Origin of the sequence: uncultured Cedecea sp., from assembly GCF_947498825.1 — a bacterium.
Taxonomy (GTDB): Bacteria; Pseudomonadota; Gammaproteobacteria; order Enterobacterales; family Enterobacteriaceae; genus JGM124.
In genome coordinates, this window is sequence record NZ_CANMLV010000015.1 from 1 (window position 1) to 57,671 (window position 57,671).

51 protein-coding genes and 1 pseudogene (1 of these 52 running past the window's edge) are annotated in these 57,671 nt (G+C 46.2%); 28 read left to right on the forward strand and 24 right to left on the reverse strand.

Translation table 11 applies throughout. From position 1 onward, the window contains the following. The coding region (locus tag Q1A40_RS15255) for an AAA family ATPase (protein ID WP_300001506.1) at positions 1-1,671 on the reverse strand (1,671 nt) is incomplete at its 3' end. 1,105 nt (positions 1,672-2,776) lie between these two features. On the opposite strand from Q1A40_RS15255, the gene Q1A40_RS15260 reads away from it, so the two are divergent. Beyond that, positions 2,777-4,501 (forward strand): ABC-F family ATP-binding cassette domain-containing protein, encoded by a 1,725-nt coding sequence (locus Q1A40_RS15260; RefSeq protein ID WP_300001507.1) that lies wholly within the window; start codon positions 2,777-2,779, stop codon positions 4,499-4,501. 362 nt (positions 4,502-4,863) lie between these two features. Then, on the forward strand, positions 4,864-5,793 hold the full coding sequence (locus Q1A40_RS15265; RefSeq protein ID WP_300001509.1) for a haloacid dehalogenase-like hydrolase: 930 nt from the start codon (positions 4,864-4,866) through the stop codon (positions 5,791-5,793). 65 nt (positions 5,794-5,858) lie between these two features. Here the strand turns inward: Q1A40_RS15265 and Q1A40_RS15270 are convergent, their stop codons facing one another. The 4 genes from Q1A40_RS15270 to Q1A40_RS15285 all read right to left on the reverse strand — a co-directional run bounded on the left by Q1A40_RS15270 (position 5,859) and on the right by Q1A40_RS15285 (position 12,140). Continuing rightward, a complete protein-coding gene (locus tag Q1A40_RS15270) occupies positions 5,859-9,002 on the reverse strand; it encodes a CusA/CzcA family heavy metal efflux RND transporter (RefSeq protein ID WP_300001707.1) in 3,144 nt (1,047 codons plus the stop codon). A 10-nt stretch (positions 9,003-9,012) separates the two neighbouring features. Continuing rightward, positions 9,013-10,278 (reverse strand): efflux RND transporter periplasmic adaptor subunit, encoded by a 1,266-nt coding sequence (locus tag Q1A40_RS15275; RefSeq protein WP_300001511.1) that lies wholly within the window; start codon positions 10,276-10,278, stop codon positions 9,013-9,015. Positions 10,279-10,360: 82 nt separating this feature from the next. Next, positions 10,361-10,723, reverse strand: a complete 363-nt coding sequence (locus Q1A40_RS15280; RefSeq protein ID WP_300001513.1) for a copper-binding protein — start codon at positions 10,721-10,723, stop codon at positions 10,361-10,363. 31 nt (positions 10,724-10,754) lie between these two features. Next, the gene (locus Q1A40_RS15285) at positions 10,755-12,140 is read right to left on the reverse strand and encodes a Cu(I)/Ag(I) efflux RND transporter outer membrane protein (RefSeq protein ID WP_300001514.1); all 1,386 of its coding nucleotides are present in this window, start codon (positions 12,138-12,140) and stop codon (positions 10,755-10,757) included. A 195-nt stretch (positions 12,141-12,335) separates the two neighbouring features. Here Q1A40_RS15285 and Q1A40_RS15290 point away from each other — a divergent pair, with 195 nt between their 5' ends. Together Q1A40_RS15290 and Q1A40_RS15295 are read left to right on the forward strand one after the other, a co-directional pair. Further along, entirely contained in the window at positions 12,336-13,019 is a 684-nt protein-coding gene (locus Q1A40_RS15290) for a copper/silver response regulator transcription factor (RefSeq protein ID WP_300001515.1), read from the forward strand. Continuing rightward, positions 13,009-14,457 (forward strand): Cu(+)/Ag(+) sensor histidine kinase, encoded by a 1,449-nt coding sequence (locus Q1A40_RS15295; protein WP_300001517.1) that lies wholly within the window; start codon positions 13,009-13,011, stop codon positions 14,455-14,457. The genes Q1A40_RS15290 and Q1A40_RS15295 overlap by 11 nt, the downstream gene beginning before the upstream one ends. Before the next feature lie 263 nt (positions 14,458-14,720). On the opposite strand, the gene murP is transcribed toward Q1A40_RS15295, so the two are convergent. After that, the gene (murP, locus tag Q1A40_RS15300) at positions 14,721-16,172 is read right to left on the reverse strand and encodes a PTS N-acetylmuramic acid transporter subunit IIBC (protein ID WP_300001519.1); all 1,452 of its coding nucleotides are present in this window, start codon (positions 16,170-16,172) and stop codon (positions 14,721-14,723) included. Between the two features lie 2 nt (positions 16,173-16,174). Further along, a complete protein-coding gene (murQ, locus tag Q1A40_RS15305; protein ID WP_300001521.1) occupies positions 16,175-17,083 on the reverse strand; it encodes an N-acetylmuramic acid 6-phosphate etherase in 909 nt (302 codons plus the stop codon). A gap of 354 nt (positions 17,084-17,437) precedes the next feature. Here murQ and Q1A40_RS15310 point away from each other — a divergent pair, with 354 nt between their 5' ends. Next, positions 17,438-18,295, forward strand: coding sequence for an SIS domain-containing protein (locus Q1A40_RS15310; protein ID WP_300001523.1), 858 nt, complete (start codon positions 17,438-17,440; stop codon positions 18,293-18,295). Between the two features lie 54 nt (positions 18,296-18,349). On the opposite strand, the gene Q1A40_RS15315 is transcribed toward Q1A40_RS15310, so the two are convergent. After that, entirely contained in the window at positions 18,350-19,381 is a 1,032-nt protein-coding gene (locus Q1A40_RS15315) for an OmpG family monomeric porin (protein ID WP_300001524.1), read from the reverse strand. Positions 19,382-19,565: 184 nt separating this feature from the next. After that, the gene (locus Q1A40_RS15320; RefSeq protein WP_300001525.1) at positions 19,566-21,467 is read right to left on the reverse strand and encodes a glycoside hydrolase family 3 protein; all 1,902 of its coding nucleotides are present in this window, start codon (positions 21,465-21,467) and stop codon (positions 19,566-19,568) included. Between the two features lie 383 nt (positions 21,468-21,850). On the opposite strand from Q1A40_RS15320, the gene Q1A40_RS15325 reads away from it, so the two are divergent. Then, positions 21,851-22,768 (forward strand): bestrophin family protein, encoded by a 918-nt coding sequence (locus Q1A40_RS15325; RefSeq protein ID WP_300001527.1) that lies wholly within the window; start codon positions 21,851-21,853, stop codon positions 22,766-22,768. Positions 22,769-23,104: 336 nt separating this feature from the next. Further along, positions 23,105-23,863, forward strand: coding sequence for a trans-aconitate 2-methyltransferase (tam, locus tag Q1A40_RS15330; protein ID WP_300001529.1), 759 nt, complete (start codon positions 23,105-23,107; stop codon positions 23,861-23,863). Between the two features lie 65 nt (positions 23,864-23,928). Here the strand turns inward: tam and Q1A40_RS15335 are convergent, their stop codons facing one another. Continuing rightward, complete coding sequence (locus tag Q1A40_RS15335) at positions 23,929-24,363, reverse strand: multidrug/biocide efflux PACE transporter (protein ID WP_300001531.1); 435 nt, start codon at positions 24,361-24,363, stop codon at positions 23,929-23,931. Positions 24,364-24,450: 87 nt separating this feature from the next. Here Q1A40_RS15335 and Q1A40_RS15340 point away from each other — a divergent pair, with 87 nt between their 5' ends. Then, positions 24,451-25,314, forward strand: a complete 864-nt coding sequence (locus tag Q1A40_RS15340) for a LysR family transcriptional regulator (protein ID WP_300001533.1) — start codon at positions 24,451-24,453, stop codon at positions 25,312-25,314. A gap of 90 nt (positions 25,315-25,404) precedes the next feature. Further along, complete coding sequence (locus Q1A40_RS15345) at positions 25,405-26,028, forward strand: LysE family translocator (RefSeq protein ID WP_300001535.1); 624 nt, start codon at positions 25,405-25,407, stop codon at positions 26,026-26,028. A 50-nt stretch (positions 26,029-26,078) separates the two neighbouring features. Here Q1A40_RS15345 and Q1A40_RS15350 read toward each other — a convergent pair whose 3' ends face one another. Together Q1A40_RS15350 and dcp are read right to left on the reverse strand one after the other, a co-directional pair. Next, a complete protein-coding gene (locus Q1A40_RS15350; protein ID WP_300001709.1) occupies positions 26,079-26,267 on the reverse strand; it encodes a YdiH family protein in 189 nt (62 codons plus the stop codon). 84 nt (positions 26,268-26,351) lie between these two features. Further along, entirely contained in the window at positions 26,352-28,397 is a 2,046-nt protein-coding gene (gene dcp, locus Q1A40_RS15355) for a peptidyl-dipeptidase Dcp (RefSeq protein WP_300001537.1), read from the reverse strand. Positions 28,398-28,529: 132 nt separating this feature from the next. Between dcp and ydfG the strand changes: the two genes are divergently transcribed. Beyond that, the gene (gene ydfG / locus Q1A40_RS15360; RefSeq protein WP_300001539.1) at positions 28,530-29,279 is read left to right on the forward strand and encodes a bifunctional NADP-dependent 3-hydroxy acid dehydrogenase/3-hydroxypropionate dehydrogenase YdfG; all 750 of its coding nucleotides are present in this window, start codon (positions 28,530-28,532) and stop codon (positions 29,277-29,279) included. Between the two features lie 108 nt (positions 29,280-29,387). Here ydfG and Q1A40_RS15365 read toward each other — a convergent pair whose 3' ends face one another. Further along, positions 29,388-29,714 (reverse strand): YnfA family protein, encoded by a 327-nt coding sequence (locus Q1A40_RS15365; RefSeq protein ID WP_300001540.1) that lies wholly within the window; start codon positions 29,712-29,714, stop codon positions 29,388-29,390. Positions 29,715-29,820: 106 nt separating this feature from the next. On the opposite strand from Q1A40_RS15365, the gene Q1A40_RS15370 reads away from it, so the two are divergent. The 3 genes from Q1A40_RS15370 (at position 29,821) to Q1A40_RS15380 (ending at position 31,476) form a co-directional block, all read left to right on the forward strand. Next, complete coding sequence (locus Q1A40_RS15370; protein WP_300001542.1) at positions 29,821-30,165, forward strand: DUF1283 family protein; 345 nt, start codon at positions 29,821-29,823, stop codon at positions 30,163-30,165. Positions 30,166-30,230: 65 nt separating this feature from the next. Continuing rightward, positions 30,231-30,791 carry a spermidine N1-acetyltransferase gene (speG, locus tag Q1A40_RS15375; protein WP_300001544.1) on the forward strand — a complete coding sequence of 187 codons (561 nt, stop codon included), beginning with the start codon at positions 30,231-30,233 and terminating at the stop codon, positions 30,789-30,791. Between the two features lie 430 nt (positions 30,792-31,221). Further along, positions 31,222-31,476, forward strand: coding sequence for a DUF1161 domain-containing protein (locus Q1A40_RS15380; RefSeq protein WP_300001712.1), 255 nt, complete (start codon positions 31,222-31,224; stop codon positions 31,474-31,476). 107 nt (positions 31,477-31,583) lie between these two features. Here Q1A40_RS15380 and bioD read toward each other — a convergent pair whose 3' ends face one another. The 3 genes from bioD to Q1A40_RS15395 all read right to left on the reverse strand — a co-directional run bounded on the left by bioD (position 31,584) and on the right by Q1A40_RS15395 (position 34,635). Beyond that, entirely contained in the window at positions 31,584-32,264 is a 681-nt protein-coding gene (bioD, locus tag Q1A40_RS15385) for a dethiobiotin synthase (RefSeq protein ID WP_300001545.1), read from the reverse strand. A 126-nt stretch (positions 32,265-32,390) separates the two neighbouring features. Further along, positions 32,391-33,608, reverse strand: a complete 1,218-nt coding sequence (locus Q1A40_RS15390) for an ROK family transcriptional regulator (RefSeq protein ID WP_300001546.1) — start codon at positions 33,606-33,608, stop codon at positions 32,391-32,393. Between the two features lie 115 nt (positions 33,609-33,723). Continuing rightward, the gene (locus Q1A40_RS15395) at positions 33,724-34,635 is read right to left on the reverse strand and encodes a LysR substrate-binding domain-containing protein (protein ID WP_300001549.1); all 912 of its coding nucleotides are present in this window, start codon (positions 34,633-34,635) and stop codon (positions 33,724-33,726) included. Between the two features lie 151 nt (positions 34,636-34,786). On the opposite strand from Q1A40_RS15395, the gene Q1A40_RS15400 reads away from it, so the two are divergent. The 5 genes from Q1A40_RS15400 to Q1A40_RS15420 all read left to right on the forward strand — a co-directional run bounded on the left by Q1A40_RS15400 (position 34,787) and on the right by Q1A40_RS15420 (position 41,507). Beyond that, a complete protein-coding gene (locus Q1A40_RS15400; protein ID WP_300001551.1) occupies positions 34,787-36,037 on the forward strand; it encodes an MFS transporter in 1,251 nt (416 codons plus the stop codon). Between the two features lie 72 nt (positions 36,038-36,109). Next, entirely contained in the window at positions 36,110-37,594 is a 1,485-nt protein-coding gene (locus Q1A40_RS15405) for a carboxypeptidase M32 (protein ID WP_300001554.1), read from the forward strand. Positions 37,595-37,745: 151 nt separating this feature from the next. Further along, positions 37,746-38,021: an acid resistance repetitive basic protein Asr gene (gene asr, locus Q1A40_RS15410; protein WP_300001555.1), complete on the forward strand. Its 276-nt coding sequence runs from the start codon at positions 37,746-37,748 to the stop codon at positions 38,019-38,021. A gap of 245 nt (positions 38,022-38,266) precedes the next feature. Next, on the forward strand, positions 38,267-39,073 hold the full coding sequence (locus Q1A40_RS15415) for a serine protease (protein WP_300001557.1): 807 nt from the start codon (positions 38,267-38,269) through the stop codon (positions 39,071-39,073). 280 nt (positions 39,074-39,353) lie between these two features. Further along, on the forward strand, positions 39,354-41,507 hold the full coding sequence (locus Q1A40_RS15420; protein WP_300001558.1) for a carbon starvation CstA family protein: 2,154 nt from the start codon (positions 39,354-39,356) through the stop codon (positions 41,505-41,507). A 381-nt stretch (positions 41,508-41,888) separates the two neighbouring features. Here Q1A40_RS15420 and Q1A40_RS15425 read toward each other — a convergent pair whose 3' ends face one another. Beyond that, the gene (locus Q1A40_RS15425; protein ID WP_300001560.1) at positions 41,889-42,236 is read right to left on the reverse strand and encodes a hypothetical protein; all 348 of its coding nucleotides are present in this window, start codon (positions 42,234-42,236) and stop codon (positions 41,889-41,891) included. Positions 42,237-42,971: 735 nt separating this feature from the next. Here Q1A40_RS15425 and yjiA point away from each other — a divergent pair. Continuing rightward, entirely contained in the window at positions 42,972-43,934 is a 963-nt protein-coding gene (gene yjiA / locus Q1A40_RS15430; protein WP_300001562.1) for a GTPase, read from the forward strand. Positions 43,935-43,947: 13 nt separating this feature from the next. Here the strand turns inward: yjiA and btsR are convergent, their stop codons facing one another. The 3 genes from btsR to Q1A40_RS15445 form a co-directional block, all read right to left on the reverse strand. Beyond that, positions 43,948-44,661 (reverse strand): two-component system response regulator BtsR, encoded by a 714-nt coding sequence (btsR, locus tag Q1A40_RS15435; RefSeq protein WP_300001564.1) that lies wholly within the window; start codon positions 44,659-44,661, stop codon positions 43,948-43,950. Next, on the reverse strand, positions 44,655-46,361 hold the full coding sequence (locus tag Q1A40_RS15440) for a sensor histidine kinase (RefSeq protein WP_300001566.1): 1,707 nt from the start codon (positions 46,359-46,361) through the stop codon (positions 44,655-44,657). Before Q1A40_RS15440 ends, btsR begins: the two co-directional genes overlap by 7 nt. A 329-nt stretch (positions 46,362-46,690) precedes the next feature. Beyond that, positions 46,691-46,897, reverse strand: a complete 207-nt coding sequence (locus tag Q1A40_RS15445) for a hypothetical protein (protein WP_300001568.1) — start codon at positions 46,895-46,897, stop codon at positions 46,691-46,693. Between the two features lie 370 nt (positions 46,898-47,267). Between Q1A40_RS15445 and Q1A40_RS15450 the strand changes: the two genes are divergently transcribed. From Q1A40_RS15450 to ttcA, 3 genes and pseudogenes are all read left to right on the forward strand, one after another. Then, entirely contained in the window at positions 47,268-47,798 is a 531-nt protein-coding gene (locus Q1A40_RS15450) for a hypothetical protein (protein WP_300001570.1), read from the forward strand. A 214-nt stretch (positions 47,799-48,012) separates the two neighbouring features. Continuing rightward, positions 48,013-48,427: pseudogene (locus tag Q1A40_RS23200) on the forward strand (tyrosine-type recombinase/integrase); the annotation flags it as partial. Between the two features lie 48 nt (positions 48,428-48,475). Continuing rightward, positions 48,476-49,408: a tRNA 2-thiocytidine(32) synthetase TtcA gene (gene ttcA, locus Q1A40_RS15460; protein ID WP_300001575.1), complete on the forward strand. Its 933-nt coding sequence runs from the start codon at positions 48,476-48,478 to the stop codon at positions 49,406-49,408. Positions 49,409-49,673: 265 nt separating this feature from the next. On the opposite strand, the gene zntB is transcribed toward ttcA, so the two are convergent. Continuing rightward, the gene (zntB, locus tag Q1A40_RS15465; protein ID WP_300001577.1) at positions 49,674-50,660 is read right to left on the reverse strand and encodes a zinc transporter ZntB; all 987 of its coding nucleotides are present in this window, start codon (positions 50,658-50,660) and stop codon (positions 49,674-49,676) included. 222 nt (positions 50,661-50,882) lie between these two features. Between zntB and Q1A40_RS15470 the strand changes: the two genes are divergently transcribed. The 5 genes from Q1A40_RS15470 to Q1A40_RS15490 all read left to right on the forward strand — a co-directional run bounded on the left by Q1A40_RS15470 (position 50,883) and on the right by Q1A40_RS15490 (position 55,566). Next, positions 50,883-51,314 (forward strand): hypothetical protein, encoded by a 432-nt coding sequence (locus Q1A40_RS15470; RefSeq protein WP_300001579.1) that lies wholly within the window; start codon positions 50,883-50,885, stop codon positions 51,312-51,314. Between the two features lie 209 nt (positions 51,315-51,523). Further along, positions 51,524-52,522, forward strand: coding sequence for an ABC transporter substrate-binding protein (locus Q1A40_RS15475; RefSeq protein WP_300001581.1), 999 nt, complete (start codon positions 51,524-51,526; stop codon positions 52,520-52,522). Then, positions 52,522-53,559 carry an iron chelate uptake ABC transporter family permease subunit gene (locus tag Q1A40_RS15480; RefSeq protein ID WP_300001583.1) on the forward strand — a complete coding sequence of 346 codons (1,038 nt, stop codon included), beginning with the start codon at positions 52,522-52,524 and terminating at the stop codon, positions 53,557-53,559. The genes Q1A40_RS15475 and Q1A40_RS15480 overlap by 1 nt, the downstream gene beginning before the upstream one ends. Next, positions 53,559-54,320, forward strand: a complete 762-nt coding sequence (locus Q1A40_RS15485) for an ABC transporter ATP-binding protein (RefSeq protein ID WP_300001714.1) — start codon at positions 53,559-53,561, stop codon at positions 54,318-54,320. The genes Q1A40_RS15480 and Q1A40_RS15485 overlap by 1 nt, the downstream gene beginning before the upstream one ends. A gap of 13 nt (positions 54,321-54,333) precedes the next feature. After that, positions 54,334-55,566 (forward strand): MFS transporter, encoded by a 1,233-nt coding sequence (locus Q1A40_RS15490; protein WP_300001586.1) that lies wholly within the window; start codon positions 54,334-54,336, stop codon positions 55,564-55,566. A gap of 12 nt (positions 55,567-55,578) precedes the next feature. On the opposite strand, the gene Q1A40_RS15495 is transcribed toward Q1A40_RS15490, so the two are convergent. Further along, positions 55,579-55,824, reverse strand: a complete 246-nt coding sequence (locus tag Q1A40_RS15495) for a hypothetical protein (protein ID WP_300001589.1) — start codon at positions 55,822-55,824, stop codon at positions 55,579-55,581. 117 nt (positions 55,825-55,941) lie between these two features. Further along, positions 55,942-56,274: a hypothetical protein gene (locus Q1A40_RS15500; protein WP_300001592.1), complete on the reverse strand. Its 333-nt coding sequence runs from the start codon at positions 56,272-56,274 to the stop codon at positions 55,942-55,944. Positions 56,275-57,155: 881 nt separating this feature from the next. Here Q1A40_RS15500 and Q1A40_RS15505 point away from each other — a divergent pair. Further along, on the forward strand, positions 57,156-57,395 hold the full coding sequence (locus Q1A40_RS15505; RefSeq protein ID WP_300001595.1) for a DUF4060 family protein: 240 nt from the start codon (positions 57,156-57,158) through the stop codon (positions 57,393-57,395). 177 nt (positions 57,396-57,572) lie between these two features. Here Q1A40_RS15505 and Q1A40_RS15510 read toward each other — a convergent pair whose 3' ends face one another. Further along, positions 57,573-57,671 carry the final stretch of an FdhF/YdeP family oxidoreductase gene (locus Q1A40_RS15510; protein ID WP_300001598.1) on the reverse strand. The gene runs 2,217 nt beyond the window's last position, so 99 of the gene's 2,316 nt are visible here — the last part of the coding sequence; its start codon lies beyond the right edge, outside the window; the stop codon is at positions 57,573-57,575.

Genomic DNA, 57,671 nt, shown 5'->3' on the forward strand with positions numbered 1-57,671 from the left:
GGTCCAGTCCGCGATAACATTCGCCACGGTTCGGGTACAGACATCGACCTGGACCAGCGCACTCTCCTGCTGGAGTGCGCTGAGCTGCTGTTGCAGGGCATGGATCTCGCTCTGGCGGCTGATATCCTGGCGGCAGGCCATCAGCTGTTCGGCCAGCGCTTTTTCTGCGCTAAAACGCTGCTCCTGGTCAGCAATCTCTTCGCCGAGGGCGGTACGCTGTTTCTCGATAGTCGCCAGCCGCTCTCCCCGGGAATGGCCGCCAGCGGCGATGTCTTCCAGCAGCGCCTGCTCTTCCAGGGTTAATGCGGTCTGCCGGGCTTTCAGGTACACCAGGGATTCCGGTACGGTATCCAGACTCATACGCACCCGGGCCGCGGCCGTATCCAGCAGATCCACGGCTTTGTCCGGCAGCTGACGGCCGGTCAGGTAACGACGGGAGAGCGTGACCGCCGCGCGCACCGCATCATCGGTAATATGCACCCCGTGATGCTGTGCATAGCGGGATTTCAGGCCTCTGAGCATCAGGCAGGCGGTGTCGTCATCCGGCTCGTCCACTAACACCCGCTGGAAGCGGCGCTCCAGGGCGGCATCACGTTCAAAATACTGTTTGTATTCAGACCAGGTGGTGGCGGCGATGGTCCGCAGTTCGCCGCGCGCCAGGGCAGGTTTCAGCAGGTTAGCCGCATCGGCACCGCCGGCCTGGTTACCCGCGCCGATAATAGTATGGGCTTCATCAATAAATAACAGGACAGGGGTCGGTGACTGCTGCACCGCTTCAATCACGTTTTTCAGGCGTTGTTCAAATTCACCTTTCACGCCTGCTCCGGCCTGTAACAGCCCAAGGTCGAGGGTGCGTAGCGTGACGCTCTTAAGGGATTCAGGAACGTTGCCTTCGGCAATGCGCAGCGCCAGACCTTCCGCCAGGGCAGTCTTTCCGACACCGGGCTCCCCCACCAGAATCGGGTTGTTTTTACGGCGACGGGAGAGAATATCCACCATCTGACGAATTTCCGTGTCGCGACCAAATACCGGGTCGATTTTGCCTTCTTTCGCTTTCGCGGTGACATCGAGGGTAAATTTATCCAGCGCATTCTGCAGGGCGGGGCTGAGCTCGCCTTCTTTTATTGGGGCGCTGTCCGGCTGGCCGACAAACGCGACTTCACCGCCGTGGCTTTGTGCCAGTTCCGCGTCTTGCTGCATTTCCGGGCGTTCGTCTGACTGGGCATCCAGCAGCGGGCGCAGGCGTTCCAGCTGGCTCTGGCTCAGGGTCAGTAACGGCCAGAGCCCATCGCAGCCTACGCGATTTTGATTATTAACCAGCGCCATCAGCAGGTGAACGCTGCGAATATAATGTTCCCCCGCCAGGGAGGCAATCAGCCAGGCGTCCTGCATCAGCAGCTGAATCGTGTTCGAAAGCTGCGGACGAGTACGTACCGTGCGGGGTTGTTTATCCAGCCAGCCCAGTAAGTCCTGCCAGAGTGCATCCATATCCCACTCATAGCGGCGTGCCAGTACAGTGAGATCCCCTTCCCCCTGCTCCAGCAGTTTCAGCAGCCAGTGCTCCGGCAAAATTTCCGCGTGAGCACGGGTTTGACAGAGCGAAGCTGCGCCTTCCATCGCTCGGGCACAGTAAGGGTTAAGACGACGTAGCAGCATTGCTGGATTTTCCATTTGTTCTCTCTTTCCGTTGAACAGGCTATCGCCCGCCACTTTTCCATTTAAGAAGTCTTAAGCACATCAGGTCGTATTTCTGGCGATATCTTTTGGCTCAACGCCCGCTCTGGCAGACGTTCAGTAAAAACAAAAAGAACAGGCAGATTTCACTGCCCGTCAGTCGCTTACGCTGTGGTGCGTTCATTCCAGAAATTGTCATAGAATTCCCCTCTATTGTGTTGCAATACGTCACCATCCTGTAATGACGACTCGGTGGTTCAGTTGTGGACAGCCAGTGTTATCAGTTTGGAAAGGTTAAAATCTGAATGAATAAACCGATATGGCGGTTTTGGGTTATTACTCGATATAATTATCTGAAGAATAACACCTGACAAATGGGAGTGTAGAAACGTTCACCAGATGATTGGAAATGGAATTATGTAACATAAATTTACTAAAGACGGAGCTGGTAAAAATATATTATTTACATGATTTATAAGAGAATTCTCAATTTGTGGAATTGTTCTTTATGAAATAGTGAGATGCTACTAACAGCCAGTTTACTGAAAAATGAGTCAGTACAAAAAAACAGATAAAAATTTAAATAAACGGTTTTTTAACTTATCGAATAAATGAGAGATAACGCGTAATTGATCGCGTGCAAAAATTACGATTCCCCCAGTCAAAATATTTTTATTTTCCAGCTGAGAAATTTGAGCCAGGTACAGTATACAGAGCGAATCCTGAAAACGAATGCGTAGCGCTTAATCGTCCAGGGGATTGCCTGCCTGAAATCTGCCTTTACTCCCGTGGTAAATCAAAAAAACAAAGCAACAGGTCTGATATCTCTTGACGTTATCAAACCATTCTGGTTAATTTCTGATGGCTGTTCATTTACCCATTAACCAGATAAAAATAAGGAGGATCCTATGTCGTGCTGTGAACGTTTTTTTTGTTCACGTACTATTGGTGATCGTCGCTGCTCAAGTGTTATCGATAGCGTACTGCGATAACTTCGGCTTGAGCGAAGCATACCTTTAGACACCTTCACTCGGGCTTACGAGTTATCGTCAGTGGTGTATGACGAGGCATAGCTATGCCTGTAACTCTTGAGTAAGCACATATGAGTACTTTATTAACTGCCCAATCCCTGCAGCTGGATACCCCATTTGGTCCTTTACTGGACAATATTAGCCTGACCCTGAAAAAAGGCGATCGCGTCGGTTTGATAGGCCATAATGGTTGCGGTAAAAGCACCTTGCTAAAAATACTGGATGGCACCCTTTCCCCGACGAATGGTTCACTGACTCAGGCCCATTCCTGTCTGCTGTCCAGAGTAGAGCAACATCTCCCCCCTGAACTGATGAGTCTTACCCTGTTTGAGGCGGTACGGGAAAAGATTGATCCACTGCTGCAAGAAAGCGAAAGCTGGCGAGCCGAAACGCTGCTGGCAAGTATGGGCTTTGCTCCCGCGGACTGGCACCTCAACGCCAGGACCTTGAGTGGCGGGCAGCATACCCGTCTGTTACTGGCTCGCGCCTTAATCAGTCAGCCCGATGTATTATTGCTGGATGAACCCAGTAACCACCTCGATTTGCCGACAATGCTGTGGCTTGAACACTTTCTGAAAAACTGGAACGGCAGTTTTATTCTGGTGTCACATGATGTCAGTTTATTAAATGCCGTCACCAATACCAGCTGGATTTTGCGAGATCGTATTCTGCACTGCTTTGCCCTGCCATGCTCGGCGGCCCGCGAAGCATTAGCAGAGCGGGATACTGCAGACCAGCAGCGTTTTCAGGCAGAGCAAAAAGAGATAGATCGCGTGACTGTGAGTGCTAAACGTCTGGCAACCTGGGGACATGTCTATGATAACGAGGACTTATCACGTAAAGCGAAACAGATGGAAAAACGGGTCGATAAGCTGAAAGAAACGCAGACGGAACTCAGTGCCGGGAATCAGTGGCGTCTGCAGCTTAAAGGCGATGCTTTAGTTGCCGACCGTCTGCTGGAGCTGGAAGATGTTTACGTGCGACCCGCACTATCCAGCCCTCCGCTGTTTCATCTGCCACTTCAGCGGTTAAAAAGTGGTGATCGGGTAGCGATTATTGGTCGAAATGGCTGCGGAAAGTCTTCATTGCTGCGCCTGCTCTGGCAGCAATTTCAACAGACCCAGACCGCGGGCAGTATTCGTTTTCATCCCCGCGTTCATACGGGATATTACGATCAGAACCTGCATCAGCTTAATGATACCGATACCCTGCTTGATGCTTTGGTTCCTTTCGCCACGCTGATTGAACAAGACAGGAAAATGGCCCTGATAAGCGCAGGATTCCCCTGGATACGTCACCAGCAAACGGTCAGCACCTTAAGCGGTGGAGAACGGTCAAGACTCCTTTTTGTCGGCCTGACGCTGGCCCGCTACTCGTTGTTAATGCTGGATGAACCCACTAACCATCTGGATATTGAAGGGAAAGAGGCGCTGGCAGAAACCCTGCAACAATTTCCGGGCGGTATTTTGCTCGTTACACATGACAGGAATCTGATAGCCAAGAGCTGTAATCGTTTCTGGCTGGTGGATAAAGGTCTGCTCAGTGAATGGCATTCTCTTGATGCGCTCTATGACCAGTTAACCTCGGAGGAGACTGAAGAGATAAAAACGGAGGTCGTATCCATCCCGGAAATCAGCCAGCCCTGTCAGGAAGCTGACATCCTGCTGGAACGGCTGGTTATGCTGGAAGATCTGCTGGAAAAAGATCTCGCTCGTAAGGAAAAACATCAGAAACCTCAGTTACAACAGCAGTGGCGCCAGGAAATTGATTATCTGAATAAAAAACTGGCTATTTAATTACACCTGACTTTGTTTCGCGGAGTATATTACACCGCGAAACAAGTCTTCTATCTATACCCGTCATACTTCAAGTTGCTTGGGTGTTACCTGCGTCCAGCCCGCCGAATCACAGAGTGTATCTATGCTCATCGACGGGCTGAACTGGGCGCCTACAAGCAACTCGAATTATTTTGGGTATATATGCTAAAAATATAACACCACGATAAAATAAGTATTTTTATTGATTGTAAATCAACAACATAACAACCACCACTGTTATTATCTGACTTATTTATCACTTACGTCGCAACAATTATTGAAATAACACAGTATGATTTAACCAGGATAAATAATTCGCTCATACTGATAAGATAATACTTATGACAAATAAACGTTTTCTTGACTGTAATGCTTCAGATTTAGCCTTAATAAATAAAAATGAACTTCTATATGCTATCCGTGCCAGCGAAGGACGTGTACTGGTCAGCGAATCTATTGCCATTACGCAACCACTACTGGGCAGCATCACCAACGCAGAACTGGCCGCCTCTCAGGGGGCCGACATTCTGCTGATCAACCTGTTCGACTGTAATAATCCTCAGATCCAGGGAATGCCCGAGAATACCGCACCAGAACGTATACTGCACGAGTTACAGCATCTGACAGGCTGTATCATTGGCGTGAATCTCGAGGCAATAGACCCTGAATTTTCAGCAAAGCACGCCGAGTTCTGGAAAATGGAACAAGGACGAACGGCAACAGCGGAAAATGCCTTAAAATTGATTTCCATGGGCGCTAAAATTATCGTTCTGACCGGTAATCCCAATAACGGCGTCAGTAATCGTGCGCTTGGTCTGGCACTAAAAGAGATACGCGATGCCATAGGCGATGCTGCCATCCTTATCACTGGGAAAATGCATGGAGCCGGTATTGTACGGGAAAGTGGCAGCAAAATTATTACCGAAGAAGACGTATCCTGGTTTGCCTCACAGGGAGCCGATATTGTCTTGCTGCCCGCCCCAGGAACAGTGCCGGGTATGAGCCAGCAACGTGTAGCAGAACTGGTTGATACTGCCCATAAACAGGGAGTACTGGCCATGACCGCTATCGGAACGTCTCAGGAGGGTGCCGACGTGACGACCATCCGCCAGATAGCGCTGATGAGTAAAATGGCGGGGGCAGATCTTCATCATATCGGCGATACCGGTTATATGGGACTGGCGCTCCCGGAAAATATTCTCGCTTATAGCATTGCTATTCGCGGGGTGAGACATACCTATACTCGTATGGCTCGATCAGTTAACCGCTAGGCAGACACCTGGAGTCTGTTTCCGACCATGCTGATACGGAAACAGACTCATACAGAGGATACTGTTCAGGATCTTTGCTGGTTTTTATGTAGCCAGATCAGTTTGTAGGCGGCAGGAATGATAAACAGCGATAATAATGGCGCAGTTATCATGCCACCAATCATGGGGGCAGCAATACGGCTCATCACTTCGGAACCGGCCCCGCTACCCCATAAGACCGGCAGTAATCCGGTAATAATTACCGCCACGGTCATGGCCTTGGGACGTATGCGTAATACCGCTCCTTGGTAGAGAGCGTTATCCAGCGCCTGTTCACTGAAGGTTCCCGGTTGCGATAACTGGGGGTTATCATCGATTGCATGTCGTAAATACATGAGCATCACGACGCCAAACTCCGCTGCCACGCCGGCAAGGGCAATAAACCCGGTCCCGGTTGCTACCGATAAATGGAAACCTTGCCAGTAAAGAAACCAAATCCCCCCAACCAGAGCAAAAGGCAGGCTCAATAAGACAAGCAGGGCCTCATCAAAGCGGCGAAATGCCAGATAGAGCAGTACAAAAATAATGACCACCGTCATAGGCACCATCATGCTGAGTTTTTTACTGGCATGCTCCAACAACTCAAATTGTCCGGAAAAGGTCACGCTGGTCCCCGGTTTCAGTGTCACCTGTTCATCAATAGCGGTTTTTAAATCCTTGACCACTGACACCATATCCCGGCCCCTGGTATCAATATAAATCCAGTTACCGGGCAGCGCATTTTCCGTTTTCAGCATATTGGGGCCGCTACTCACGCTGATTTCCGCCACATCACCCAGCATAATTTGCTGCTTCAGCGGTGTGAGTACCGGTAACTGTTTTAATGCTTGCGGACTGTCACGGTATTCTTGCGGATAACGCATACTGATGGGATATCTGGCAATACCGTCCACCACTTCACCGGTTTGCATACCGCCGATCGCAGAGGAAACAAATAACTGTACATCGTCAATGGTCATGCCATAACGTGCGGCTTTTTCCCGGTTAATATCCACCGTAATATAGCGCCCTCCTTCCAGACGTTCTGCCAGTGCCGAGGTGACGCCCGGAACCTGACGCGCCACTTCTTCAATACGCTGTGCGGTCTCATCCAGATCGGCCAGTACGTTTCCGGAAACCTTGATGCCGATGGGACTTTTAATACCCGTCGAAAGCATGTCAATTCGGTTACGAATAGGTGAAACCCACAGGTTCGCAAGGCCCGGCAGACGCACGGTTTTGTCCAGTTCTTCAATAATTTTTTCAGGAGTCATACCCGGACGCCACTCACTTTGTGGCTTTAACTGAATCGTTGTTTCCAGCATCTCCAGCGGCGCAGAGTCGGTCGCGCTATCCGCGCGCCCTGCTTTGCCAAACACCGTCTCGACTTCCGGGACGGTTTTGATCAGCCTGTCGGTTGTTTGCAATAAGGAGCGTGCTTGCGCGGCAGAAATACCGGGCAAGGTCGATGGCATATAGAGTAAATCACCTTCATCAATTTGCGGCAGAAACTCCCCCCCGACTTTACTCAGCGGCCAGGCTACTGTCAGAATAGACAGCAGAGCAACGGTAAGCGTGAGTTTTGGCCAGTGCAACACACGTAACAGCAACGGATGATATAACTTGATTAGCCCCCGATTGAGCGGATTACGCGTTTCCGCCGGGATATGTCCGCGAATAAAAAAACCCATCAGTATCGGAATAACGGTGATAGCCAGCAGCGCAGCGCCTGCCATTGCATAGGTTTTAGTGAAAGCCAGAGGTCCGAACAATCTCCCTTCCTGACCTTCAAGGGTAAAAATAGGAATAAATGACAGCGTAATAATCAATAAACTGATAAAAAGCGCCGGACCGACCTCTATCGAAGCATCAGTGATAATTTTCCAGCGTTCAGCATTGCATGGTTTTTCATGCGGATGCTTGTGATTCCACTCTTCCAGCCGTTTATGGGCATTCTCTATCATCACCACCGCAGCATCGACCATCGCACCCACCGCAATGGCAATGCCCCCGAGAGACATAATATTGGCGTTAATTCCCTGAAAGTGCATGATAATAAAGGCGATAAACAGCCCCAAGGGTAAGGATATAATCGCCACCAGCGCAGAGCGCATATGTCCGAGAAATAACCCGCAGACCACGGCAACGGCAATAAACTCTTCCAGTAATTTATGACTAAGATTAGTAATCGCCCGGTCAATCAACCCGCTGCGATCGTAGGTCGTCACTATCTCAACGCCCGGTGGCAGGCCACTTTGCAACGTATTAAGTTTGTCTTTCACTGCGGCTATCACCTCGCGGGCATTTTTACCCGATCGCAGAATAATCACGCCACCAGCAACTTCGCCCTCGCCATTAAGTTCAGCGATACCACGCCGCATTTCTGGCCCGATCTGCACCCGGGCTACATCCTGTAAATAAACGGGAACGCCATTCACATCGGCATTCAGTACTATATGATTGAAGTCATTGATGGATTGCAGATAACCGGTTGCCCGTACCATATATTCCGCTTCAGCACGCTCTATCGATGCCCCACCCATTTCTTGGTTAGAGGCATTAAGCGCATTTTTAACCTGTTGCAATGTGATGCCATATTGCACCAGCTTTGCCGGATCGATCTGAACTTGATATTCCCTGACCATGCCACCTATAGAGGCGACCTCTGATACATTAGGAATGGTTTTGAGTTCATACTTTAAAAACCAGTCCTGTAGAGAACGTAATTCAGCCAAATCATGCTTGCCTGTTTTATCCACCAGGGCATATTCAAAAATCCACCCCACCCCTGTGGCATCCGGGCCTATTTCCGAACGAATGCCCGCTGGTAAGCGGTTCTGCGCCTGGCTAAGGTATTCCATGACCCTGGAACGAGCCCAGTATTGATCGGTACCATCTTCAAAAATGACATAAACCCATGAGTCGCCAAACTGTGAAAAACCCCGTACCGTTTTGGCTCCAGGAACGGAAAGCATGGTGGTGGTTAGTGGATATGTCACTTGATTTTCAATAATCTGCGGTGACTGGCCGGGATAGCGGGTTTTGATAATCACCTGGACATCAGAGAGATCAGGTAATGCATCCACCGGCGTATTTACGACAGTCCAGCTTCCCCACAAAATAAGAAATAGCACACCGAGCATAATCAAAAAACGGTTGGCGACAGAACGCCGAATAATCCATGCAATCATCATCTTTCCCTTAATGTCCGGAATGCTCTGTACGGAGGGAGTCATCGGTCAGGTTTTCAGGCGTTTGCAACCTTTCCAGAGCACCGTTGATATTGGCTTCGGAGTCAATCAGGAACAGTCCATTCACCACTACCGACTCCCCTTCAGCCAGCCCTTCTACTGCCGCCTGGGATTCTGATTCGCGGACGAGCTTGATAGTTTTCGGCACAAAACGCCCCTGTGAGTTGACGGTGATCACTCGTTGCTGCTGACCGGTATCAATAATCGCCGGGGCAGGAATCAATACCTGTTCCGGCCCCTGAAGATGAAGATTCAGATAAGCATTCATTCCGGGTTTCAGTCGTTGTTGGCGATTATTTATCGGGATACGGATCTGCAATGTCCGTGTGGCAGGATCAGCGCCGGGCAACAGACTCCATTGTTGAATAACGAAATCTTCATCCGGATAAGCGGGTATTGAGAGACTCAATTGCGCTGCGTCATTCAGTAAAGCAGCCAGCGACTCAGGAACAGCAGCGGTCACCCAGACAGGATCAATACCCTGAATTTGTGCAACCACATTATCTTTAGCGATATTCATCCCATTGCGTAGATCAAAAGCAGTAATAACCCCCGTAATTGGGGCCTTCAGGGTAAAATGCGTTTGAATAACACGCTCTTTCCGTAAACGTTGAATATCTTCTTGTGGCATACCCGCCAGTCGTAAACGCTCCAGAATACCTTTCAACTCACCTGCCGTCCCCCCAGTCGCCGACAAGAGTAAATATTCGCTCTGTGCTTCCACCCATTCAGGAATAGTAATATCGATAAGCGGTGTACCCGCCTGGACTTTATCACCAAGAGTCAAAGGATATACCCGTTCAACAAAACCGTCAGAACGCGCCTGAACAATAGCGAACTGGTGGTCGTTAAAACCAATATTCGCGGGCAGTCTCTGACGATATTGCAAATGGCCTTTGTGAGATTTTTCTGTTTTTAATCCCAGATTTTGCAGCAGTACCGGATTAATACGGACTCCTTCAGCATCCTCACTGGCATCTGCTTCATCACGATATTTGGGGACCAAGTCCATATCCATAAAAGGTGACTTTCCCGGTTTATCAAATTTGGTATCCGGTTTCATCGGGTCATACCAGAACAGGACTTCCCTTTCGGCGGGTGAGCGGCTGACCTGCGAATCCGGATATAAATAAGGATATGCCATGGCCATTATTATACTGCCGAGAATAAGGCCACCTGCTACGGCGATAGCCAGTTTTAATTTTGAAGAAACCATATCCGTTCCTGCCATCTGGAAATATATCCGTTACATTTCAATATGCCCGCGATATAATATTTATCCGGGCATACGTTAAATACTACTTAACTTCAATGCTCTGCAAGATGTAATCACTACCCTGCTGAGTGAAAGAGAAATTAATCGCCTCACCGGGTTTGAATGTATTCACCTTGGCGGCCACCGGCGTGAAAATAAAATTCATTGTCATCGGCGGCCAGCTAATTTCCGGGATTGCATCATGTGATATGGATATTTTCTGCTGTTTATTATCAATGCCTTTAATCACCCCGGCAGTTTGATAAAGAGGTTCTTTCATCTGTGCATCTGCCTGAGTATGATGAGTTTCACCATGTATATTATGGTGGGTTTCATTCGCTTTTGCGGTATAGGCTGTTGTCATAGATGCAATGCTTAACAAACTGATTTTTAATAGTTTATTCATATTATTACTCCAGGAAGAGAAGAGTGGAAAATTACACTTTCCAGCCACCACCAAGGGCAGTGAAAAGATTTATTTCATTAATTTGCCTTGCATACTGCAAGTCGACAATTGTTTGACGGGTGGTAAATAAAGAACGTTGCGTATCTAATACTTCGATATAACTGCCCACACCGCTGGCGTACAATCTTTTCGCGCGTTGCAAGGAGGTATTTAATGTTTTCAGATAGCGTTGCTGGGCAATCAGTTGCCTATATAAACTGTCACGTAATGCTAAGCTATCGGCAACTTGTTTAAAGGCATTTTGAATTTTTTGCTGATAATTCACCACTGCTTGTTGCTGGAGAATATTAACCCGTGCCAAGTTTTGTTGATTACGATGTGCATTAAATATCGGCAATTCAATTTTCGGTATAAAACTCCATAAACCACTCGCTGTATTAAATAAACGATTTAATTCACTACTGCTACCTGACAGGCCACTGGTCAGATTGATCGCAGGGTAAAATGCCGCCCTGGCAACACCGATATTGGCATTTGCAGCTTTTAGCTGATGTTCCGCTTCGAGGATATCCGGGCGCTGAAGTAAAATGTCTGATGATAAATGTGCGGGAAGTCTGACAGGGTTAAATTCCATCGCCCCAGTCGACGCAGAGACTCGTCCGGTCTGATAACTGCCGAGCAAAAGTTGCAGTGCATTCGTCGTTTGCGCCAGCTCGCCTTCTCGTCTGGCTATTTCAGCCTCGGTACTGTCGAGCACTCCGCGGGCTTGTTCCAGCGCCAGCAGATTACTGCTGCCATTCACGACCTGCTGCCTGACCAAGGCATAGGCTTGCTGGTAGTTACGACGGGTATCTTGTGCTATCTGTAACTGCTCGAATATTAACTGCTGATTAAAATAGTTCTGAGAAATAGCAGAGACCAATACGATATGCACATTCCGTCGAGCCTCTTCGCTGGCCAGCAGGTTTTGTTTTTCAGCTTCGATGCTGTTTTTCAGTCTTCCGAAAAAATCCAGGTCAAGACTTAATTCCAGCCCAATGTCATACTCTTTGCTACTGCCTTTGTCCGCATTTAATCCTCCCTGATAACGAACGCTTGATGCACCATTAAGCTGTGGATATCGCTCCGCTTTAGTGACACCATACTCGGCACGGATCTTCTGAATTTTCAGAGCCGCCATCTCAATATCGCGATTGTTCTCCAACCCGCTGGCGATCAGTTGCTGAAGCTCTGGTTGCGTGAAAAAACTGCGCCAGCCGGTATCCTGATAACTATCTGCCACCGCAACCAGCCCATTTTGCGAAAGTGAAAACTGTTGAGGTACCGGAAGGTCTGGAGTCTGATAGTCCGGTACTAGATTGACACAGCCCGTCAGAATAAATCCGCTACTTAGAATCAGTTGCTTTAATGTAAACATATCGCTTCTCGCCAGAACCTGCTTGCCCGCATCGGGTCAAGCTCTATCAATGGATGACAGCAGGCACCTTAGCTGAATGACTCTGTTGGCAGGGTTACAGGATAATGACAAAGTTGTCATTATTGGATGAAGCCGTTGCTATCACCACAGGGCCCACTAGAATGGCTCTATCAGAAGGTATCGCACGGTGAACAGATGAAAATATTAATTGTCGAGGATGAGGTAAAAACAGGCGAATATCTGAGCAAAGGTCTTACAGAAGCGGGATTTGTGGTTGATCTTGCTGATAACGGTCTGAACGGATATCACCTGGCAATGACCGATGAATATGACCTGATTATTCTCGATATTATGCTACCCGACGTGAACGGCTGGGATATTGTGCGTATGTTACGTACCGCCAATAAAGGTATGCCTGTCCTGCTCCTCACTGCCCTGGGTACCATTGAACATCGGGTTAAAGGACTCGAACTGGGCGCTGACGACTACCTGATTAAACCCTTTGCCTTTGCTGAGTTGCTGGCCAGAGTTCGTACGCTGTTACGCCGGGGCACCACCGTTATTCAAGAAAGTCAGTTCCAGGTTGCCGACTTAGCTCTGGACTTAGTATCACGTAAAGTCAGACGCGGTAGTACACGCATCACACTCACCAGCAAGGAGTTTACTTTACTGGAGTTTTTTATCCGCCATCAGGGAGAAGTCCTGCCACGGTCACTGATTGCCTCTCAGGTCTGGGATATGAATTTTGACAGCGATACCAATGCGATTGATGTTGCGGTCAAACGCTTACGCGCCAAAATAGACAATGATTTTGAGCCTAAGTTGATTCAGACAGTTCGGGGTGTCGGTTATATGCTTGAGGCCGCTGATGAGCATTAGACGTCGGCATCGTCCCTTTTCACTTGCGCTCAGACTGACATTTTTTATTAGCCTTGCAACGATTTTTGCCTTTGCAGTATTAACCAGTATCATGCTTAGCTCGGTAAAGAACCATTTTGCCGAAATGGATGAGCAGGATCTGAATAAGGTTAAAATGACGCTGTCCTCCATTTTGCTTGAACCTGGGGCATCTGAGGCGGAAAAAGTAGAAAAAGTCAGTGTGATCCTTGCCAGTTACCGTCATATATCAGTATTGATGCTCAATGCTGACAACCAAATGCTATACCAATCGCCCGGCGGCCCTGATTTAGTGCCGTTACTCAACACGCCTCAGTTTGCCGAAAGCCTTAAAACAGGTTCCGTTTTTCAGTGGTCTGACCGACGTCCTGGCGCCACTGCTCAGGATGACCACCGCCCTAAAACCTATCGAATCATTGCAGCTTCTGTCAGCGCGCCCTATCACGGAAAAGACGCAACCTGTACTTTTGTTATCTCATTTTCCATCGATTTTCATCTCCATTATCTCGATGAGCTTAAATATAATCTTTGGTTGATTGCGGCAGTAATGGGACTACTGATTATTCTGATCGTGGTATTTGCAGTACACAAGGGACATGCCCCACTGCGTACTGTCAGTTTGAAAATAAAAAATATCTCTTCTGAAAATCTGGATGTCAGGCTTGATCCCAGAACGGTCCCGGTTGAACTGGAACAACTGGTTATCTCCTTTAACCATATGATTGAACGTATTGAAGATGTTTTTACTCGCCAGTCTCATTTTTCCGCTGATATTGCTCATGAGATGCGCACCCCGGTGACGAATCTGGTAACACAGACAGAAATTGTTTTAAGCCAGCCCCGCAGTATTAAAGAGCTGGAAGATGTGCTCTATTCCAGTCTGGAAGAGTATAACCGGATGGCGAAAATGGTCAGCGATATGCTGTTTCTTGCTCAGGCCGACGATCATCAACTTATCCTTGAACATGCCCGGCTGGATCTCCGGGCGGAAACACTTAAGGTATTCGATTTTTTTGAGGCCTGGGCTGAAGAACAGCATGTCTCACTCAAGATGAGCGGGCATCCATGCTGGGTTGAGGGAGATGCGCTGATGTTACGGCGGGTGATGAATAATTTGTTATCTAACGCGATCCGCTATACGCCAGAAGGCGAAACTGTCCATGTTACGCTCAGTGAAAATGATGAATGGGTAAAGGTTGTCATTGCCAATCCCGGCCCCGTGATTACGCCTGAACATCTCCCGCGATTGTTTGACCGTTTTTATCGGATAGATGCTTCCCGACAGCGTAAAACAGCAGGTAGTGGCATCGGTCTGGCAATTGTGAAATCGATTGTTCGTGCCCATCAAGGAAAAATCCATGTCACGTCGGACCCGGTTTCTACGCGTTTTACGCTGTTACTTCCGCGTTTAAAATCATAACGATTTTACCGGCAAGCGTGATAAGTGAAGTGTCGCTATAAAATAGAAAAAGTAAGGCTGATAGCCTTACTTTTCAGATTGCTGACAAAGAAGGAAAAAACGTGGTTTTTCCTTCTTTGTGTTATCAGCCGAAAATCAATGAATTGATTTTCCTGTTTATTTTCGTAAATAAGCGCTAAGAATCAGATATCACTTTAGCTTCGTCATCAGTCTCCGTAAGGCTGATAGCCTTACTTTTTCTTATCACGTTGCTGAAGAAACAATTAACTCAGGTCAACATTCTTACTACCGAAGAACCAGGTCAGTATAAATCCTGCAGTGTAGGAGATAAGAATACCGACCACGTAGACGGCCATTCCGGCAAAGATCCCTTGGTTTGAGGTCATCAATGGAATGGATACCAAGCCTGACGGACCAAATACGGTATTTAAGCCAACCGGCAGACCCAGCCAGGCAACCAAACCAATAAAGAACCCCCCTACTGCGCCGCCCAGACATGCGGTCACAAAAGGTTTCAGTCGCGGCAAAGTTACACCGTAAATAAGAGGCTCACCGATACCTAACAGTCCAGGGAAGATTGCGCCTTTCACCTGGGTACGCAGCATTGAACCTTTCGCCGAACGAAAATACAGTGCCAGAGCAGCACCAACCTGTCCGCCACCTGCCATCGCAAGAATTGGGAACAGCGAGTTAAAGCCCTGGGCATCCATCAAGGCAAAATAGACCGGAACAAATCCCTGATGAATACCGAAGACCACCGCAATCAAGAACAATCCCGCCAGTACCGCAGTCCCGATAGGGTTACCATTAAGATGCAGGAACAACCAAGTCATGCCTTTAAATAGCTCGCCACCGATAGGCATAATGGCCAGGTAAGTCAGCGCACCTGTCAGTAATAATGTAATACCTGATGTCAGGATCATATCGAGGTTATCAGGCACCAGGCGACGAACCTGACGTTCAATCCATGCCCCAGCCATACAGGCTAATAACACACCGATAATATTCCCGCGAGGATCAATCGCCAACCCGAAGAAGTTGTCCATTCCGGCGTAGTAACCTACGGTGCCTTCCGGCACGTAGCGCAGGATAAACAGTGAAGCAATAATGGCACCATTAACACCGGTACCACCAAAAGCTTTCTGGGTGTTAAAACCAATCAGAATACTTAAGAAAGTAAACAGACCTATGCTGAATACTTTCATGTAAGCAATCAGCTGGCTCAACCAAGCCGCCGGCGCTTCTCCTTCAACATACAGCGATTGCTGAAGCAGTGTCGCGATACCGAGCAACAAACCGGCCGCAATAAATCCGGGAATTAACGGAGTAAAAATGGTGGCGAATTTGGTCAGAAAGTTATGAACAGCACTGTTCTGTTTCGCTTTCATTTGTTTTTTATTCTGGCTGGCGAGCGCCTGTAAATCAACAGACTCACTATTATCAGGCTCTATCTCTGCGCCAGACTTGATCATTTCATTCATCATGTCGCTGGCGGTTTGTGCTTTGCCAGGGCCGAGAATAATTTGCAACTGGTCATCGCCATTGACAACCCCAAGCACACCCGGAATTTTCTTTAATTCGTCAGTTTGGACAAGATCACGATTTTTCAGCGTCAGTCGAAGACGCGTCATGCAGTTGCCACAGAGCGAGATATTGTTACTGCCACCGGTGAGGCGCAGAATATTTTCAATCATCGAGCCAGTAATTTTAGCCATAATTAGATATTCATTCCCTGAAGGGTTTGACGAATAAAGCCATTGTTTTTATTTAATAACACACTGGCTTCGTTAGCAGATAATCCGCTCAGCACCATTAAAATTGCCGTTTTACAGTGACGCTGGCACGCATTCAATGCTTGTTCGGCCATCTCAGGTGTACAGTCAGTCGCTTCAACCACAATATTGACCTGACGCTGAACTAATTTGGCATTGGTCGCTTCAACATCAACCATCAAATTGCCATAGACCTTACCGCTGCGGATCATGGAACCGGTGGTTATCATATTCAGTGCCAGCTTCTGTGCAGTTCCTGCTTTCATACGGGAAGACCCGGTCACAACTTCAGGGCCGACCACTAATTCAATCGCAATATCAGCGCTCTGACTCATTGCACTTCCCGGATTACAGGAAATTGCCGCAACCGTTGCACCAACACTTTTCGCGTAAGCCATCGCCCCCAGAACATAAGGTGTACGGCCACTCGCCGCTATCCCGACCAGAACATCTTTTTCATTAAAATCGATGTCTTTCAGATCTTGAGCGCCCATCTCAGCATTGTCTTCTGCGTTTTCTACCGCCTGCAAAATAGCTTTATGACCACCGGCAATAATGCCCACTACCTGGCTTGCAGGTGTACCGTAAGTCGGCGGACATTCACTGGCATCCAGGATCCCTAAACGGCCCGAGGTACCTGCACCGCTGTAAATCAAACGACCACCTTTGGCAAAAGCATTAACGACCGCATCAACGACTTGTGCAATTTGCGGAATTGCCGCTTCAACAGCCAGAGGAACTTTCTTATCCTCTTGATTAATAACAGATAATACATCCAGCGTGGATAAGGTATCAATTTCCGCACTGGCTGGGTTGCGGCTTTCAGTGATCATTCTTTTTAAGTTAATTTGCATAATGCTCAATCCGTCAAAGTAATCTGTCGACTATGATATGGAATATTTTATTACTGGTTAGTGATGTTAGTCACGTTAAAACGATTCATTATTAGCTTTAAAAACAGAATAAAACCGTAATAAAATAAATATTTATAGAATAAATCAATTCAAATCAATGATATATATCAATTCCTTTATTTGGAATATTTATGGAATAATTTATTATTAATATTGCCAGTACCGTTCAGCATGAGCCAGGATGATGCTCTTGTAAGCGAATGATTGACGAGTGACATGTAATATTGTTCTGTTTCCCTCAACAGGCTATCGCCGCTATGATGGAAACTCTTGTTATTTTCCGGGTCAACACCGATGCGTATTTTACAACTTATTTCGCTGAATAAAGAACAATTTACACCGGGTGAACGAACTATCGCCGACTATCTGTTAGCGCATCCAGAAATATTGAAGCAATGCTCATCACAAGAAATTGCCAGTCAGTTAAATATTAGTCAGTCGAGTATCGTCAAGTTTGCCAAGAGACTGAACTTCCGTGGCTTTACTGACCTTAAAATGGCCTTAATCGAAGAATGGGGACCATTAAATAAACAGATTAACATCGAGAATCAACACTTACACAGCAGCATCAGTATTCATGACAGCCCGGCCATAATTGCTGAAAAACTCTGCCTTGAAAAGCAACAAGCATTGCGTAACTCCACTGACAATATAAATTTTTCGCAGCTGGAAAAAGCCATCTCTTTAATGAAATCAGCTCGCCGTATCCAAATTACCGGTATTGGTGGCTCAGCACTGGTCGCTAAAGATCTCGCGTATAAACTGATGAAAATTGGTTACCCAGTGATGAATGAAATGGACGGGCATGTGCAAATAACGGTAGCTCAATCTTTAGGTCCGGGAGATATTCAGATTGCTATTTCCTATTCAGGTTCACTGAAAGAGATCTTACTGGCTGCTCGCGTCGCGAAAAATAACGGCGCACAGTTAGTTGCTGTCACATCATTGCAGGAAAGTCCGTTGCGGAAGATAGCCGATTACACCCTGGATACGCTGGCTGATGAAACTCGCTGGCGTAGTTCTTCTATTTCGGCCCGAACCGCCCAGAATACGATTACAGATCTACTGTTTGTTTGTCTGCTGCAAGAGGATAACGAAAGAAGTCAGCAGTATATTAACCGCAGTAAAGAGATGATCGATAAATTAAAATAAAACCCGGGGCGCTTGTCCCCGGGTAAGTACTACCTTTTCTGTATCTTGTCGACATTACCAGGTATGGCGAATACCAATCGAGTAGAGACGGAAATCCTGGGTATTATCATCCCCATAAGTCAGATGAACCTGCTGACTGTTTTTGGAATGCTGCCATGTTGTCTGTTCCCATGCCAGATTCGTCCACAATGTGGTTTTAGGCGTCAGGTTATAGTTTACAATCAGCCCTAAACGTAGTCCGCCATTGTCTGCCCGGTTAGTTGTTGCCCCGGTAACCGGGTCATAATTCTTTTCATTGAGGAAGTAGCGGAAATAAGGCTGAATATTCCATTTTTCATTAATAGTGGTAGGGAAATAGCCGCGGATCTGATTCTGCTCCCAGGTTTTATCGCCATGGCTGTTCCAGGTCCAGTCAGTGTAATACATCAGTTTAGCCAGCATTTTATCGTTGATTCTATACTGGAAGCCATGCTCACTTTCCCACTCCCAGTCATTATAACCCGGTCCAGAGAAGGCATTATCATAGTAGTACCCGGCATCCCAGAAAACGAAAGCAAATTTTTCGGTGAAATTATAACTACCGCCGGGGATCAGCCAGTAAGAGTGGTAAGAGTTTCTCGCGGGCATACCACTTTTTACATCATTTGATTCTTTACGATAAACAAAGCTGAGATTCAGGGTGGCATCCTGATTTTTAATCAGATTCCGGTTCGCCTGTAATTGTAAGCGGTTACGATTATAAGAGGTCTTTTCTGAATGAAAATTAGTCGTATAATTACGCATGGAGACTTTATACTCCATGAAATAGCTCCACTTTGAGTCCACTGGCTGAATAGCCACTTGAACTACCGGGCTGATTTTATCAAAAACTTTCTTGTCGTTAATTTTATAGCCTTTAAACTCTTCTATTTCCAGGAAGGTATTACTGGAAATATTAAACCTTGATTCTTCAGCACTTTTTTTAGTGGGTTGTTGCGCTGATTTTTCTGTTGCTTTCTCTTCAAGGGGCTCGTCAACTACAGCCTGACTAACGGAGGGGAGTGCAGTCAATAATAAAAACAAATACGAATACTTTGCATAATTCATAGAAAGCCTGCCAATTATAACTCATCAGTTTTTGAGGGGTGTTTTATTATATATACCTAAAATAACTCGAGTGACTTGTCGGCGCGCCTCACGCACGCAACACCCAAGCAGCTTGAAGTATGACAGGTATAACACTTTTCCATAAAGGGGCTGTATTATCTACAGCCCTTTACTTTAAATAATATTAGTAGGTCAGTCCGTGACCCAGTGGATAGATGATTTTTCCATTGCTATCTTTAATATCAACAGGAAGTTTACCTGTCGGCTTATTAAAGGTAACGCCCTGGGAATCTTTAAACAAACTTCTGATACCTGCTTTAATATTTGCTTCTAAAGAGTTACGGCCTGCATTGGTAATATCAAAACCAGTAATACCATAAATCGCAATATTCGCATTCACATTCTTCAGAGCAGAAATATCATACGGGTTACGAGAAGATATAACGACCACAGGCTTTTTATATTTTGCCGCCAGGTTAATAATCGACTGCGCAGCATTATCTTGTGCTTTCAAATTATAGGTCACAAGGATAATAAAATCAGAATGACTAATTTGCTTATCCATTCCCTGAGGTAAGGCTTGTCCCGCCAGGTCAACATCAATACCGGTCGCGGCGATCGTTTTACCTTTCAACTCGCTGTTGATTTGATTTAATTCTTTTTTAATCAATTCGTTACGAGCCTTCTCATCTGAAATAACCAGAATGTTATTCTGTTTTTTCAGTTCAAAAGGTAACACACCTTTGTTTTCGATTAAGGTCACTGACTTTTCAGCGACTTTGCGTTCGTAGTTTTTATGCTCAGCTGAAGCGACAACAGACATAGCATGCGCTTCGGTATACATCGGCTGCGGTAAGAGTTTGTTATCGAGCTTATATTCAACAACTCGCAGTGCAGATTCGTTGATACGCTTCGCTAACTCAGGGTTAACCTGGCTTTGTTTTTCAATATACTGATACAGGCTGGCTAATTTCTCCATGCCTTGCTTATCCCAGATATGAACTGGCATAACCGCAACATCGACACCTGCTAAGTATGCCTGCTCTACCGCTTCATTGGTGCCAAAGTTATCGGCGACAGCCCCCATATCTAACGCATCGGTAAAGACCAAGCCTTTGTAGTGCAATTCATGACGTAAAATATCCGTAACGATTTTTTTCGATAGCGTGGCCGGTAAGCCCATTTCTTTACCGTCATGTTTAGAAATCACTTTGCTGTTATCCAGCGCAGGTACCACAATATGTCCGGTCATAATAGCTTTGACACCGTGATCAATAGCATATTTGAACGGGACTAAATCGTTCTGCCGCCACTCTTGTTCAGAATACGGCACGACAGGTAAGCCAACATGTGAGTCGGTCTCGACATTACCGTGGCCGGGGAAGTGTTTGATGGTTGCAGTAACATGATTTTTCTGTAAACCGTTGATATAGGCGCTAGCCATATCGTTAATCAGTCCTGTATTGCTACTGAATGAACGAACACCAATCACCGGATTATTTTGATTCACATTGACATCAACGGAAGGTGCAAAATTAATATTCACGCCTAACGCTGCAAGTTCAGATCCATGAATTTCACCTGACCCTTGCGCCATAGAGATATCTCGCGTGGCCGCTAAAGCCATATTGCCCGGCATCTCGGTGCCTTCACGTAAACGTGTAACATAGCCACCTTCCTGATCGGTTCCAATCAGCAGAGGTAAACGATAGCGTGCACGTTGAATATCTTCGATCAATTTATAAGACTGGGCAGTCGTCATGAAGTTTTCACGGAACAAAATAATGCCGCCGAGACGATTATCATAAATCATATCCGCCAGAGCTTTAGGCAGTGCATGAACACTGGTTTCTTCTTTGCGCTCTCCGGCATATCCCTGTGGGTTCTCATCCCACTGACGGATATCCAGCATCAGCATTTGACCAATTTTTTCTTTAGTCGTCATTTGCGAAAGGATCAGTTCCGCATTTTTATGCGGATCTTTCCACAAGCCTTCTAACTGAGCGTCAGTGAGAGGTGGTTGCGCAACATGGCTGACACAACCTGCAAGTAATGCACTAACCGTCATGGCGACTATCTTTTTCATTTATGACCTTTTGTTACTCAAATGTTGCTATTGGGGAATTTTTGATTTCGCATAGTATCATTTTTTGGAATTAATTATTCCTTGCCATTGATCACAATTTTGATTTTTCTCACCGCGATAGCCGAATTAACAGGCAAAACAGGTATGTTTTATGTCAGAAAGATACAGGCCGCAGGATTGATTATTTTATTAATTTCAATGAGGTAGAAGCGAATTAATGAGCCTGATGCAAGGAGTAAGATTGGGATTCAGGTTGGATATCGCGATCGCCGATAAGTGACGTCGTCACTTAGAAGAGAACCTATTGCTGATACTATTTTATTGATCTCCATCATCATTCTGCCGTTAAATAGCAGCCTTCTATTTCTCGTCTGATACTTCTTATGATTGTTCGTCCTCATCAGCACTGGCTGACCCGATTATTTGTCTGGCATGGTTCAGTGTTGGAAAAAATCTATTCACGACTCCTGCTAAACCTGCTTCTCTCAGTCTGTGTCATTTTCTTTCTGCCCTGGTATGAAACGCTGGGTATCAAATTAACCATGGCGCCTTTTAGTGTGCTAGGGGTGGCGATTGCTATCTTTCTGGGATTTCGTAATAGCGTTTGTTACGCGCGTTTTAACGAAGCCAGGCTGTTATGGGGACAACTGGCTATTACATCCCGCTCCTTACTGCGTGAGGTCAAAACACTGCTGGGACATCAGCCAGAGTCAGTCCGGATATTTATTAATTTACAGTTAGCTTTCTGTAATAGTTTACGAATGTCACTGCGTAAACAGCCGCAACAAGCCACATTGAGTCGTTATTTAACGCCTGAACAGCTTGCCTGGGTCAGCGAAAGCCACTGTCCTCAGAATCGCATCCTGATCCTGATGGGGAACTGGCTCAATGAAAAGCGTCAACAAGGAGAGATCTCCGACATTGTATGGCAAAGCCTCAATGAGAATTTAAATGCACTTTCTGGTGTAGCGGGTGGCTGTGAGCGTATCATTACCACTCCATTGCCCTTTGCTTATAGTCTGATCCTGCACCGGACAGTCTATATCTTTTGTATCATGCTCCCCTTTGCCCTGGTTACCGATCTGCATTACATGACGCCTTTCCTCTCGGTATTTATCTCTTATACTTTTATTGCCCTTGACTCATTGGCAGAAGAGCTTGAAGACCCTTTTGGTACCGAAGATAACGACCTAGCCTTAGATGCTATTTGTATTGCCATTGAACGTGATATCCGGAATATGAATGATGAAAGCACTTTGCCGCCAGCCCTCACCCCAAATCGCTACTACCGTCTGAACTAACGTTTCCATGCAGACTCCGCCCCCGTAATACAGCGGATGTGGAGTCTGGTCACTTACAAAAAGATGTTTATAGAAAAGACGATGCCATTTAAGACATATCCGATTACTCTCGCCGCGAAGCACCCGATAAATTATTGACTTATACTTTCCCTGTTCAGTTTTTACTCATCCGATACAGTCCGCGGTATAATGCGCTAAAAATCCGTACTTATTCCTTATCTGTTAAACAAATATTTTCATAGGAATAATGATTCTTAACTATCCTTAAATGATCCCTTACAGAAAGCTAAAATTGCGTTAATAACACTTTAATTTTCAGAAAATAAAGGTATTACAATGCAGGACTGGAACCCAACATCTTATTTACGATTCGAAGCTGAGAGAACCCGCCCGGTAAAAGAACTCGCTGCTCGCATTCATTTTCCCGAGGCGGCTAACATTACTGATTTAGGTTGTGGCCCAGGTAACTCTACTGCAGTGCTATGTAAGCAACATCCTAAAGCGCATATCACCGGAATAGACTCTTCGCCTGCGATGCTGGAAAAAGCACGCACCATCTTGCCAGGCTGTCAGTTTGAGGAAAACGATATCAGTCGCTGGCAAGCGGAAAAAAAACAGGATGTCATTTTTGCCAATGCCTCTTTGCAATGGGTGAACGATCACGAGACACTTTTTCCTCGTCTGGCCGCCCAACTTTCACCTCGCGGCGTTCTCGCCGTTCAGATGCCCGATAACTGGCAGGAATACACGCATCGTCTGATGCGAGATGTTGCCGAGGAACAGGGACATTCACCCTCTCATCGTGAGGCTGTTCTCAGTGCCCAGGCCTACTACGAACTCTTAAGCCATGCAGGCTGTGAGGTGGATATCTGGCGTACCACTTACTTCCATGTTCTGCCCTCAACGCACGCGATTATTGACTGGTTAAGTACCACCGGACTACGCCGATTTGTTAATCATCTGGATCCACTCCAGCAAGAGGCTTATCTCGAACGTTATCATGCGCTACTCAAGCAACACTACAAAGAACAATCAGACAGTAATATTCTTATGCCCTTCCCTCGCCTGTTTATTGTGGCTCGTAAGACTTTGTAATTATTAAATAAAAAAGCCGCCAGAGGTTGATAGCTCTGACGGCTTTTTGACGAATAAAGGACGGTTTACTTTTCTGCCGCCAAGTATAAACGACGGGCACGTAACCAATCATAACAGGCGTTAAAAATAACGGTATACGGCAGAAAGAAGAGGAAGAACCCTATCTCAACCATCAGCGCTTCAAATAAAGACACCTGTAACATCCACGCCGCAATCGGTAAACCGATCAGAATAAAACCACTTTCAAACCCCAGCGCATGGCAGACGCGAACTTTAAAACTGCGGGGCTGCCCTGGCGGAAAAAACCGGTCAAAGCCTGTGTTATAAATCATATTCCATAACATGGCGACGGTTGACAACATAATGGCCAGCGCCCCCATCTGAAATAACGGTTTATCCATCAGCCAGGCCGCCGTTGGCGCACAAATGGCCAAAGCAATCACTTCGAACGATACCGCGTGGATAATACGCTCACCTAAACTACGATTTTGCTTTTTCATCGAAGACTCCAGTTCACTTATGGCGATTATTATCATCGCAATAAGTGATAATATAAAGTTAACATCCATCGATAAAAGCGATAGGTTATGAATTACTCTCCGGAATCACTGGAAGCATTTTTGTATGTGGTCGAATCAGGTTCATTTTCGGCAGCCGCACGTAAACTGAAAAAAAGTCAGTCAACAATCAGTTCCGCAATCGCTAATCTGGAGGCCGATCTGGGCGTTGAGCTGTTTGATCGTAGCAGTCGTCACCCGAGGATAACCCCTCAAGGCATAGGTGTTTTACCCTATGTAAAGGCTATTTTTGCTGCCAGCGAGCGATTGGATGAATTTGCTGTCAGGCTGACCGACAATATTGAACCCCATCTGAGCTTTGTTCTGTCCGATCTCTGGCAAACCAGCCATCATGAGTCAATTTTACAGCAGTTTTCCGATCGTTATCCGGATATCGAATTTGAGTGCATTATTGCCGAAGATGATGACGTTATCGACTCCATTCAGTCCGGACGCGCCCATGTTGGTGTTTTGCGGGTGCAAAAAAATTATCCGACTAATATCTCTACGGCTCGTCTGCAAGTGGGCACTGAAATGGCGATTTTTATCCATCACCGTCACCCCCTGGCACACCAGAAAGAGCTTGATATCGATGCATTACAAACCGTTCGCCAGTTAGTGTTGAAGACCTATGTACGCCCGGATAATGTGTTATCCACCGGTCCTGTCTGGTCATCACCCTCTCTGTTGATGTTACTGGAAATGGCAGAGCAAGGATTTGGCTGGGGCGTATTACCCCGCTGGCTGGTGCAGCAATTTGGTCATCAGGTATTAAAAGAGCTGTCACTTGAAGGCTGGCCAAAGTTATTTGAAGTCGATGTTGCCTGGTCGAATAAAACTCCTCCGGGGCCTGCGGGTCGCTGGCTTATTGACCAGCTACGATCCCGGCAATAATCCTCATCCTGACAAAAAGGTAAAATAGTCATTGTCAGTTTTATTGCTTCAGGTTATTAATCTTTTTTCTCTTAAGCGGATAATCAACCGATGGATACGTTCACAACCCTGTTCGCTATCGCCGCCACGCTGGCGATAGGCGCAATCAGCCCCGGTCCGAGTTTTGTCTATGTCGCACAAAATGCAGTAGCACGCTCTCGTCATCATGGTCTGGCCACTGCCATGGGCACGGGAACAGGCGCGGCTGCCTTTGCTCTGCTGGCATTACTCGGTCTTCAGGCGTTCTTGCTGGCAGTGCCGGTCGCCTATACTGCACTGAAAATTGTCGGTGGGGTTTATTTGCTCTGGCTGGCATATAAAATCATACGTCACTCACGCGAACCATTGAGCATGGGGAACGTTAGCATGGGTGAAAAAAGCCTGCTGGCGACTTTTCGTGACGGGTTGTTCACTCAGTTAAGTAATCCGAAAACGGCCATCGTCTTTGCCAGTATTTTCACAGCGTTACTGCCACGTGAAATTCCCGCTTATTATTATATTGCGCTACCACTGATCAGTTTCATTATTGATGCTGGCTGGTATTCATTGGTGACCGTGGCGCTTTCTACCGAGCGTTCGCGCAATGTTTATATTCGCTTTAAAACGGCCATAGACAGAGTGGCAGGCAGTGTTATGGCTCTGCTCGGTTTGAAACTTATATTTTCTTCGCGTTAATTCATAAATTGAGGCCACGTTTAGCTTACGCTATTGTGGCCTTTCCCCCGCTAATGAATTCCAAGCTGTCTGGCATACGAAATTTCTTCGTGTAACTCCCGGCTGGTTAACTCCATTAAATCAGCAAACTCCAGCGTTAACTGCTGGAGCTGACTCAAGTACTGAGCGGGGGTGAGTTTAGTGTTTTCTCTTCTTAAGAATTCAATCGCGAGTGTGGAAGGTGTCATTCTGGCGTCCATCATTATCCTCATCATCATTTTGTCACCTTCTCAGTATAGCGCGGCGATTCAGAATCGAACAAAAAACAATCAAATTTAGCGTAACTATTTTACCAGCCCGCGATTTTTAAGCATCGGCTCGCGCAACGGGGCATGTCCGCGCCAGTTCTGGTATAACCACTCCAGGTCTTCACTGTTACCCCGGGATAAAATAGCATCACGAAAACACTGACCATTAGCGCGGGTTAATCCCCCCTGTTCAACAAACCATTGATAACCATCATCCGCCAGCATTTGTGTCCAGATATAGGCGTAATAACCTGCGGCGTAGCCGCCGGCAAAAATATGGGCAAAATAGCTACTCCGGTATCGAGGAGGGGCTACTTTCAGTCCTATATGCTCATCCGCCAGTATGCTTTCTTCTTGCGCAACGATATCTTCAATTCTCTTTGCTGTTCCCAGCGTATGCCAGCGTAAATCAAGCAGGGCAGCTGACAGTAACTCGGTCATATCATAGCCTTTGTTAAACTGTGCTGAACGGAACAGCTGCTCACGCAATGCGTCTGGCATGGGCGCATCATTCTCATAGTGACGCGCATAATGCGCAAAAACTTCCGGCTGACGCGCCCAGTGCTCATTGATTTGTGAAGGGAATTCAACAAAATCACGTGGGGTATGGGTACCTGAAAGGGTTGGATATTGCTGGCTGGCAAATAAACCATGCAGCGTATGGCCAAATTCGTGAAACAGTGTCACGACATCATCCCAGGAAAGTAAGGCAGGTTCACCGGTGACAGGTTTGAGATAATTACACACATTGTAGATAACCGGTGCAGCGCTATGAAGCCGGGACTGTTCGACAAAATTGCCCATCCATGCACCACCAGATTTACTACTACGCGCAAAAAAATCCCCGTAAAATAACGCAAGACCCTGCCCGTCTGCGTCAAAAATCTCCCAGACCCGGACATCCGGATGGTAGACCGGGATATCAAAACGTTCGACAAATTGCAGGCCAAATAACTGACTTGCGGCCCAGAAAACCCCTTTATGGAGCACGTTACCCAGCTCAAAATAGGGTTTGATTTGCACCTCATCCAGCTGATATTTTTCCATTCGGACTTGCCGGGCAAAAAACTGCCAGTCCCATGCTTCCAGTGGATACCCAATGTTCTGTTTATCCATAAGTTGTTGAATATCCCGCTGCTCGCTGATCACTCTCTCTGTCGCTGCCGGTACAATATCACGCATAAACTGCAATGCCGCAGCGGGCGTTTTAGCCATCTGGTCGGCGATTTTCCATGCAGCATAGTTTTCAAAACCGAGTAACGCTGCCTGCTCCGCCCGTAAAGTCACCAGACGGGCAACAATAGACTGCGTATCAAAGGCATCCTTATGCTGGGTTCGGTTCCAGCCTGCAAGGAACAGTTTCTCACGCGAGGCTCTGTGCGTTAACGTTTGCAGCGCGGGCTGCTGGGTAAAATTCAGTAAGGGAATAACCCATTTGCCCTCCTGGCCGATCTCCTTTGCTGCCTGCGCCGCAGTTGCGATTTCGCTCTCAGTAAAACCATCGAGTTGCAGGACATCCTCAACCACCAAAGCAGCAGCTTTATTTGCCGCATGAAGTCGCTGATTGAACTGGCTGGTTAACTGCGCGGCCTCTTTGTTTAATGCCTTGATCCGCGTTTTATCGGCGTCATTCAGCGTTGCCCCTAATAAACTAAAACGTTGCCAGACAACTTCAACCAGCCTCAGAGATTCCTTATCCAGCGCCAGCGTCTGACGTTGCTGGTAAACCTTATCCAAACGCGCAAAAAGACGTTCATTAAGGAAAATCTCATCGTTTAGCTCTGCCAGCTCACTGGAAAACTCCGCCTCTAATCGTTCCAGATACTCATTGGTATCGGCAGCAGACATAGCATAAAAAATATTGTTTACCCGAGTGAGCATCACGCCACTTTGCTCAAGGGCTAAATAGGTGTTATCAAAAGTAGGGTCATCAGAATTATTGGCAATTGCCTCGACCTCAGCCCGTTTAATCCGTTTCCCTTCATCAAAAGCGGGCCGATAATGCGCCTCTTCTAAGGTATCAAAACAAGGTGCCTGGTAAGGCAGTAAACTAACAGTAAACAAAGGGTTTTCAGCGGTCATTGCTCACTCCATAGAAACAGATATCACCAATAATTCGAATGACTTGTCGCGTGACGGGTATAAAAGATTGCCCGAATATATTACCGTGCTAAGGTATTTACATACTATATAAAAGTACAAAGGAAAATGGCGATGATTATATTAGTGACAGGCGCAACGGCAGGGTTTGGTGAGAGTATTACTCGTCGTTTTGTGAATAATGGGCATAAAGTTATTGCTACAGGACGCCGTCAAGAGCGCCTGCAAGAGTTAAAACAAGAATTAGGTGATGCTGTTCTGACCCTGGCCCTTGATGTACGCGATCGGGCTGCAATAGAAAAAGCGCTGGGTGAACTGCCGACAGAGTGGCGTAATATCGATGTCCTGGTCAATAATGCTGGCCTGGCGTTAGGTCTGGAACCCGCACACAAAGCAAGTCTTGATGACTGGGAAACCATGATTGACACAAACAATAAAGGTCTGGTCTATATGACCCATGCTGTGTTGCCAGGCATGGTTGAACGTCATCATGGTCATATTATCAATATTGGCTCTACCGCAGGTCGCTGGCCTTATGCCGGGGGCAACGTTTACGGCGCAACAAAAGCTTTTGTACGCCAGTTCAGCCTTAATTTACGTGCAGATCTGCAAAAAACCCCAGTCCGTGTTACCGATATAGAACCCGGTTTAGTGGGGGGAACAGAGTTCTCTAATGTACGCTTTAAAGGGGATGATGCGAAAGCAGAGCTTGCCTATGAAAATGCTAATGCATTAACTCCGGAAGATGTCACTGAAGCCGTTTGGTGGGTGGCAAATTTACCAAAACACGTCAATATCAATACGCTGGAAATGATGCCGGTGAGTCAGAGTTTTGCCGGGTTAAGTGTCAACCGCGATAGCTGATCCACAAAGCTCTACCGTTCTGAGAGTGGTTCACGCTTGTGACCACTCTCTTTCTTCGGTTTCAACACACTCAATTTTATGAGCGATAAGTATCACCTGCTCCGTAAATCAGGACTTTCCCCAGCCCGCAACAATAATCAACATCCCGCAGCAGGCTATCGCCGCCCCACCCCAGTCATAAACGCTAAGTTTTATGCCTTCGACAAAACGTAGCCATAGCAAAGCGGTAATCACATACACGCCACCGTAAGCAGCATATACCCGCCCGCTGGCGGCAGGATGCAGAGTCAATAACCAGACAAAAAAGACTAAAGAAAGTGCAGCCGGAACCAGAAGCCATGGCGAACCATCGCGTTTTAGCCATAACCAAGGAAGAAAACAGCCAATAATCTCCGCTAAAGCGGTTACAAAAAAAAGCAACGTTGTTTTGATCATAGTGTCAAAATAGTCGGATTATCAGGACTGGATGCGGCTGGCATAGGCGCATCCAGCCTGCAGTGATATAATATTAAGAAGTGTTACACCTTAAAAGGAAACGGTTATGAAGACAAGCCTTCTCAAACCTTTAGCTAACGTCAGTCTGGCTTTGGCCTTAAGCGCTTTCGCACTCACACATGCTGCTCATGCAGAAACCAGCAAACTTATCATTGAGTCCGGTGACAGTGCGCAAAGCAAGCAGCAAGCTGCCATGGAAAAGGAACAATGGAATGATACTCGATCACTGCGTAACAAAGTGAATAGTCGGGTTGAAAAAGATTTCGACAAAGATACCCATGCTGCCGACTTACGCGATAAATGTATGGAAAGCGTCAATCTCAATGTTTACTGGGAACCTAAAACTCAGCGCTGTCTGGATCGCCGTAATGGCCGTGTAGCCAAACCGTAACTCAATAACTCTTTTTGTAACAAGCTCCTGCTAATCGGGAGCTTGTCAAACTCTCAAGGTCTCCAATGCGCAGTGATTTATCCATTAAGCTTCGACCTCTGGAACGTGAAGATTTACGCTTTGTTCATCAACTAGATAATAACGCCAGCGTGATGCGTTATTGGTTTGAAGAACCGTATGAAGCTTTTGTCGAACTATCTGATTTATATGATAAACATATTCATGATCAGAGCGAACGTCGCTTTGTTATCGAATATAATGGTGATAAAGCCGGTTTAGTTGAACTGGTGGAGATAAACCATATACATCGCCGGGCAGAGTTCCAAATCATCATTTCGCCGGAATATCAGGGGAAAGGTCTGGCATCCCGTGCCGCCAGACTGGCGATGGATTATGGCTTCAGCGTTCTTAATCTGAATAAACTGTACCTGATAGTTGATAAAGAAAACGCAAAAGCTGTGCATATCTATAAAAAACTAGGTTTTATCACCGAAGGTGAACTGGTGGATGAGTTTTTTATCAATGGCCAGTACCGAACCACTATCAGAATGTGTATTTTCCAACATCAGTTTCTGGCTCAGCATAAAATACAAGAACATAGCTTGTTGCAACCCACTGCGCAGTAGTTATCGTTTCTTGTAAGTCTAATTAGCAAACGTTTATCAGGTGCGTCGTGAAATCCCGTTATTCTGAACTGAAAGAATGTCAAAAGCACTCATTCAAGTCGGTCGGTGAGCGCAGATAAACAATGCAATATCGACCAGTTGGATGCAGGCCGTATTATTATAAATTGTATCATTATAATATTATTTAAATTCAACACGAACGACTGGATTAAGCACCCTGTCTTTGAAAGATGCCAGTTTGCCCGAAACCACGAGAAACAGAGGTATTGGAAGAAGACAAAAATGTGGAAATATCAAAAAATGTCTGGAATGAAAAAGACTCTACTTGCAGAAAGATATCAGAAAAATACTCATATACATCAGGAGTAGCTATATTTGATACTGTAGTAGATACTCTCCTTGGTATTCACTTCACTGAAAGGAAAAGATGATGAAACATTCTACTTGGTTAGGTATGTTACTCTGCACTGTCGCTACGTCGGCTTTTGCTGTTCCGAATTCTTGCGAGACGGTGAAGGCCAGTATTCAGCAAAAAATCATCAATAACGGTGTTCCGGAATCAGGGTTCTCACTCACTATCGTCCCAAATGATGAAGTAGATCAGTCAGGGGCTAGTACCGTCGTCGGGCATTGTGCTAACGATACCTACAAAATTGTCTATACCCGTTTTAGTGATGCACACTAGTCTGACAGAAACACTCTGATGGATGACTTAATGGCATAACTGGTCATCCACTCAGTTTACGAATATCAGCATTACTCGCCATTCCTTATCGACTGTTTGTAGCTTGCTCAGGCATAAACAGGTGAGTCAGTAAACATCGACAAGTCAATAAAATGCCCTAATTCTTTCTCTTCAGGGCGTGAAAGATAAGGAATCTCACCCAATAAAGGACAAGGAAGCACTTTACTCAATGCTGCGATAATGCTGGCATAATTCGCCATGCAAGGATTAATACGGTTAGCGACCCAACCAACCAGCGGCAGTCCATCATGGATAATAGCCTGGGCCGTAAGCTGGGCATGATTCATGCACCCATCCTGAATGCCCACCACCATCAATACCGGCAATTGTTCTTGTACCACCCACTCTGACAGCGGGTGCAAATCATCCATCAGGCTTCGCCAGCCTGAACAACCTTCCGTCACGACACAGTCAAACTTATGACTCAAATCTGTCAGACCGTTTGATAATAAACTGTAATCCATTCGAGTCGTCGCTTCAGGACTTCCGCCTTCATTTAATACCAAAGGTCCGATCGCTTCAGCAGGTAAAACATGGCTGGAAGCGCTTTGCAACATTGCGATTTCTTTACTTTGGTTGCTCGCCTGTTTACCGGGGCCCTTTCGGGCTACTGGTTTATAACCGACGGCACTTTTTCCGCTGTTAATCAAAGCTTGCAATAACGCACGCGCGACAACGGTTTTTCCAACCCGGGTATTGGTACCCGTTATAAAGAGGCGATTAAGCATGACAATGCTCCCGGCAGTTATATTCGTCACAGAGTGTCACGAAAAATAATTCAATTCCGGAAGTCTAAAAGAAAGACAACAAAGCCAGTTTGAGATAACGCAATGTTTGATGCTTCAAGCCGTTAATTAACCTTGCAACAAACGAACCAATAATGTGCCGTTATACATTGCATCCTTAACCAGCGCTGAACTGACTCGCGTTCCACGATGACTAAGCTGGGTTTTTTCCACAACGATGTGGCGACTATAAGCCGGTAACGACTGTTGCTGCAAACAGTCTCTGATAACTGAATGGAGGATATCAGCAGCCTGATTCAGCGGTGAACCAATGAGGATTTTTTGTGGATTAAATAAATTCACCATAATAGCCAGAATACGCCCGACGTTTTGCCCGACGCCAACGATAATATCTTTAGCCAGCAAATCGCCTTGCAAAGCAGCATCGCAGAGCGAGGTAATCGTCAGAGGCTTATCATGCAGCATAGATGCCATCGACTGGCCCATGCGCTGCTCAGCCAGGCTGAGAATACTTTCCATACTCGCGATTGTTTCCAGGCATCCATGATTACCGCAATAGCACTGTTTACCAAAAGGATCGACTTGGGTATGACCAATTTCGACCAGAGAACTGCTACTGGCATGGAGTAAACGTCCCCCAGTAATGACTCCCGCCCCTACATTTTGATCAATGACGACTTGAATCACATCACTGACACCACGGGAGGCGCCAAAAAGTCCCTCAGCCATTGTCCAGGCACTAATATCATGCTGAATAAAGACGGGAACACCAATTCGGTTTGATAACACCTCACCCAACGGCATATCGATAACATCATAAAATGGCATACGGTGTACGATACCGCGGACGGTATCGATAATACCGGGCAACGTGATAGCGATTGCAGTAAGACGTTCAAGTTTATGTTGATGACGAACAAAAAATTGATCAACATGCTCCTGAATTCGTAACAGTAAAGGCTGAGGATGTTCAAGTTCCAGCGCCACACTGTCTTCTACCACCTCTCGTCCACTTAAATCACGTAATGCCAGCCATAACTCACCACGAGTGATGCGTAACGCTAAAAAATGCCAGGCTTCAGTATCTAAAATTAACCCGATAGCAGGACGCCCTCGTCCACCGGGATCCTGGATCTCCGTTTCCTGAACCAAATGGGCTTCGAGCATTTCTCGCACAATCTTAGTAATGCTGGCCGGCGCCAGTTGTGCCAGTCGAGAGAGATCAATACGCGACACCGGACCATGGGTATCTATCAGGCGGTAAACGACACCTGCATTCATCTGTTTTATCTGGTCAATATGGCCCGGTTGACTATCAACAACCACGTAATTCTCCCTTTATTTTCGCGCTGCGAAATAAATTTTTGTCTATGGTGAAACACTTCTTATAGAGACGTCAAATATTTGCACCATATTGTGATATGGCGCACATAATCCGGGTTTAATCAGTACTTTGCAAGTGGGCAGATGATGCGGTTAATAAAGCAATTATTTTCTTTGCCGGTTGCGATAATTCACGATGCTTTGACCAAACTAACCATAGCTCTGAACGGGCGTCAGGCTCATCAACGGACAACCAAACGACATCGCTCAATCTGACGCGTTGAAAAGACGACGGTAAAAGAGAAACCCCAAGACCTGCGGAGACCAGACTAATAATCGTCATTGCCTCTCCCACTTCTTGAGTAATATAAGGGGTAATTTGATGACGTTTTAACAATCCAAGAATATCTTCATATAACCCGGTCCCCACCTGTGAATCAAAAAATACAAAGGGTTCTTGCGCTAACTGCGTCAATGACACTGACGCTGCTCCAGCCAGGGGATGTAATCGATGAACCAGGGCGAGTAACGGCTCACGTAATATGACGCGGTATTCCAGGCTATCCGGCAATTTAGTATTACGCATTAATCCGAATTCCAATCCCCCCTCAGTCAGAGGAGGGATCTGTTCACGTGTGTTCATTTCCCGCATTTGAATATGAACATCCGGATAACGGTGGCGAAAAGTCGACAGACTGTCAAAAACAGACTTGATAAACGGAGCCGAGGAGGTAAACCCCATTTTCAACTCTCCCGTCTGTCCCTGATGTAAACGTGCAGCTCGTAGTGCTGCATCATCCACCTGGCTTAGGATCAGCCGGGCATCCAGCAGAAACTGCTGTCCCGCAGGGGTTAATGCGACACTGCGATTCGTTCGCGAAAGTAATCGCGCACCTATTTGAGTTTCCAGCTGTTGGATCTGCTGACTTAGGGGCGGTTGGGATATCCGTAAGCGCTCAGCGGCATGCCCGAAATGCAGTTCTTCAGCCACGGCAACAAAATACCTGAGATGACGCAATTCTATATTCATACTTTTAAAGTATCATTTGAGATTATTAATATATTAGACAGAATACTGGCAGTTTTCTACCCTGAAGTGACTGATATGCTTGCCGCTAGAAAAGTTTAGCTCCAGCAGTAACTGAAATTATGATGAGTCTGTTTTACTCTAAGGATCTATTGTGCATTCCACTTCTGACATCAACTTGGCCAACGGAGAAAGAATTGATGTAGACAGCCCCGCCCGGACAACGGAATTTATTAAACGTGGTTCGCCGTCCTTTACCCGTGTGACTTTGGCGCTTTTTTCCGCCGGTCTGGCAACATTTGCGCTTCTCTACTGTATTCAACCTATCCTGCCATTGCTCTCTGATGAGTTCCATGTCTCCCCTGCCGGAAGTAGTCTGTCACTGTCTATCTCAACGGGAATGCTGGCATTAGGTTTACTCTTTACCGGCCCATTATCTGATGCGATTGGCCGAAAAAAAGTCATGGTCACCGCTCTGTTACTGGCGTCCTGTTGTACCCTGCTATCAACCCTGATGAGCAGCTGGCACGGGATCCTCATAATGCGCGCTCTGACGGGACTCTCGTTAAGTGGTGTCGCGGCTGTCGGTATGACTTATCTGAGTGAAGAGATGCATCCCAGTGTCGTTGCTTTCTCTATGGGGCTGTATATTAGCGGTAACTCCATCGGCGGTATGAGCGGGCGTTTATTAAGCGGTGTCGTGAGTGATTTTTTTAACTGGCGTGTGGCCGTTGCTGTGATTGGTTGTTTTGCCCTCGCGTCTGCCTTAATGTTCTGGCGCATCTTACCTGAATCACGTCATTTCCGGCCGATAAAACTGCGGCCCAAATCATTGCTGATCAACTTTCATCTTCATTTTCGCGATAGCGGTTTACCCCTGCTATTTGTCGAAGGTTTTTTACTGATGGGTTCCTTCGTTACGCTGTTTAACTATATTGGTTATCGTTTAATGTCATCTCCCTGGGGACTGAGCCAGGCTATCGTTGGTTTACTGTCACTGGTCTATCTGACCGGTGTCTGGAGTTCGCCTAAAGCCGGTATCATGGCCGAGAAGTATGGTCGAGGCCCGGTAATGACAGGTGGAATCCTGATAATGGGCTTGGGACTGGCACTCACTCTTTCTTCTACGCTTGCCCTGATATTTATTGGTATGACGCTGTTCTCTGCAGGTTTCTTTGCTGCTCATTCAGTGGCAAGTAGCTGGATAGGCGTACGGGCCAGGCGCGCAAAAGGCCAGGCCTCATCACTTTATCTCTTCTGTTACTATTTGGGATCCAGTGTGGCAGGGTCGTTAGGCGGTATTTTCTGGCATCAGTACGGCTGGGCGGGAATTGTCGGATTTATAGGTTTGTTACTCTGTGGCGCAGTGGCTGTCGGTTGTCGACTCCATCAGCGGACACATTAATCCGACACAGCCTCGTTTTCGGCGCGACTTAATGTTATTTTCGTGCGCATAAACTCCCGTCCACGAGGCTCTATGGAAAAGCAACACTACACTGATTTGAGTCGTATCTTCTTACGTTTGTCGCGTTTTGATCACCTCAATGCCATTGCCAGCTGGGATATGGCAACTATGATGCCTGCCAATGGCAGTCAGGCACGCGGAGAAGCGTTGGCTGAGTTAAGTGTGTTACGTCACCAAATTCTCAGCGATAAAAAAATAGCACGCTTGATACGAGATGCAGAGCAAGAAGATCTCAATGATATTGAACGTGCAAATCTCAATGAAATCACTCGTCAGTATCAAAATGCTATTTTGCTACCTGACAGTTTGGTGGAAGAAAAATCGTTGGTAGGTTCACGTTGTGAACATGGCTGGCGCACTCAACGTCCGGAAAACAACTGGACGGACTTTGCCGCGAATCTGAAAGAAGTGGTGCGCGTAAGTCGCGAAGAAGCCCGCTTACGGGGCGATGCCCAGGGAATATCACCTTACGATGCGCTCCTGGATATCTACGAACCCGGTATGACGAGTGAGAAACTCGATGGCCTGTTTGGCTCGCTGCGTAGCTGGTTACCTGATTTGCTGCAAACGGTGATATCCCGACAAGCAGAAGAGTCCGTCATCACTCCTGTCGGACCTTTTACCACCGAAAAACAGCGCCAGTTGGGTCTGGATATCATGGATATGCTGGGCTTTGATTTTGCTGGCGGCCGTCTTGATGTCAGTGCTCATCCATTCTGTGGCGGTGTCCCGGAAGATGTTCGTATCACCACTCGCTACAACGAAGATGAATTATTCAGTGCTCTTTACGGTGTTATTCATGAAACAGGCCATGCGCGTTATGAGCAAAACCTGCCTCGAACCTGGCCGGGTCAGCCAGTTGCCCTTGCCCGCTCGATGGCGATTCATGAATCGCAAAGTTTATTTTTTGAGATGCAACTCGCCCGCAGTACATCATTCCAGCAGCAGTTATTGCCAAAAGTCATCGCACACTTTGGCCCACAGCCCGCTTTTGAACTGAGCAACCTGGTTAAATTAAGCCAGCGTGTCAAACGTGGTTTTATTCGCGTCGATGCTGATGAAATAAGTTATCCGGCACATGTTGTGCTGCGTTATGAGATTGAGCGAGCATTGATATCAGGTGAGATAGAAGTCGATGACATTCCTGCCCTGTGGGATGAGAAAATGCAGCAATGGCTCGGTCTGTCTACTGCCGGAAATTACCGCAATGGCTGCATGCAGGATATCCATTGGACTGACGGTGCCTTTGGTTATTTTCCGTCCTACACCTTAGGGGCTATGTATGCCGCTCAGTTATTTGCCGCAGCCCGTCGTGCTTTGCCACAGCTTGACGACCAGATAGCCAGCGGTGATTTCAACCCTCTGTTTACTTGGCTTGAACAAAACATCTGGCGACATGGCAGCCGCTTTAGTACTTCCCAGCTGATCGCCAATGCGACAGGTGAAGATCTTAACCCTCTGTATTTCCGCAATCATTTAGAATCTCGCTACCTCTGATAGTCACAACGTCAGGTATCTTGCCCGACGTTGTACATTCGGTTACACGCCGATACCAATCACTCACTGAAGCTTTGCATTCATAAGTCTATAGTGCATTTCAACGGCCCCACACTGGGACTGAACGCAAACAAATATCGAGGGTATCGAGATGAAAAAAGTATTAGCTCTGGTTGTTGCCGCTGCAATGGGTCTGTCTTCTGCTGCTTTTGCAGCTGATACTACAGCGACAACAGGTGCGACCACTACGGCAACTACACCTGCCAAAACAGCGCATCATGTAAAACATCACAGTGCTCCGGCAGCACAAAAGGCGCAGGCAGCTAAACACAAGAAAGAGAGCAAACCTGCTGCAGAACAAAAAGCACAGGCGGCTAAAAAACATCATAAAGCTTCAGCAAAAGCACCCGCGCAACCCGCAGCATAAGAAAATAGCCGCATAACAGGGACGTGTGCGAACACAAAAATACCCGGTAATACCGGGTATTTTTGGAGACTGATACATGTTTCGACGCTATCGCTTTGAGTTTATTTTGGCCCTGCTTATTACCTGTGGCCTAATCGCCTTCATTTTCTGGTTTCGTTAATCTGAGCAGCAATATTGTTTTAGCTTTTGTCGGCTCCAGTTTTACCCGCTAGAATAATTAAAAGCCATTGTTTTCAGAGAGTGTTATGCGAAAAAGTCGGGGCTATTTTTGGAGCACAATCTGCCTGGTATCCCATCTAGGTACAGCCAATGCTGTCAACAGTGACGCAGAAACAAAGACGCTGTTTTTTGGGAAGGATAACCGTGATCCCGTTACTCAGACCACCAGTGCGCCCTGGGATGCTATCGGCCAACTGGAAACAGCCAGTGGCAACTTATGCACCGCAACACTGATTGCACCCCATCTGGCTTTAACGGCTGGGCACTGCCTGCTTGAGGCCCCGGAAGGTAAATATGATGCACCGGTTGTGCTACGTTTTATTTCACACAAAAACCAGTGGCGCTATGAAATCCGTATCATTGAAGGCCGGGTTGATAACCGTCTGGCTCATCGTTTAAAAGCCGATGGCGATGGCTGGATTGTTCCCTCCCGTGCGGCCCCCTCTGATTTCGGATTAATTGTGCTGCACAATGCACCGCAAGGCATTACGCCCGTTCCCCTGTTTTCAGGAAACAGGCAAGCCTTGAATAAGGCTTTAACAGCAGCAGGTAGCAAAGTCACACAAGCGGGTTATCCGGAAGATCACTTAGATGCTTTATATGCTCATAGGGACTGTTTGATAACAGGTTGGTCACAGACATCGGTTTTCTCCCATCAGTGCAATACCTTACCGGGTGATAGCGGATCGCCATTGATGCTGAAAACACCAGATGGCTGGCAAATTATTGCGATACAAAGTTCAGCCCCTGCTGCCAAAGACCGCTATCTTGCCGATAATCGAGCGATTGCGGTCACTGGTTTTCGTGACAAACTGACGGCATTGGTTCAGTGATAATTACGCTATTTTTGTCTGAGAGATAACGCAATTCAGAATCTCAGACTAAAAATACAGTGATTTCAATCACAAATTTCGCCTGGTAAATCGCTCAAGTTACCGCTCATTGCTCCTGATAACCGCTTATTCTTCTCTGTAACCGCTTAGCAAGTTTCCCCCTTCAGATGAGCTGAATTTGGCATGCTAATGCCACAAAACAGGTCCCCTCTCTCACAGCATTCCGATAACTCAAATCAGAGAAGAGGGCTTTTTTAGTCTGAAATCAACCAGGTCAACCATGAATAAAAAAACATTATTCAAACATATACCATGGATAATTATCGCAATTCTGGGTGCTTGCTGTCTGGGTGTTGTTGCCCTCAGACGCGGTGAGCATATCAGTGCATTGTGGATAATTGTCGCATCTGTATCTGTCTATATCGTGGCATATCGCTATTACAGCCTGTATATCGCCCAAAAAGTCATGAAGCTTGATCCTACGCGCGCAACGCCGGCGGTCATTAATAACGATGGTCTGAACTATGTCCCGACTAATCGTAACGTGTTATTCGGTCACCACTTTGCTGCCATTGCTGGCGCAGGCCCACTCGTTGGTCCGGTGCTTGCCGCACAGATGGGTTACCTGCCAGGCGTACTCTGGTTACTGGCTGGTGTGGTTCTGGCGGGTGCGGTACAGGATTTTATGGTGTTATTCATCTCTTCTCGCCGTAATGGAGCTTCGCTGGGCGAAATCATTAAAGAAGAGATGGGCACTGTCCCGGGTACCATTGCCCTGTTTGGTTGTTTCCTTATCATGATTATTATTCTGGCGGTGCTGGCACTCATCGTGGTTAAAGCCTTGGCGGAAAGTCCATGGGGGGTATTTACTGTTTGTTCCACTGTGCCGATTGCCCTCTTTATGGGGATTTATATGCGCTATCTGCGGCCGGGACGAATCGGTGAAGTTTCGGTTATTGGCATTGTGTTACTGGTAGCTTCTATCTGGTTCGGCGGCGTTATTGCCCATGACCCATACTGGGGCCCTGCTCTGACCTTTAAAGATACCACCATCACCTTCACCTTAATTGGCTATGCTTTTGTTTCTGCACTATTGCCGGTATGGCTGATTCTTGCTCCACGTGATTATCTGGCTACTTTCCTGAAAATCGGCGTTATCGTCGGTCTGGCAATTGGTATTGTGATTCTGAACCCAGAATTAAAAATGCCAGCCCTGACTCAGTATGTTGATGGTAGCGGCCCATTATGGAAAGGTGCCCTGTTCCCGTTCCTGTTTATTACTATTGCTTGTGGTGCGGTTTCTGGCTTCCATGCCCTGATTGCCTCCGGGACCACACCGAAACTGCTGGCCTGTGAAACTGATGCCCGCTTTATTGGCTACGGTGCCATGTTGATGGAGTCCTTTGTCGCTATTATGGCCTTAGTTGCTGCATCTATCATTGAGCCGGGTCTCTATTTCGCGATGAACACGCCTCCTGCTGGTCTGGGTATTACCATGCCTAACCTGCATGAACTGGGCGGTGAAAATGCACCAATGATCCTCGCACAGTTAAAAGATGTCACCGTTCATGCTGCAGCGACTGTCAGCTCCTGGGGCTTTGTTATTTCGCCTGAGCAGATCCTGCAAACAGCGAAAGACATTGGTGAACCTTCTGTCCTGAACCGTGCCGGTGGCGCGCCCACCCTGGCTGTTGGTATTGCACACGTCTTCCATCAGATTATGCCGCTGGCTGATATGGGCTTCTGGTATCACTTCGGTATTCTGTTTGAAGCACTGTTTATTCTGACCGCGCTGGATGCAGGAACCCGTTCCGGCCGCTTTATGCTGCAAGACTTACTGGGCAACTTCGTTCCCTTCCTGAAAAAAACGGATTCATGGATTGCTGGCGTTATTGGCACTGCAGGTTGTGTCGGTCTGTGGGGTTATCTGCTGTATCAAGGTGTGGTTGATCCACTGGGTGGCGTTAAGAGCCTGTGGCCACTGTTTGGTATCTCAAACCAGATGCTGGCAGCCGTCGCACTTATCCTGGCAACGGTAGTTCTGGTGAAAATGAAACGTACTCAGTACGTCTGGGTAACCTTAACCCCTGCTATCTGGCTGCTCCTTTGCACTACCTGGGCACTGGCACTGAAACTGTTCAGCAACAATGAGAAAATGGAAGGCTTCTTCTACATGGCCAACCAGTATAACGAGAAGATTGCCAATGCTGGCGCAGAAGCGACAGCCGCTCAGTTAGCAGACATGAAGCATATTGTGATTAACAACTACACTAACGCCGGTTTGAGTATTCTCTTCCTGTTTGTGGTGTACAGCATCATCTTCTATGGCATTCGTACTTATCTGAAAGCACGAAACACGGACAAGCCAACGGATACCGAAACGCCATATGTACCGGTGCCGAAAGAAGGGATTAAAATCTCCTCTGGTCACTAACCCCCACATTATAACGTCCAAAAATGCGCTGAGAGATCCTCATAAATCAGCGCTAACAAACCAGTGCCCTACTCTTAAAGGTATTGGTGACATGATTAAGAATAGTGTTCATCACTGTTCATTTTAAAATTAGCGGAGTATGTCGCAAGATATACTCCACTAATGTCTCAACAATAAAATAGCGTCCACTGATTTAATATCACTAACCTAACCTTATATCGTAAATTTAATTTCTTATTTTCAACACCATAGATAATGAATTATCAATCTATTGTACTCAGTGTTGCCAGCAGACCAAATATCAATATCAGAACAATGAAAAATAGTACATCCTTAAAAATAGGATGATAAAAATGTCGGACGACGAAATACATCAGATAATTAATTATGCTTTAGATCATTATTGACAGCCAATGGAGATGCAGGGGAAGCAACAACCCATTGTTTAGTTGGGCTACCCAGCACAATCAACTCACTTGTTCCTGATAAAGTATATGCTTCATCATATACATATACCTTGGAATCAAATGTCGCATTGGATGTTATATATATAATTCCACCGGCAAGTGGCACTTCATCTGGAATGTAAATGTTCGGAGGCCAATGTCCGTTGTATACCTTAATATGAATATAGCTATTTTTTACTAACGCTTCTCTCAGTTGCTCTTTGGTTACATCTTCACGGTTCTCATATTCCAGCTCTACAAAGTACTCATTGACAGCATTCATAATTCACCTCTTTTTTTTAAAATTAACACATATAATTCAACTGACTATGAAGACTTTCTCTCGTCACAGCCTGTCTGGTGCCGCCATAATCCTGAAGACGAAAAGAACATTAATACTCAACGTTGAAATATACACACTCTAATATATTAAATATTATTAAGAATGTGCGTTGGATATTCTTGATAGCGACATCAACACAATAAACAGATACTTTTTCCAATCAATACACTTTTAAACGAAATACGATCGAGATGAAGTTACACAAGAGACAATTAAGCATGTGACATTTTTTTTGGGATGTTTACCCCATCATAAAACCTTGTTCAACAGTTCGGCCGCTCAGATTACCACCGGGTCAGGAAAATGAAGGTGGATAAATATCTTATTTCTACCCCATGCTTTTTGTCGCAAGCTACTTTTAATATTTTTTACAATGAACAAAGCAGGAAAAGATAAAAATTCCGGAAGTCACAGCCGTAAGCGTTCAGAACTTTGAGTGAAGCAAGGGATATTACAGAGTGACTTTCATATACCTTTCAGCAATGAGGGACGGGATTAACAGTAAATCCTGCTATGGTATACCAGAAAAGAGAACCCCAAAAAATGCCGTTACTTAACGCACGATGTTCAATACCATCCAGACAGGTCTGTGATATCCTGTAAAAATTATTTCCGCGAACATTATTGGTAATGATAGTGACGAGGGAATATGTTGTTACTAAAAGGAATAATCTCATGACCCCGATTGCGGTAACCGTACTAACCGGTTTTCTTGGTGCAGGAAAAACCACCCTGTTACGACATATTCTCCATACACAGCAAGACTACAAAATTGCTGTTATTGAGAATGAATTTGGTGAAACGCCTATTGATAATCAGCTTATTGGTGAGCGTGCAACTCGTATTACCACCCTGACGAATGGCTGTATCTGTTGCACCCGCTCTGGTGAGCTGGAAGCAGCGCTGCTTGATTTACTCGACAGTCTGGACAAAGGTGAAGTACAGTTTGACAGGCTGATGATTGAATGTACTGGTATGGCCGATCCCGGCCCTATTTTGCAGGCGTTTTTTGCCCATGAAGTTATCTGCGAAAGGTATCTGTTAGATGGCGTTATTACCCTGGTCGATGCGGTTCATGCTATGTCGCAGCTGGATAAATTTCCGCTAGCCCAGTCGCAAATTGGCTATGCCGATCGTATTCTGCTGACAAAAACCGATGTCGCTGCTGATACCACGGCTTTAACTGAGCGCCTGCAACGTATTAATGCCAGAGCCCCAATATATACCATGGTCCAGGGGAATATTGACCCTCAGCTACTGTTTAATACCCGCGGTTTTATGCTGGAAGAAGATATTATTCCGGCCAAACCGCTGTTTCATCGCATTGCGCCTTCACATAACACCGTTTCTTCCATCGTAGTAGAATTTGACTATCCCGTAGCGCTGGGTGCTATTTCTGCGGTGATGGAAGAGCTACTGCTCAGTTTTGCCGATAATCTGATGCGTTATAAAGGCATGCTCTGGATAGAAGATCAGCCCGCTCGTTTGTTGTTCCAGGGCGTTCAGCGCCTCTATAGCGCAGATTGGGACAGACCCTGGCAGTCAGATGAAACACCACACAGTGTGATGGTGTTTATTGGCCAGGCGCTACCAGAGGAGGAGATTCGCGCTGCTTTTGACCGTCTGCGTCCGGCCTGATCCGCGGCACGATCTATAACCCTACCGTCTCTTTCAACGTTTTCAAATAGCGACGACTGACCGGAACAATTTGACCATCGCGCAGTAACAGTTCCGCCTGATCTTCCAGGCGGATCTCTTTCAGGTAATTCATATTGACCAGATACTGCCGGTGACAACGTAACAAAGAAGTGCGTGTTTCCAGCGTTCGTAGGGTTAGCTCGGTAAAACTTTCCTGTCCGTCCTTGTTGGTAACATACACACCGCCTATCCGGCTGCTGACAAAAGCAACATCTTCCAGCTGTAACAACCAGATTCGATTACTGCTGATACAAGGAATAAACTTCAGTGGTTGCTGATACTGTGAAAGCTGGGTGATATCTTGAGTTTGCTGGCCTATGCGTAACCTTTCCAGCGTTTTCTGTAACCTGGCTGGCTGAATAGGTTTGAGTAAATAGTCAAAGGCGCATTGTTCAAAGGCTTGTAACGCGTACTCTTCAAAAGCAGTAAGAAAAACAATATGAGGCCGATGCTGCCTGTCAAGCATGCCCACCATTTCCAGACCGCTAATTCTTGGCATTTGAATATCAAGAAAGACAATATCGGGGCGAATTTTATGGATCATGCCGATAGCCTCAATAGCATTGGCACACTCACCGACTATCTCTATATCACTTTCATCCTGCAATTGTAGACGTAAATTTTCCAGCGCCAGTGGCTCATCGTCAACGAGTAACACTCTTAACATGCAGTTTCTCCAGTCGGTAGATGTAGCGTCACTCGGGTAAAATAGTCAGGATCACAACTGACAGAAATACCGTAGTCGTCGCCAAAACGGGCTCGCAAACGCTTATCCACTAAACTCATTCCTAATCCTCCCTCTGAATTCGTGCAGGTATTGCTACCACTCTGCTGGTAAAGCCCGGCATTATCCTCCACTTCAATAATGACACCATCATGTTGTCGATAAGCACGGATAACAATATTACCCTTACTTAATAACTGGGATGTTCCGTGTTTAATCGCATTCTCCACTAATGGTTGCAGGGTAAAAGCAGGGAGTTTCTGAAAATAGAATTCATCCGGAACCTGTAAATCAACCTTAAGCTGGGTCGGGAAGCGGGCGAGTTCAATTTGCAGATAAGCATTGACATGTTCAAGTTCTTCCGCGAGCGTCACAATTTCTGCTGAACGCTTGAGGTTCTTACGGAAAAAGGTCGAAAGGTACTGTACTAACTGCCCTGCTTTATCGCTATCTTTACGAATGACCGCCAGTAAGGTATTCAGGGCATTAAATAAGAAATGCGGGTTGACTTGAGCATGTAATAACTTAATTTCTGACTGCGCTAACAGGGCTTTTTGCCTCTCAAATTTCCCGGCCAGGATTTGGGCCGATAATAGCTGGGCAATACCTTCCCCTAACGTACGGTTGATTGAGCTAAATAGCCGGTTACGCACTTCATAGAGTTTGATAGTACCAATCACACGACTATTTTCCCCTCGTAAAGGGATAACCAGAGTTGAGCCTAACTTACAGTTGGCATGCAGTGAACAACGATAAGGTAGTTCATTGCCATCGGCATAGACGACCTCGTCATTTTCAATTGCCCGCCAGGTATATTGCGAATTGATAGAGCGCCCGGCTAAATGATGATCTTCACCAATACCCGTAAAGGCCAACAATTTTTCTCTGTCGGTGATCGCCACCGCGCCAATATCAAGCTCTTTTAACAGTACCTGAGCTACTTTCATACTGTTCTCTTCATTAAAACCCTGGCGTAGTATCCCTTCAGTTGAAGCCGCTACTTTTAATGCTGTTGCTGAGAATGCCGAGGTATATTTTTCAAACATGGCGCGCTTGTCGAGCAAAATGCGCATAAACATCGCCGCCCCGACGGTATTGGTTACGATCATCGGCGCAGCAATATTACTGACCAGATTGACGGCACTATCGAAAGGACGGGCAATCAGAACGATAATCACCATTTGCAGAATTTCCGCGGCGAAGGTCACCGCTCCTGCTACCAGCGGATTAAACAGTTTATCGGTTCGACCGCGCTTAACCAGAATACTGTGTACCAGTCCGCCCATTAATCCCTCAGCAATCGTCGAAACCATACAGCTCAGTGCTGTCATTCCGCCCATGGAATAGCGATGGATACCACCGGTCAACCCGACCAGCCCACCCACAACCGGCCCGCCCAGCAACCCGCTCATAACAGCACCAATAGCCCGCGTATTGGCAATAGAGTCTTCTATATGCAGGCCAAAATAGGTTCCCATAATGCAAAAAATGGAGAAGGTGATGTAACACAACAATTTGTGGGGTAAGCGAACCGTAACCTGTACTAGCGGGATAAATAACCGTGTTTTGCTCATCAACCAGGCAATCACCAAAAACACGCACATTTGCTGTAGCAACAATAAAACTAGATTAAACTCATACATTCTTAGATTTCCGCAACTCAACAAGTCATGCCGGTTATTGAACAAAATGTTGACGCATGGGCTGAACGTGGTGTTAAAGCGCAGGGTCTGACAACATATAATGCAATACAGCATTTATCTGTACTGTCTGAGTGCTTATTGTATTGCAGTTTGCGGTGAGGATACACAGAGATTATGCAGTCCGTTCCCAGTAACAGGCTGAAGTTCCGGGTCTTACACTATTGACTGGCAACAATTTCAGTATCCCCAGAAACAGCGAGCCATAGCTCCCGGGCGATACAGGATGTATAGCGCCGCGAGGGATTCAAATAATAACCGCTGGTTTTAAGCTAGACCGTCTGGGCATCAGCAACCCGCTCCATCTCGCCATCGACAACCACCAGCAGTTCGTTAAATTCCGGATGGTATTCATCAGGGAGCCTCTTTGCACCCATTTTAATCAGTTTAATCGTCGCCGTTCCCACTGCACCGAGCCGACGGGATAGCCATACCTCAAGAAATGCCTGTGCCAGCAAAGATAAGTTACCCGTACTCATAAAGATCCTTAATAGTTATACTGCGCCGGAAGTCGCGTGAATGATTGAAGGTATAACCTGATTATTGACGGGTACAAATTCAGGTTAAAGCTAAACTATGCTGAACGGTGAATAACGCCGAGGTCAAAACCAGACGTGGCTCTTGCCAGGTAATAAAAAGTGGACAGCAGATGTAAAAGACATAGTACTCAAAAAATATTATCCTTCCGGAATATACCCAAAATAATTCGAGCTGCTTGTAGGCGCCCGGTTCTGCCTGTCAATGCGCATAGATAAACTCTGTGATTCGGCGGAAATACTCGAGCGACTTGAAGAATAACGGGTATATGCGCATGCCATTTAAGCGCCACTTTATATATGGAAATAAATCATGAAAAAAAACATTATGGCAGCAACCATTTTATTTATCAGCAGTCATGCTATTGCCGATCTGCAAGTTTTTATCAGCCCACCAACATGGATTATGAGGTCATCTACAACTAAGAATATAGAAGAGTATTTATCTGACATAAAATACAATCAATCATTTATCGCAGATGACGCGATGACAAATGAGATAAAAAAATTCACAAACAGATATAGAGAAGTTTTAAAAAAAAAGATATCTACTAAAATTGACACGAAAAACACAGGGAATGCAAAAACAATATGTGAAATATTAATTGCCACCGCGAAATCCCCTATTCAAGACAAATCACCTCCAGAAATTTTGTTATGGAGGGATGAAGCTGATAATCAGTCAGAACTTTGCATTATTACATCCCAAAAAATACAAACATTATTAGATGAAGATATCTCATTAAAGTATCCCAGAAAGTTAAAAGAAAGAGGTGTGTATGGGATTCGTATGATTTTTGTGTTCGACGGAGAGAAACAATCATCTCAGTCTCTAACCCACTAAAATACGCGCCACTCTCTTCACCTAAAAATCCAGTCTCCTTGAGAATGGCAGTTTATTGCAGTAAATATAATCTTAAGCACGCTAATAGTAAGAAATACTGGTTATCAATTTATCAGATGCGCCGTAAAACCCTGTTCTTCAGGGCGCGGTTTTACGACTAACGCCAGGTATGCTTGGTTCTCCGAAAACAAAGACAGGGGCATGTACTGACGCACTGCTATAACCAGCAATAGATGCCCTGACAGCGCAACAAAAACTAGCAGGCAAACATTCAAGCTCTGAAATCGTTTATCATCATCGCGAGCACTCGCTCATACGGCACGTCAGCAGATACACTTCGTGTTTATGCCAAGGGTCAATAAAGAAGAGCAAAAACCGTATTACTCTTTAAGGAGCCTCGGTGACCGTTGGAATTCTGCTGAAAAACGTGTTGGTATTCGTCGCCGCAATACGTACCATACACGACACACTTTCGCATGCCGGTTTTAGCCGCAGGCGCTAACCCGTCTTTTATTGCTAATCAGATGGGGCATGGAAACGCGCAGATGGTGTGTGAAGTCTATGCCGCATGGACAGAAGAGATGAATCACGAACAGATAAAAATGCTGAATGAGAAGTTGGCATTTTAAAGCGTTTTGTCCCATTTATGCCCCATTTGATACTTGAGTAAATGTTAAATGATTGATAATCAACAAGAAAACAAAAAACAGCAGTATAACCTGAATAAATTACAGAAGCGTCTGCGCCGCAATGTTGGCGAGGCGATTGCTGATTATAACATGATTGAGGAAGGCGACCGCATTATGGTTTGCCTGTCTGGCGGCAAAGATAGCTACACCATGCTGGAGATCCTCCGTAGCCTGCAGAAAAGCGCTCCGATTAATTTTAGCCTGGTGGCAGTTAATCTTGATCAGAAACAGCCCGGTTTTCCGGACCATATTCTGCCAGCCTATCTCGAAAATGAAGGTGTAGAATATAAAATTGTTACTGAGAATACCTACGGCATTGTTAAAGAAAAGATCCCCGAAGGAAAAACAACCTGTTCGCTGTGTTCCCGCTTGCGTCGTGGCATTCTTTATCGTACTGCCACTGAATTAGGCGCGACGAAGATTGCCCTCGGTCATCATCGTGACGACATTGTGCAGACACTGTTTTTAAATATGTTCTATGGCGGCAAAATGAAAGGCATGCCACCGAAGCTCATGAGCGATGACGGTAAACATATCGTTATTCGTCCGTTAGCCTATTGCCGTGAAAAGGATATTGAACGTTTTGCTATTGCCCGTCAGTATCCGATCATTCCTTGCAATCTCTGCGGTTCTCAGCCTAATTTACAGCGCCAGGTGATTGGCGACATGCTGCGAGACTGGGATAAACGCTATCCGGGCCGGATAGAAACCCTGTTTAGTTCAATGCAAAATGTGGTTCCTTCCCATCTCTGTGATACAGAGATGTTTGATTTTAAAGGAATAACAAAGGGTTCTGAAGTGATTGACGGCGGAGATCTAGCGTTTGACAGGGAAGATCTGCCGCTGCAACCCGCTGGCTGGCAGCCCGAGGAAGATACTGACACACCAGTACAACGCCTTGATATTCTGGAAATTAAATAATCTTTCTATCTCTCCCTGTACGGGAGAGATTTTGCCCGGTACAGATAAAAAAAAAGCCGACTGATTAAAGTCGGCATCATCGGAATTAACTGTGCTATGCATTAATTCTTAAGAAGAAAGTAAGACAAATATGGAGCACAACGTCCATCACTAGGTTGACGTTGTATTCACCTGCGAGATGAATTATGTCTGAAGTCCCCATGCTGTTTCTTGATTTTGCTCAAGTTAAGGGTGGTTTACTGAGAACGCAGGTACTCTACACTTTTTAGATCCATTTTCTGCGATACAGCCAACCCGCCACACAACCAATAATCACTACCAGAGCAAGACAGAACACACTGAAAGCAAATTTTCCGTCTGAACCCGGAATACCACCCAGATTGACACCAAAAAGCCCGGTTAAAAAAGTGCTGGGTAAAAAAACCATCGCCATCAAAGACATTGTATAGGTTCGTCTTCCCAATGCCTCTTGCATCAGTTGTGATATTTCATCAGTCATTATCGCAGTACGCGCAATACAGGAGTCAATTTCATCCAGGCCCCTTCTGCCAAGGCGGTCGGCAATATCCTGCATTAAACGACGCTGATCATCACTGAGCCAACTAATACGATCGTTGGCCAGGCGAGCATAAACATCGCGCTGGGGAGCCATATAACGGCGCATCACAATCAGCTGTTTACGCAGTAATGCCAAAGTACCGCGCGGAGGGACTTTTTGATCAAGTAAGTCATCTTCGAGGTCAATGATCGTATCATGCAGATGTTCAACAAAATCACTCGCATGATCGGTTAGTGCATCGCAGACGCTGACCAGCCAACTGCCACTGGATGTCGGACCGCTTCCTGAGGCAAGCTCGCTAATCACGTCATCCAGTGCCAGTATGGTTCGCTGGCAAGTAGTAATGATTAAACGGTCATTCATAAATAATGGCATCGCAACCATCTGCTCAGGCCGTTCTTCAGTGCTACCATTCACACAACGCAGCGTAATCAATGTCCCCTCACCCAGCCGGGATACCCGAGGACGCAGACCTTCACCCGTCAATGCATCGCGTATGTTATCAGGGATAAGGGGAGTCGATGCGAGCCAGTCGGCGCAACTCTGGTGAGTATAGTTAAGATGTAACCAGCAAGGATGTTCACTATCGATGACGCTATCACTGTCGACGGGACGGGCCCCTCCCTTACCATCCAGTTGCCAGGCAAAGATTGCATCCGATACATTGAGGTTACTACCTTTAATGACATCCACTTCCACCTTCCTTATCCATGATATCTCTGTTTACTGTCTGATATTATTTAACCGTAAATCACAAAATGTTCTCCGGCAAGTAAATCCTTAGCTTACCATTGTTAATAAATACAACATTTTTGTTTTATTTTTACTCTTTTATGTTGGTTTTTAGTGCTACAATTTATCACTCAAACACGGATATCCTTCGTGATAACGGTTAAATTAAAATAGAGGTTATATATGTTCAGATATCCCATCACGGTCTCTTTTGATGATGAAACCGGAGAGTATGAGATAAGCTATCGTGATTTTAGCGATCTCTATTCCAGCGCATTAACCGAAGATGACGTTGAGCTAGAAGCAAAAGATGGGTTAACTGCGTTTATTGCTGATTTGATTGAATCCCGGATCCCCGTTCCGGCCCCTTCTCCTGCTGAAACCGGTGATATCACCGTTCATCTGCCCGTGCTCACGTGTTTAAAAATCGCACTTCATAATGCCATGATTAATACCGGTACAAGAAAAATCGATTTGGCGAGAAAATTAAATCAGAAAGGTCCACAAATAGACCGCTTACTGGATGTTGATCATGCCTCCAAGGTTGAAACGTTGGAACAGGCCTTGTATCTGTTAGGTTACGAAGTCTCGGTCTCCATCGCCAAACTTCCGTGAATCTTTATACGGGTGTCACTGACACCCATGAGAATGCATAGATCTTCATACGCTAATATTTTCTAAAATACCCTTATAGTAACAGGTGGTTAACAACATCTGTTGACACGCTTTATTCCCCGCTGTATAAAACCGCGCCGTATAAATAATTCTTATTTACATTGTGCCCATCACCGGGTGTCAGTAACACTTACAAAGGGTAGTTTGATATGAAAAAGGTTATCTGTGCCTTAGGACTGTCATTGACCGCAGTCAGCTCTGTATTTGCCACCACCTACCCTGTCACCATTGAGAATTGTGGCTACCAGGAAACCTTTACTAAAGCACCTGAACGGGTTGTTGCCCTGGGACAAAATACAGCAGAAATACTGATGTTACTGGGACTTGAAGATAAAGTCGTCGCCAGTGCATTCTGGCCAACGAAAGTGCTGCCGGCACTGGCTAAACAAAATGAAAAAATTAAAACACTGACGGTTGAGATCCCTACTCTCGAATCAATTCTGGCTCAGGATCCTGACTTTATTGCTGCTCAGTTGCCCTTATTACTGGGACCAGAAAGTAAGGTCGCTAAACGAGAAGACCTGGTAACCGTCGGTGTTAATAGTTATATGTCTCCGGGAATGTGTGCTACCAAAAAATCGGTCGGTGATATGTATGGCAGCCGTCAGAAACTGTGGGACATGTCCTTCTTGTATAAAGAAATCAGTGATTTAGCGACCATTTTCAATGTCGAAGATCGGGGCAATGCACTGATCGCTGATTTTAAACAGCGTGAAAGTCATCTTCGGGATGAATTTAGCAAAAATAAACAAGACCGCTCTTTTGTCTTTTGGTTTTCCAGTTCATCACCCTCTTCGGATGTCTACGTTGGGGGTAAAAACAGTGCCTCCGGTTTTATTGCCGATACCCTGGGAGGACATAATGCCATTACCTCTGAAACTGAATGGCCAACCGTTGGCTGGGAAAGCATCATTGCGGCTAATCCCAATGTGATAGTGGTTTCCAGTCTCGATCGTAATCGCTGGGCTTTGGATAGTGCAGAAGAAAAAATTAAATTTCTGAAAAGTGATCCGGCAGTTAGTCAGCTTGAGGCGGTTAAAAAAGGACATATTGTCGTGATGGATGGTCAAGCGATGAATCCAACTATTCGTACCATTTATGGCGCAGAGCAAGTTGCAAAACAACTCAGAGAGATGGACTTTAACTGATGCATCATGCCGTTAAACAAACCCGGCAAGGTTTACTGCTCACAACTTCTGCTCTGATAGCCTTTATCGTATTGCTGACTGTCATTGCAGTGGGTGTGAGCGTTGGTGAACTTTCTATTCCGTTAAGCAATGTGTTTTATGCACTGACCAACAGAGCAGGATTCACCGAGGTTCCCCTTAATCGTATCTATGAAAGCGTTATCTGGGATTTCCGTTTTAGCCGGGCACTGGTTGCCGCTTGCTGTGGTGCAGGGCTGGCTATTTGCGGAGCCGTGTTGCAAAGCTTACTGAAAAATGCTCTGGCTGAACCCTATGTACTCGGTGTCTCAGCGGGCGCATCAACAGGTGCTGTATCTGTGGTGGTTCTGGGCCTTGGCACCGGGGCTATCTCTCTTTCTGCTGGTGCCTTTGCGGGGGCCTTTGCTGCCTTTGCTTTTGTGGCCTTACTGACTAATGGTGCACGCGGCGGTAACGAACGCACTATCCTGGCGGGTGTCGCAGCATCGCAGCTGTTTAATGCCATGACCGCCTATACCATTAGTACCTCAGCCAGCGCCCAACAGGCACGTGATGTTATGTTCTGGTTGTTGGGGAGCTTCAGTGGTGTACGCTGGCCCGAATTTCAGCTTGTATTCGTCGTGGTGGTACTTGGCCTCGCTGTTTGCCTTTACTACTCGCGTGCCCTGGATGCCTTCACCTTCGGCGACGATGCTGCTGCTTCATTAGGGATCCGTGTCACCTGGGTACGGCTGATTTTATTTACCACCACAGCACTGATAACCGCAACCATTGTCAGTATGGCCGGTTCCATTGGTTTCGTCGGGTTGGTCGTTCCCCATATGATGCGTTTCTTTTTTGGTCCGCTTCACCGCACCTTACTTATCGCCAGTGCTCTGGCGGGGGCGATTTTAATGGTGCTGGCTGATATTGCTTCCAGAATGCTGATAGCCCCACAGACGCTGCCCGTTGGTGTCGTTACCGCGCTGGTTGGGGTACCGTTCTTTGCTGTTATTATCTATCGTTCAAGGAACAAATGATGAGTATTACTGCTGAAAATATCACCTGGAAGGTAGGTAAAAAAGTCATTGTTAATAATGTTTCACTTTCTATATCACAGGGACAGACTGTCGGTTTACTGGGGCCAAATGGTTCAGGGAAGTCTTCACTGCTGCGCGTTCTTGCAGGTTTACGACGTCCCCATGCCGGGACCGTCTCGCTGAATGGAAAACCAATCGCACGATTTGCAAGAAAGCAACTAGCCCGACGTATCGCCTTTGTCGAACAACACGGAATGACCGAATCGAATATGCGCGTTCGTGATGTGGTCAAGTTAGGGCGGATCCCTCACCATAGCGCATTTTCTGGCTGGACGAGTCTTGACGACCAGACGGTTAATTCAGCCCTGGAACGGGTTGATATGCTTGATAAATCCGACCAGGGTTGGCTCAGTTTATCAGGCGGAGAACGTCAGCGCGTGCATATTGCCAGGGCTCTGGCACAAGTACCGAGTGAGATCCTGCTGGATGAACCCACTAATCACCTGGACATTCATCATCAGATACAGCTGATGAAGCTGATCAGTGAGTTGCCTGTCACCAGTATTGTAGCTATTCATGACCTTAATCATGCAGCTATGTTCTGTGATGCCTTAATCGTGATGCAGCAAGGACAAGTGATCGCCTCCGGTTCCCCGGAAGAGATCTTAACCGAAGCCCTACTCTGGGATGTTTTCCGGGTGAAAACCAGAATCGAAATTTCTGCGTTTCACGGTAAAAAACATATCCACTACCTTATTTGAACCCGGCTCACGAATGAAGTTTCTGCGTCCAGCTACCCGTCTTTGGCCTCCCGTATTACTGGGTAGCCAGTTTGTATTCAATATTGGCTTTTATGCTGTTATTCCTTTTCTGGCGATTTTTCTTCGCGATGATATGTTGCTCTCAGGGGCCATGATTGGTTTGATCCTCGGTCTCAGAACCTTCTCCCAGCAAGGGATGTTTATCATTGGTGGCGCGCTTTCAGACAGTTATGGTGCCCGGATTGTTATTCTTTGCGGGTGTATTATCCGTATTGTGGGTTATCTGTTGCTGGCTCTGGGTGACAGCCTTACGCCTGTTATCCTCGGCGCCTGTTTGACCGGCGTGGGTGGCGCACTGTTTTCCCCTTCTATTGAAGCCTTGCTGGCAAAAGCAGGGACGGACAGTGAAGCCCAGGGGAAACGCAGTCGTGCCGAGTGGTTTGCGCTGTTTGCCGTTTGCGGCGAACTCGGTGCAGTGATTGGCCCTGCGGCCGGGGCACTGCTAACCGGATTTGGTTTTCGTGAGATAGCCCTGGCAGGTGCTGCGGTATTTATTATCGCCCTTGGCGTGCTGTATTTATGCCTGCCGCCAGACTCGCCCCGACATCAGTCACTGTATATCCCACCATGGTGGAGTACTTTTCGACAGCCCCGCTTTGTGGTTTTTATCATCGCCTACAGTTCTTGGTTACTGAGTTATAACCAGTTATATCTGGCGCTTCCGGTTGAAATCAGCCGCGCTGGCGGCAGTGAAAAAGATTTAGGCCCTCTGTTTATACTGGCATCGGTGCTGATTATTCTGTTTCAGCTCCCGCTGGCCCGTTTCGCCCGGCGAACAGGTGCGGCCAGGATAATGCCAGCCGGGTTTCTTCTGCTGTCAGCCTCTTTTCTCAGTGTGGCCCTGTTTGCCGCTCAGGAACCCGATGATTCCTGGCTCAGACTACTCCCTGCGGCCTGTTTTGTGACGCTGCTGACAATCAGTCAGATGCTACTCGGGCCTTCGGCAAAAGATTTGATCCCTGAGTTTGCCAATAAAACCACGCTCGGTGCTCACTATGGCGCATTATCGACAGCGGGAGGGATCGCTGTATTGGTGGGAAATTTACTATTAGGATCCCAATTAGACAAGGCGCTGACGCCCTCTCCTGACGCGATCATTCCCTGGTTACAGTTGGCCGTCTTTCCGTTTTTAAGCGCCATCGCTTTTTATCTTCTCTACCGACCCGGCAAAAGCATAAAGCAATAAATCGTCAGGTCATTATTCTTTAATGAAGAGCTCGATACGTTTTTTTACTCCATTCTCTTCAATTGTCGTTTCAGCCTGATAAGACGCATTATTCTTGGAGCAGGTCAGCATTTCGTCAAAGTTAAAACCATTTTGCTTTAACCCTTCCAGTGCTGAATTCGGTAACAGGCCATGCAAGAGAGAAATAAACATCACGGGAACCGTTGTTTCTTCGTCCAACTCATTACCGATGTATTTTTTGATAACTAATTTTTTCATTTGCATACTCACTTAATGTTCAACATCACCAACGATAATACTCATAAGGGAACGCAAACTCATGCCCACAATGGGTCTGAGACTACACTCATGGCGATAATCGTCATTCGCTGTGCATTAATCAATATTCCATAACGTTTCATCTAGTTTAAGGATGATATTTTCGCCAGTAACCTCATAATTTGCACTGCCCTGAACCTGGAAAAAATCATTTTGGTCATGGCAAGGCGCGAAGTAGTTTACCTGACAATCATAATTCACTTTCCCGTCTGACAGGCCGGTGACACTGAAGCTCCCAGCTACTACTGCATAACGTATATCCCCACCATAAGTTGAGAGAATAGCACTGTCAAATAGCGCTGCATGCGCTTCAAATAATGCTTTTAATGCAACATCATCTTCTGGCGAAACGCCATTCAGTGGGATCTGGTAATGCGTTATATCAGACATAATATCTCCTGGTTATTATCAACATACTCAGTATGCATGCCCTCGGATTTGGAGCGATAAACATCTAGCAACCATACACCAAATAATTACAGTAATCTCCAGGAGACAACAAATTCTTATTATACAAACTAATACTTAGTCGTATAATACCACCCCGACCTATTTAAATTCCTAATGCTTTAACTTTTTAGACATAATTTGAATACAACTGAACCAGAGATGTATTCTCAAGAAAATAATTATCACTGACACTTTCATTGCTGCATTACTGATTGCCTGTGACAGGGTCACGTCAACAAAAATGAGAAAGTCTGGGGTGAATAATATCTCGCCGAAAATTGATTGTTTTTCAATCAACCAAGGGTTGGGGCGGACATAGCACCAGGGAGCTGAAATATCAGATGAACAAATATGGTGAAAATTTAGCCATTAAATCATTAACAAAAATTTCTTTAATAACAAAAATATAGATAACATTAAGAGACTAAGAGAAATAATCAGTTGTAAATAGACGATTTGCGTTTTATAACAATTGAATAATAACAGTGATATCACCACGACAAGATTTGCTGTTATTACAACCATTTTTAGTTTAACTGTTTTAGCCTACTGCTGTACGTGGTTCCGATGGTATCCCGGCATTAGGCTGAATACGAGGAGGCTCGTATATGACTGTTACTATTCGTTCACAAAGGCTGTTTTGCGCCAACTCGCTCGATGAATCGCCCCTTTTGCGGCGGCGAAACAAATTTTCATCCCTGAACAGGTAAGTTACATCAAACCGTCATATTCATAATGAATTGTATGAACTGTTTTCTATTACTCTGATTGATATACGTCCTGAAGTTATCGCCGTTGAATAATCTCCATAAGGTGACGTTATGAAACTGATTAATCGTAGCAAACACTCATCAGTAGGAGGCCGGGCATGCGATGCGGCTCTGGCAACTCACCATGCAAAGTTCGGAAACTATGGCAGACAGAAGTCGCGAACTAATTATACTGTCTCGGTAGACGGTATGAAAATAACCGTTGAAGTGATCAATCGTTCATCCAGTTACGTTGCTACAGCAATGAACGAATTCCGTAAACTCCAGAATCTTCCTGCCCATACCAGTTAACCTTATACCCAAGCAACTTGAAGTATGACGGGTATAGAACCGGGAAATCACAGGTATCCGGGCGGGCGGATAATATTCCTGTGCTCAGGCCGGTACGGCACTACTGTCACTAAACTGAAGGGAAGAAAAATACCAGCGTTGATAGTCCCTGCATGCAGGGACTATCAAAGAAGATGATTACTCTGTCATCTTAGCCGTATTACTGTCGGCGGCACGTTGCGAGATTTCTAATGCAACCGGAATATTTTTATACGCCGGTATACCGCTTTGTGGATC

What these genes read in the sequence shown, in the direction of transcription:
- Q1A40_RS15260 (WP_300001507.1), top strand. Translation starts at nt 2,777, where the DNA reads ATGAGTACTTTATTAACTGCCCAATCCCTGCAGCTGGATACCCCATTT.
- Q1A40_RS15265 (WP_300001509.1), top strand. Translation starts at nt 4,864, where the DNA reads ATGACAAATAAACGTTTTCTTGACTGTAATGCTTCAGATTTAGCCTTA.
- Q1A40_RS15270 (WP_300001707.1), bottom strand. Translation starts at nt 9,002, where the DNA reads ATGATTGCATGGATTATTCGGCGTTCTGTCGCCAACCGTTTTTTGATT.
- Q1A40_RS15275 (WP_300001511.1), bottom strand. Translation starts at nt 10,278, where the DNA reads ATGGTTTCTTCAAAATTAAAACTGGCTATCGCCGTAGCAGGTGGCCTT.
- Q1A40_RS15280 (WP_300001513.1), bottom strand. Translation starts at nt 10,723, where the DNA reads ATGAATAAACTATTAAAAATCAGTTTGTTAAGCATTGCATCTATGACA.
- Q1A40_RS15285 (WP_300001514.1), bottom strand. Translation starts at nt 12,140, where the DNA reads ATGTTTACATTAAAGCAACTGATTCTAAGTAGCGGATTTATTCTGACG.
- Q1A40_RS15290 (WP_300001515.1), top strand. Translation starts at nt 12,336, where the DNA reads ATGAAAATATTAATTGTCGAGGATGAGGTAAAAACAGGCGAATATCTG.
- Q1A40_RS15295 (WP_300001517.1), top strand. Translation starts at nt 13,009, where the DNA reads ATGAGCATTAGACGTCGGCATCGTCCCTTTTCACTTGCGCTCAGACTG.
- murP (WP_300001519.1), bottom strand. Translation starts at nt 16,172, where the DNA reads ATGGCTAAAATTACTGGCTCGATGATTGAAAATATTCTGCGCCTCACC.
- murQ (WP_300001521.1), bottom strand. Translation starts at nt 17,083, where the DNA reads ATGCAAATTAACTTAAAAAGAATGATCACTGAAAGCCGCAACCCAGCC.
- Q1A40_RS15310 (WP_300001523.1), top strand. Translation starts at nt 17,438, where the DNA reads ATGCGTATTTTACAACTTATTTCGCTGAATAAAGAACAATTTACACCG.
- Q1A40_RS15315 (WP_300001524.1), bottom strand. Translation starts at nt 19,381, where the DNA reads ATGAATTATGCAAAGTATTCGTATTTGTTTTTATTATTGACTGCACTC.
- Q1A40_RS15320 (WP_300001525.1), bottom strand. Translation starts at nt 21,467, where the DNA reads ATGAAAAAGATAGTCGCCATGACGGTTAGTGCATTACTTGCAGGTTGT.
- Q1A40_RS15325 (WP_300001527.1), top strand. Translation starts at nt 21,851, where the DNA reads ATGATTGTTCGTCCTCATCAGCACTGGCTGACCCGATTATTTGTCTGG.
- tam (WP_300001529.1), top strand. Translation starts at nt 23,105, where the DNA reads ATGCAGGACTGGAACCCAACATCTTATTTACGATTCGAAGCTGAGAGA.
- Q1A40_RS15335 (WP_300001531.1), bottom strand. Translation starts at nt 24,363, where the DNA reads ATGAAAAAGCAAAATCGTAGTTTAGGTGAGCGTATTATCCACGCGGTA.
- Q1A40_RS15340 (WP_300001533.1), top strand. Translation starts at nt 24,451, where the DNA reads ATGAATTACTCTCCGGAATCACTGGAAGCATTTTTGTATGTGGTCGAA.
- Q1A40_RS15345 (WP_300001535.1), top strand. Translation starts at nt 25,405, where the DNA reads ATGGATACGTTCACAACCCTGTTCGCTATCGCCGCCACGCTGGCGATA.
- Q1A40_RS15350 (WP_300001709.1), bottom strand. Translation starts at nt 26,267, where the DNA reads ATGGACGCCAGAATGACACCTTCCACACTCGCGATTGAATTCTTAAGA.
- dcp (WP_300001537.1), bottom strand. Translation starts at nt 28,397, where the DNA reads ATGACCGCTGAAAACCCTTTGTTTACTGTTAGTTTACTGCCTTACCAG.
- ydfG (WP_300001539.1), top strand. Translation starts at nt 28,530, where the DNA reads ATGATTATATTAGTGACAGGCGCAACGGCAGGGTTTGGTGAGAGTATT.
- Q1A40_RS15365 (WP_300001540.1), bottom strand. Translation starts at nt 29,714, where the DNA reads ATGATCAAAACAACGTTGCTTTTTTTTGTAACCGCTTTAGCGGAGATT.
- Q1A40_RS15370 (WP_300001542.1), top strand. Translation starts at nt 29,821, where the DNA reads ATGAAGACAAGCCTTCTCAAACCTTTAGCTAACGTCAGTCTGGCTTTG.
- speG (WP_300001544.1), top strand. Translation starts at nt 30,231, where the DNA reads ATGCGCAGTGATTTATCCATTAAGCTTCGACCTCTGGAACGTGAAGAT.
- Q1A40_RS15380 (WP_300001712.1), top strand. Translation starts at nt 31,222, where the DNA reads ATGAAACATTCTACTTGGTTAGGTATGTTACTCTGCACTGTCGCTACG.
- bioD (WP_300001545.1), bottom strand. Translation starts at nt 32,264, where the DNA reads ATGCTTAATCGCCTCTTTATAACGGGTACCAATACCCGGGTTGGAAAA.
- Q1A40_RS15395 (WP_300001549.1), bottom strand. Translation starts at nt 34,635, where the DNA reads ATGAATATAGAATTGCGTCATCTCAGGTATTTTGTTGCCGTGGCTGAA.
- Q1A40_RS15405 (WP_300001554.1), top strand. Translation starts at nt 36,110, where the DNA reads ATGGAAAAGCAACACTACACTGATTTGAGTCGTATCTTCTTACGTTTG.
- asr (WP_300001555.1), top strand. Translation starts at nt 37,746, where the DNA reads ATGAAAAAAGTATTAGCTCTGGTTGTTGCCGCTGCAATGGGTCTGTCT.
- Q1A40_RS15415 (WP_300001557.1), top strand. Translation starts at nt 38,267, where the DNA reads ATGCGAAAAAGTCGGGGCTATTTTTGGAGCACAATCTGCCTGGTATCC.
- Q1A40_RS15420 (WP_300001558.1), top strand. Translation starts at nt 39,354, where the DNA reads ATGAATAAAAAAACATTATTCAAACATATACCATGGATAATTATCGCA.
- Q1A40_RS15425 (WP_300001560.1), bottom strand. Translation starts at nt 42,236, where the DNA reads ATGAATGCTGTCAATGAGTACTTTGTAGAGCTGGAATATGAGAACCGT.
- yjiA (WP_300001562.1), top strand. Translation starts at nt 42,972, where the DNA reads ATGACCCCGATTGCGGTAACCGTACTAACCGGTTTTCTTGGTGCAGGA.
- btsR (WP_300001564.1), bottom strand. Translation starts at nt 44,661, where the DNA reads ATGTTAAGAGTGTTACTCGTTGACGATGAGCCACTGGCGCTGGAAAAT.
- Q1A40_RS15440 (WP_300001566.1), bottom strand. Translation starts at nt 46,361, where the DNA reads ATGTATGAGTTTAATCTAGTTTTATTGTTGCTACAGCAAATGTGCGTG.
- Q1A40_RS15445 (WP_300001568.1), bottom strand. Translation starts at nt 46,897, where the DNA reads ATGAGTACGGGTAACTTATCTTTGCTGGCACAGGCATTTCTTGAGGTA.
- Q1A40_RS15450 (WP_300001570.1), top strand. Translation starts at nt 47,268, where the DNA reads ATGAAAAAAAACATTATGGCAGCAACCATTTTATTTATCAGCAGTCAT.
- ttcA (WP_300001575.1), top strand. Translation starts at nt 48,476, where the DNA reads ATGATTGATAATCAACAAGAAAACAAAAAACAGCAGTATAACCTGAAT.
- Q1A40_RS15470 (WP_300001579.1), top strand. Translation starts at nt 50,883, where the DNA reads ATGTTCAGATATCCCATCACGGTCTCTTTTGATGATGAAACCGGAGAG.
- Q1A40_RS15475 (WP_300001581.1), top strand. Translation starts at nt 51,524, where the DNA reads ATGAAAAAGGTTATCTGTGCCTTAGGACTGTCATTGACCGCAGTCAGC.
- Q1A40_RS15480 (WP_300001583.1), top strand. Translation starts at nt 52,522, where the DNA reads ATGCATCATGCCGTTAAACAAACCCGGCAAGGTTTACTGCTCACAACT.
- Q1A40_RS15485 (WP_300001714.1), top strand. Translation starts at nt 53,559, where the DNA reads ATGAGTATTACTGCTGAAAATATCACCTGGAAGGTAGGTAAAAAAGTC.
- Q1A40_RS15490 (WP_300001586.1), top strand. Translation starts at nt 54,334, where the DNA reads ATGAAGTTTCTGCGTCCAGCTACCCGTCTTTGGCCTCCCGTATTACTG.
- Q1A40_RS15495 (WP_300001589.1), bottom strand. Translation starts at nt 55,824, where the DNA reads ATGAAAAAATTAGTTATCAAAAAATACATCGGTAATGAGTTGGACGAA.
- Q1A40_RS15500 (WP_300001592.1), bottom strand. Translation starts at nt 56,274, where the DNA reads ATGTCTGATATAACGCATTACCAGATCCCACTGAATGGCGTTTCGCCA.
- Q1A40_RS15505 (WP_300001595.1), top strand. Translation starts at nt 57,156, where the DNA reads ATGAAACTGATTAATCGTAGCAAACACTCATCAGTAGGAGGCCGGGCA.